General features: G+C 64.0%; 59 protein-coding genes and 1 pseudogene (1 of these 60 cut by a window edge). 34 read left to right on the forward strand and 26 right to left on the reverse strand.

Features of this window, described 5'->3' with window-relative positions:
- Positions 1–387 precede the first annotated feature (387 nt).
- The gene (locus IVB31_RS20690; RefSeq protein ID WP_247326141.1) at positions 388–645 is read left to right on the forward strand and encodes a DUF2798 domain-containing protein; all 258 of its coding nucleotides are present in this window, start codon (positions 388–390) and stop codon (positions 643–645) included.
- 50 nt (positions 646–695) lie between these two features.
- On the opposite strand, the gene IVB31_RS20695 is transcribed toward IVB31_RS20690, so the two are convergent.
- From IVB31_RS20695 to IVB31_RS20705, 3 genes are all read right to left on the reverse strand, one after another.
- Positions 696–2,483 (reverse strand): chloride channel protein, encoded by a 1,788-nt coding sequence (locus IVB31_RS20695; RefSeq protein ID WP_247326161.1) that lies wholly within the window; start codon positions 2,481–2,483, stop codon positions 696–698.
- Positions 2,484–2,495: 12 nt separating this feature from the next.
- The gene (locus tag IVB31_RS20700; RefSeq protein ID WP_247326166.1) at positions 2,496–3,149 is read right to left on the reverse strand and encodes a class II aldolase/adducin family protein; all 654 of its coding nucleotides are present in this window, start codon (positions 3,147–3,149) and stop codon (positions 2,496–2,498) included.
- Positions 3,150–3,292: 143 nt separating this feature from the next.
- Positions 3,293–3,478, reverse strand: coding sequence for a hypothetical protein (locus IVB31_RS20705; protein WP_247326169.1), 186 nt, complete (start codon positions 3,476–3,478; stop codon positions 3,293–3,295).
- 13 nt (positions 3,479–3,491) lie between these two features.
- Between IVB31_RS20705 and IVB31_RS20710 the strand changes: the two genes are divergently transcribed.
- From IVB31_RS20710 to IVB31_RS20730, 5 genes are all read left to right on the forward strand, one after another.
- Positions 3,492–3,698 carry a hypothetical protein gene (locus IVB31_RS20710; protein WP_247326172.1) on the forward strand — a complete coding sequence of 69 codons (207 nt, stop codon included), beginning with the start codon at positions 3,492–3,494 and terminating at the stop codon, positions 3,696–3,698.
- Between the two features lie 113 nt (positions 3,699–3,811).
- The gene (locus IVB31_RS20715) at positions 3,812–4,378 is read left to right on the forward strand and encodes a ferritin-like domain-containing protein (RefSeq protein ID WP_247326174.1); all 567 of its coding nucleotides are present in this window, start codon (positions 3,812–3,814) and stop codon (positions 4,376–4,378) included.
- Between the two features lie 154 nt (positions 4,379–4,532).
- The gene (locus IVB31_RS20720; RefSeq protein WP_247326185.1) at positions 4,533–4,916 is read left to right on the forward strand and encodes an Hsp20/alpha crystallin family protein; all 384 of its coding nucleotides are present in this window, start codon (positions 4,533–4,535) and stop codon (positions 4,914–4,916) included.
- An 8-nt stretch (positions 4,917–4,924) separates the two neighbouring features.
- Complete coding sequence (lon, locus tag IVB31_RS20725; protein WP_247326233.1) at positions 4,925–7,318, forward strand: endopeptidase La; 2,394 nt, start codon at positions 4,925–4,927, stop codon at positions 7,316–7,318.
- A 5-nt stretch (positions 7,319–7,323) separates the two neighbouring features.
- Complete coding sequence (locus tag IVB31_RS20730; protein ID WP_247326237.1) at positions 7,324–7,476, forward strand: hypothetical protein; 153 nt, start codon at positions 7,324–7,326, stop codon at positions 7,474–7,476.
- 70 nt (positions 7,477–7,546) lie between these two features.
- Here the strand turns inward: IVB31_RS20730 and IVB31_RS20735 are convergent, their stop codons facing one another.
- From IVB31_RS20735 to IVB31_RS20780, 10 genes and pseudogenes are all read right to left on the reverse strand, one after another.
- A complete protein-coding gene (locus tag IVB31_RS20735) occupies positions 7,547–7,849 on the reverse strand; it encodes an HU family DNA-binding protein (protein ID WP_007601427.1) in 303 nt (100 codons plus the stop codon).
- A gap of 345 nt (positions 7,850–8,194) precedes the next feature.
- Positions 8,195–9,427, reverse strand: coding sequence for an acetyl-CoA C-acetyltransferase (locus IVB31_RS20740; RefSeq protein ID WP_247326240.1), 1,233 nt, complete (start codon positions 9,425–9,427; stop codon positions 8,195–8,197).
- Positions 9,428–9,536: 109 nt separating this feature from the next.
- The gene (locus IVB31_RS20745) at positions 9,537–11,000 is read right to left on the reverse strand and encodes a GH1 family beta-glucosidase (protein ID WP_247326254.1); all 1,464 of its coding nucleotides are present in this window, start codon (positions 10,998–11,000) and stop codon (positions 9,537–9,539) included.
- Between the two features lie 147 nt (positions 11,001–11,147).
- Positions 11,148–11,511, reverse strand: a pseudogene (locus IVB31_RS20750) (transglutaminase family protein); the annotation flags it as partial.
- Positions 11,512–12,172: 661 nt separating this feature from the next.
- Positions 12,173–12,580 (reverse strand): hypothetical protein, encoded by a 408-nt coding sequence (locus IVB31_RS20755; protein ID WP_247326256.1) that lies wholly within the window; start codon positions 12,578–12,580, stop codon positions 12,173–12,175.
- Between the two features lie 61 nt (positions 12,581–12,641).
- A complete protein-coding gene (locus tag IVB31_RS20760) occupies positions 12,642–12,809 on the reverse strand; it encodes a hypothetical protein (RefSeq protein WP_247326258.1) in 168 nt (55 codons plus the stop codon).
- A gap of 199 nt (positions 12,810–13,008) precedes the next feature.
- Complete coding sequence (locus IVB31_RS20765) at positions 13,009–13,242, reverse strand: hypothetical protein (RefSeq protein WP_247326260.1); 234 nt, start codon at positions 13,240–13,242, stop codon at positions 13,009–13,011.
- Complete coding sequence (locus IVB31_RS20770; protein WP_247326261.1) at positions 13,239–13,538, reverse strand: hypothetical protein; 300 nt, start codon at positions 13,536–13,538, stop codon at positions 13,239–13,241. Before IVB31_RS20770 ends, IVB31_RS20765 begins: the two co-directional genes overlap by 4 nt.
- Positions 13,539–13,697: 159 nt before the next feature.
- A complete protein-coding gene (locus tag IVB31_RS20775; protein ID WP_247326263.1) occupies positions 13,698–16,139 on the reverse strand; it encodes a TonB-dependent receptor in 2,442 nt (813 codons plus the stop codon).
- Between the two features lie 230 nt (positions 16,140–16,369).
- Positions 16,370–17,728, reverse strand: a complete 1,359-nt coding sequence (locus IVB31_RS20780) for a histidine kinase (RefSeq protein ID WP_247326271.1) — start codon at positions 17,726–17,728, stop codon at positions 16,370–16,372.
- 159 nt (positions 17,729–17,887) lie between these two features.
- Here IVB31_RS20780 and IVB31_RS20785 point away from each other — a divergent pair, with 159 nt between their 5' ends.
- The gene (locus IVB31_RS20785) at positions 17,888–18,508 is read left to right on the forward strand and encodes a response regulator transcription factor (protein ID WP_247326273.1); all 621 of its coding nucleotides are present in this window, start codon (positions 17,888–17,890) and stop codon (positions 18,506–18,508) included.
- A 69-nt stretch (positions 18,509–18,577) separates the two neighbouring features.
- Positions 18,578–19,423, forward strand: coding sequence for an S-formylglutathione hydrolase (gene fghA / locus IVB31_RS20790; RefSeq protein ID WP_247326277.1), 846 nt, complete (start codon positions 18,578–18,580; stop codon positions 19,421–19,423).
- Positions 19,424–19,432: 9 nt separating this feature from the next.
- Here fghA and IVB31_RS20795 read toward each other — a convergent pair whose 3' ends face one another.
- On the reverse strand, positions 19,433–19,933 hold the full coding sequence (locus IVB31_RS20795) for a DUF3280 domain-containing protein (RefSeq protein ID WP_247326280.1): 501 nt from the start codon (positions 19,931–19,933) through the stop codon (positions 19,433–19,435).
- Between the two features lie 127 nt (positions 19,934–20,060).
- On the opposite strand from IVB31_RS20795, the gene IVB31_RS20800 reads away from it, so the two are divergent.
- The 6 genes from IVB31_RS20800 (at position 20,061) to IVB31_RS20825 (ending at position 24,938) form a co-directional block, all read left to right on the forward strand.
- Entirely contained in the window at positions 20,061–21,242 is a 1,182-nt protein-coding gene (locus IVB31_RS20800) for an ABC transporter substrate-binding protein (protein ID WP_247326281.1), read from the forward strand.
- Positions 21,243–21,250: 8 nt separating this feature from the next.
- On the forward strand, positions 21,251–22,219 hold the full coding sequence (locus IVB31_RS20805; protein ID WP_247326487.1) for a YVTN family beta-propeller repeat protein: 969 nt from the start codon (positions 21,251–21,253) through the stop codon (positions 22,217–22,219).
- Positions 22,216–23,046, forward strand: a complete 831-nt coding sequence (locus IVB31_RS20810; protein WP_247326286.1) for an ABC transporter ATP-binding protein — start codon at positions 22,216–22,218, stop codon at positions 23,044–23,046. Before IVB31_RS20805 ends, IVB31_RS20810 begins: the two co-directional genes overlap by 4 nt.
- Entirely contained in the window at positions 23,043–23,891 is an 849-nt protein-coding gene (locus IVB31_RS20815; protein ID WP_247326288.1) for an ABC transporter permease, read from the forward strand. Before IVB31_RS20810 ends, IVB31_RS20815 begins: the two co-directional genes overlap by 4 nt.
- On the forward strand, positions 23,888–24,502 hold the full coding sequence (locus IVB31_RS20820; protein ID WP_247326291.1) for a hypothetical protein: 615 nt from the start codon (positions 23,888–23,890) through the stop codon (positions 24,500–24,502). Before IVB31_RS20815 ends, IVB31_RS20820 begins: the two co-directional genes overlap by 4 nt.
- Positions 24,503–24,638: 136 nt before the next feature.
- A complete protein-coding gene (locus IVB31_RS20825) occupies positions 24,639–24,938 on the forward strand; it encodes a copper-binding protein (RefSeq protein WP_247326293.1) in 300 nt (99 codons plus the stop codon).
- A gap of 3 nt (positions 24,939–24,941) precedes the next feature.
- On the opposite strand, the gene IVB31_RS20830 is transcribed toward IVB31_RS20825, so the two are convergent.
- Positions 24,942–25,499, reverse strand: a complete 558-nt coding sequence (locus IVB31_RS20830; RefSeq protein WP_247326296.1) for a PQQ-dependent catabolism-associated CXXCW motif protein — start codon at positions 25,497–25,499, stop codon at positions 24,942–24,944.
- Complete coding sequence (locus IVB31_RS20835; protein ID WP_247326307.1) at positions 25,496–26,377, reverse strand: substrate-binding domain-containing protein; 882 nt, start codon at positions 26,375–26,377, stop codon at positions 25,496–25,498. Before IVB31_RS20835 ends, IVB31_RS20830 begins: the two co-directional genes overlap by 4 nt.
- Positions 26,378–26,507: 130 nt before the next feature.
- Between IVB31_RS20835 and IVB31_RS20840 the strand changes: the two genes are divergently transcribed.
- Both IVB31_RS20840 and IVB31_RS20845 read left to right on the forward strand, forming a co-directional pair.
- A complete protein-coding gene (locus IVB31_RS20840) occupies positions 26,508–27,434 on the forward strand; it encodes a quinoprotein relay system zinc metallohydrolase 2 (protein ID WP_247326312.1) in 927 nt (308 codons plus the stop codon).
- A 47-nt stretch (positions 27,435–27,481) separates the two neighbouring features.
- A complete protein-coding gene (locus IVB31_RS20845; RefSeq protein WP_247326315.1) occupies positions 27,482–28,300 on the forward strand; it encodes a quinoprotein dehydrogenase-associated SoxYZ-like carrier in 819 nt (272 codons plus the stop codon).
- Between the two features lie 98 nt (positions 28,301–28,398).
- Here IVB31_RS20845 and IVB31_RS20850 read toward each other — a convergent pair whose 3' ends face one another.
- A complete protein-coding gene (locus IVB31_RS20850) occupies positions 28,399–28,758 on the reverse strand; it encodes a hypothetical protein (protein ID WP_247326317.1) in 360 nt (119 codons plus the stop codon).
- Between the two features lie 107 nt (positions 28,759–28,865).
- Between IVB31_RS20850 and IVB31_RS20855 the strand changes: the two genes are divergently transcribed.
- The 4 genes from IVB31_RS20855 to IVB31_RS20870 are packed head-to-tail and all read left to right on the forward strand — an operon-like array spanning position 28,866 to position 31,664.
- On the forward strand, positions 28,866–29,825 hold the full coding sequence (locus IVB31_RS20855; protein ID WP_247326321.1) for an ABC transporter substrate-binding protein: 960 nt from the start codon (positions 28,866–28,868) through the stop codon (positions 29,823–29,825).
- A gap of 1 nt (position 29,826) precedes the next feature.
- Positions 29,827–30,564 (forward strand): ABC transporter permease subunit, encoded by a 738-nt coding sequence (locus tag IVB31_RS20860; protein ID WP_247326322.1) that lies wholly within the window; start codon positions 29,827–29,829, stop codon positions 30,562–30,564.
- A complete protein-coding gene (locus tag IVB31_RS20865) occupies positions 30,554–31,264 on the forward strand; it encodes an ATP-binding cassette domain-containing protein (protein ID WP_247326328.1) in 711 nt (236 codons plus the stop codon). Before IVB31_RS20860 ends, IVB31_RS20865 begins: the two co-directional genes overlap by 11 nt.
- A gap of 46 nt (positions 31,265–31,310) precedes the next feature.
- Complete coding sequence (locus IVB31_RS20870) at positions 31,311–31,664, forward strand: hypothetical protein (protein WP_247326331.1); 354 nt, start codon at positions 31,311–31,313, stop codon at positions 31,662–31,664.
- Positions 31,665–31,788: 124 nt separating this feature from the next.
- Here IVB31_RS20870 and IVB31_RS20875 read toward each other — a convergent pair whose 3' ends face one another.
- From IVB31_RS20875 to IVB31_RS20890, 4 genes are all read right to left on the reverse strand, one after another.
- Positions 31,789–31,998: a hypothetical protein gene (locus tag IVB31_RS20875; protein ID WP_247326334.1), complete on the reverse strand. Its 210-nt coding sequence runs from the start codon at positions 31,996–31,998 to the stop codon at positions 31,789–31,791.
- A gap of 106 nt (positions 31,999–32,104) precedes the next feature.
- Positions 32,105–33,010 carry a hypothetical protein gene (locus IVB31_RS20880; protein WP_247326337.1) on the reverse strand — a complete coding sequence of 302 codons (906 nt, stop codon included), beginning with the start codon at positions 33,008–33,010 and terminating at the stop codon, positions 32,105–32,107.
- A gap of 24 nt (positions 33,011–33,034) precedes the next feature.
- Entirely contained in the window at positions 33,035–33,115 is an 81-nt protein-coding gene (gene pqqA / locus IVB31_RS20885) for a pyrroloquinoline quinone precursor peptide PqqA (protein ID WP_008562446.1), read from the reverse strand.
- Between the two features lie 171 nt (positions 33,116–33,286).
- Entirely contained in the window at positions 33,287–33,679 is a 393-nt protein-coding gene (locus IVB31_RS20890) for a calcium-binding protein (RefSeq protein WP_247326340.1), read from the reverse strand.
- Between the two features lie 342 nt (positions 33,680–34,021).
- On the opposite strand from IVB31_RS20890, the gene IVB31_RS20895 reads away from it, so the two are divergent.
- The 6 genes from IVB31_RS20895 (at position 34,022) to IVB31_RS20920 (ending at position 39,790) form a co-directional block, all read left to right on the forward strand.
- Entirely contained in the window at positions 34,022–35,686 is a 1,665-nt protein-coding gene (locus IVB31_RS20895; RefSeq protein WP_247326343.1) for a methanol/ethanol family PQQ-dependent dehydrogenase, read from the forward strand.
- Between the two features lie 10 nt (positions 35,687–35,696).
- Positions 35,697–36,053, forward strand: a complete 357-nt coding sequence (locus tag IVB31_RS20900; protein WP_247326345.1) for a cytochrome c — start codon at positions 35,697–35,699, stop codon at positions 36,051–36,053.
- Positions 36,050–36,976: a transporter substrate-binding domain-containing protein gene (locus IVB31_RS20905; protein WP_247326348.1), complete on the forward strand. Its 927-nt coding sequence runs from the start codon at positions 36,050–36,052 to the stop codon at positions 36,974–36,976. The genes IVB31_RS20900 and IVB31_RS20905 overlap by 4 nt, the downstream gene beginning before the upstream one ends.
- A gap of 140 nt (positions 36,977–37,116) precedes the next feature.
- Positions 37,117–38,139 (forward strand): FUSC family protein, encoded by a 1,023-nt coding sequence (locus IVB31_RS20910; protein WP_247326352.1) that lies wholly within the window; start codon positions 37,117–37,119, stop codon positions 38,137–38,139.
- Positions 38,140–38,244: 105 nt separating this feature from the next.
- Positions 38,245–39,234 (forward strand): tripartite tricarboxylate transporter substrate binding protein, encoded by a 990-nt coding sequence (locus tag IVB31_RS20915; protein WP_247326354.1) that lies wholly within the window; start codon positions 38,245–38,247, stop codon positions 39,232–39,234.
- Between the two features lie 130 nt (positions 39,235–39,364).
- Positions 39,365–39,790 (forward strand): hypothetical protein, encoded by a 426-nt coding sequence (locus IVB31_RS20920; RefSeq protein ID WP_247326356.1) that lies wholly within the window; start codon positions 39,365–39,367, stop codon positions 39,788–39,790.
- Between the two features lie 68 nt (positions 39,791–39,858).
- Here the strand turns inward: IVB31_RS20920 and IVB31_RS20925 are convergent, their stop codons facing one another.
- Entirely contained in the window at positions 39,859–40,827 is a 969-nt protein-coding gene (locus IVB31_RS20925) for a helix-turn-helix domain-containing protein (protein WP_247326358.1), read from the reverse strand.
- Positions 40,828–41,341: 514 nt separating this feature from the next.
- On the opposite strand from IVB31_RS20925, the gene xoxF5 reads away from it, so the two are divergent.
- From xoxF5 to IVB31_RS20960, 7 genes are all read left to right on the forward strand, one after another.
- The gene (gene xoxF5 / locus IVB31_RS20930; protein WP_247326360.1) at positions 41,342–43,144 is read left to right on the forward strand and encodes a lanthanide-dependent methanol dehydrogenase XoxF5; all 1,803 of its coding nucleotides are present in this window, start codon (positions 41,342–41,344) and stop codon (positions 43,142–43,144) included.
- Positions 43,145–43,253: 109 nt separating this feature from the next.
- Positions 43,254–43,745, forward strand: a complete 492-nt coding sequence (locus tag IVB31_RS20935) for a c-type cytochrome, methanol metabolism-related (protein WP_247326489.1) — start codon at positions 43,254–43,256, stop codon at positions 43,743–43,745.
- A gap of 61 nt (positions 43,746–43,806) precedes the next feature.
- Complete coding sequence (locus tag IVB31_RS20940; RefSeq protein ID WP_247326371.1) at positions 43,807–44,916, forward strand: S-(hydroxymethyl)glutathione dehydrogenase/class III alcohol dehydrogenase; 1,110 nt, start codon at positions 43,807–43,809, stop codon at positions 44,914–44,916.
- A 34-nt stretch (positions 44,917–44,950) separates the two neighbouring features.
- Complete coding sequence (gfa, locus tag IVB31_RS20945) at positions 44,951–45,514, forward strand: S-(hydroxymethyl)glutathione synthase (protein ID WP_247326373.1); 564 nt, start codon at positions 44,951–44,953, stop codon at positions 45,512–45,514.
- 618 nt (positions 45,515–46,132) lie between these two features.
- Entirely contained in the window at positions 46,133–46,585 is a 453-nt protein-coding gene (locus IVB31_RS20950) for a (2Fe-2S)-binding protein (RefSeq protein ID WP_211387055.1), read from the forward strand.
- Between the two features lies 1 nt (position 46,586).
- A complete protein-coding gene (locus IVB31_RS20955) occupies positions 46,587–48,899 on the forward strand; it encodes a molybdopterin cofactor-binding domain-containing protein (RefSeq protein WP_247326403.1) in 2,313 nt (770 codons plus the stop codon).
- Between the two features lie 57 nt (positions 48,900–48,956).
- A complete protein-coding gene (locus tag IVB31_RS20960; RefSeq protein WP_247326405.1) occupies positions 48,957–49,217 on the forward strand; it encodes a hypothetical protein in 261 nt (86 codons plus the stop codon).
- Between the two features lie 220 nt (positions 49,218–49,437).
- On the opposite strand, the gene IVB31_RS20965 is transcribed toward IVB31_RS20960, so the two are convergent.
- From IVB31_RS20965 to IVB31_RS20980, 4 genes are all read right to left on the reverse strand, one after another.
- Positions 49,438–51,162 carry a methanol/ethanol family PQQ-dependent dehydrogenase gene (locus IVB31_RS20965; RefSeq protein ID WP_247326408.1) on the reverse strand — a complete coding sequence of 575 codons (1,725 nt, stop codon included), beginning with the start codon at positions 51,160–51,162 and terminating at the stop codon, positions 49,438–49,440.
- Positions 51,163–51,285: 123 nt separating this feature from the next.
- A complete protein-coding gene (locus IVB31_RS20970) occupies positions 51,286–51,939 on the reverse strand; it encodes a Rieske 2Fe-2S domain-containing protein (RefSeq protein WP_247326410.1) in 654 nt (217 codons plus the stop codon).
- A 244-nt stretch (positions 51,940–52,183) separates the two neighbouring features.
- Positions 52,184–52,648, reverse strand: a complete 465-nt coding sequence (locus tag IVB31_RS20975; protein WP_247326412.1) for a group III truncated hemoglobin — start codon at positions 52,646–52,648, stop codon at positions 52,184–52,186.
- 68 nt (positions 52,649–52,716) lie between these two features.
- On the reverse strand, positions 52,717–53,628 hold the full coding sequence (locus tag IVB31_RS20980) for a 3-hydroxybutyryl-CoA dehydrogenase (RefSeq protein ID WP_346730884.1): 912 nt from the start codon (positions 53,626–53,628) through the stop codon (positions 52,717–52,719).
- 339 nt (positions 53,629–53,967) lie between these two features.
- Between IVB31_RS20980 and pstS the strand changes: the two genes are divergently transcribed.
- On the forward strand, positions 53,968–54,322 hold the 5' portion of the coding sequence (gene pstS, locus IVB31_RS20985; RefSeq protein WP_247326418.1) for a phosphate ABC transporter substrate-binding protein PstS. Its footprint extends 701 nt past the window's final position; only the first 355 of its 1,056 coding nucleotides appear in the window; its start codon is at positions 53,968–53,970; its stop codon lies off the right edge, out of view.

Here is a 54,322-nt window from a genome sequence, read left to right on the forward strand (position 1 = left end):
AGCCGAGGGCGATGTAGAAGCTGCGATCAGGGCGAGGCTTGCGAACGCAGCCACCAGCGCGTTGCGGCTGGCCGCAGAAATCATGGGTCTAAAACTCATTTGACCTTCCTCTGTTCTCGCCCAAAGCGACATAAGCAAACCATCCATAATGGCAAATCACTGGAATGGTTTCGTGATCGCGGCAATCCGCCGCGCTTTGAACGATTGTAAACCGAACGACGAGATCCAGCTTGAACCATCCAACATGAGCGGATAATGAACAGGCGCGCCGTTTTTCCGGTCGCCGTAAGCGTTTTACGTGAACCAACGCATCAACCGACGCCGTCGGGATCGATGCCATTTTCAGGTTCAACGTGACTGACGCGTCCTATTCCAAAGAGAAATCAGATGATTGCGGTTCGCAAACTGCCGGCGCGCTATGCGCCGATCGTGATGCCATTCGTGCTGTCCATCCTCATGACGGCCGTGGTGTCGGTCATTTCGACGCTTCGAAGCCTCGGCGCGACGCCGGCGTTCGTCGCGACCTGGCCGGGCGCCTGGGCGCTGTCATGGCTCGTCGCCTTTCCGACGCTGCTGATGGTGCTGCCACTGGTCCGCCGGATCGTGGCTTGCCTCGTCGCTTCTCCCTCTCAACCAGGCCGATAGCCGGTGTGGACGGCGGCGCATGAAGCCCGCCGTCCCGCTTCCGCGTGACCTTACGACAGCGCGCCGAGCACGCCGCGCGTCGCCTTGTCGATCTCCTCGACATAGCGGCGACGGGCGAAGGTCTCGGTGAGGAAGCCGACCACCTTGCGGCTGTCGGTGGAATCGACCACCGCCAGCATCTCGGCTTCCGCTTCGTCGAACACCGCCATCGCCGACTTCACGTTCATTTCCGGGATCAGCACGATCTCGGTCAGGCGGGCGAGCTCGATCACCTGGATCTCGTCGGCGATGGAGTCGAGGTCGCTAGAGAACAAATCGGGCAACAGGACGAGCCCGACATATTCGTCCGCATTGTTGACGATGACGATACCGGGGCGCGATCCCAGCACGAATTCGCGGCGAACCGCCGCGATGGTCGTGGTCGACGGCACCTTGCCGACGTCGGAGCGCATCAGCCGCTCGACGGTGAGGTTGCGCAGCCAGCCGACGTCGTTGGCGCTGCGGATGGTCTCACCACGCAGATGCAGGCGCCAGGTCGAGAAGGAGTGCCCGAACATGAAGCGGACGCAGATCGAGGTGACGATGCAGCCGGCGAGCACCACGGCGGTGACGTCGACATTGCGGGTCATCTCGAGCACGAGGAACGACATGGTCAAGGGACCGCCGACGATGGCGACGCCGAGCGTCGCCATGCCCGTCAGCATCGCGACCAGCGGGTCGATCACGAAGTTCGGGCTGATCAGCAGCAGCACCGCGGAAAAGAACTTTCCGATCAGGCTGCCGACAAACAGCGAGGCAAAGAACAGCCCGCCGCGGAAGCCCGAGGCGAGCGAGATCAGGCACGCCGTCACCTTCAGGGCGATGATCAGCGCGATCAGGCCGATCGTCATGTCGTGAAAGAGATCGAGCACCATGGCGCCGTGGCCGGCCGCCAGCACCTGCGGCGTGACGATCGCAAAGCCGCCGACGATGAGGCCACCGATCACCGGGCGTAGCCAGATCGGCAGCCATTTGAACAGGCGCTCGAACATCGATGACGAGCGCATCACGGCGATGCCGACCCCGCTGGTGATGAGTGCGAGCCCGATCAACGCGATATATTGCTCGACGCCGACAGCGCTGACCTTCGGTATTTCGAGCGAGTACGGCGCGCCGCCGAGCCATTGGGCGGTCAGGGCGCCGGCGAGCGAGGCCGCCAGGATCGGGGCCGCGCTGCCGACCGAATAGACGCCGACAATCAACTCGCAGGCGTAGAAGGCACCGGTGATCGGCGCACCGAACGCCGCCGCGATCGCAGCGGCAGCGCCGCAGCCGACGATCAGGCGCAGATCGTTGCGGCGCAGATTGAAGAACTTGCCGAACAGCGAGGCGATCCCCGAGCCGATCTGGGTGTAGCCGGCCTCGAGACCGACGGAGGCGCCGCAGCCGTTCGAGATCAGCGTCTGGCTCGACACCACCAAGCTGTCGCGCATCGACAGATTGCCGCCGCGCAGCGCGTTCGCCTCGATCGGATCGACCGCGCTGGAGATCTTCCACCGCCGCCGCCACCACTCCATGATGCCGAGCGCCAGCCCGCCCAGCGCAGGCGCGATCAGCGCGGCCCAGGGGCTGACGCGCGTATTGGCGGAAAGGCGGACGTCGATGGGAATGCCGTAGATCACCATATGGGCAATCTGCGCAATCTCGGCCATCAGCGTCACGATGGCGCCGGCAAGCGTGCCGATCACGAGGGCGAGCGGGATCAGATAGAATTCGTTGCTGCGCAGCAGCGCCCGCAGCCGAATCATGATGCGGCTCGTCCCCTTGCGATCTGTGAGATGTCTGATCCGCAGGAACACTCTCTGTCCGCCCTACTCTTCCGACATGCCGTAGCCGGCCATGCGCTGGCGGACCCGTTCGATCTCGGCGCTCGACAGCAGCGGCGGTTCGCCGAGCTGGAGACAGCCGTGATATTGCCTCGCCAGCGTCTCGACCTCGACGGCGAGCCACATCGCCTTGTCCAGCGACTTGCCGATCGCGATCATGCCGTGATGGTCGAGCAGGCACGCAAGCCGTCCCACCAGCGCGCCCAATGCGTGCTCGGAGAGTTCCACCGTGCCGAAAGTGGCATAGGGCGCGCAGCGGATGCTGTCGCCGCCGGCCGCCGCGATCATGTAATGCACCGGCGGGATCTCCATGCCCATGATCGCCAGGATGGTGCAATAGGTCGGATGGGCGTGAACGACGGCGTCGACGTCCTGCCGGGCCTTCAGGATGTCGAGGTGGAAGCGCCACTCGCTGGACGGCTTCTGACCGGGCGCATGCGAGCCGTCCATGGCCATGAAGACGATCTGGTCCGGCGTCATGGCGTCATAGGGCACGCTGGTCGGGGTGATCAGAAGCCCGTCCACATGTCGGACGCTGATATTGCCCGAGGTGCCCTGGTTGATGCCGAGCGCATTCATGCGGCGGCAGGCACTGATGATGGCCTGCCTCTTGTCGATCTCGTCCGCTGTCATCGACATCTCGACTTCATCTCGTCTTCTTGGCGATGGACGTTTGTCAGAGCGGGAGTACGTCAAAGCAATATGGCAGCGCAAGAGAAAGCGGTCCGGATCGCGCGCGATCGCTCCGACGCTCGCCGAGCATCATGAAACAATCATGAAAATCAACACATTACCAGATTGTCGCAACCCTGCGGCAGGCGCGCCCGGACGGCCGCGATCCGGTTGATCACGACCTGCACCGAATAGGCCGCGAGCGGCATGCCGAGCAGCAGCGTCACGCAGGCCTGGACGCAGGAACGATGGCTGCCGGGCTGACTTAAGCCCGGCAGAACCGCTTTGAAAATCACCGGAAGATGCACAATGACCGACAGTGGAATTGGAATGCTGCTGGGCCACCTCTCGGCCAATTTGCTCTGGCTCTGGTTCATCGGAGCCTTCCTGCTCGGTGCGGTCCTCGTCTATGGCGTGGCCAAGACGGGACGCCTGCGGCGCAGCGAGCGCGCACAGCTCGATCGCAACACCGAGGCGCGGCAGCGGCAGGAAGATCCCCAGAAGCGTCCGACCTGAGCGGTCGCCGCGAGCGCAGGTTGCAGTTTGGAACTTTCGTTCTCCGGGCGGCTTTGATCGCCTGAGGATTGCGGAAGCAGATGCCTTCCCGTGTCACCTCAAGAGGAGGATGTATGGCCAAACGAGCAACGAAACGCCCAACCAAAAAGACCGCGGCGCGGCGCCCGCGTCAGGCGCCGAAGATGTTGAGCGACCTGTTCCTGGAGACGCTGAAGGACATCTATTTCGCCGAGAACAAGATCATCAAGACCTTGCCCAAGATGGCCAAGGCCGCAAACTCGAAGGAGCTCGCGGCCGCCTTCAACAAGCATCTGCGCGAGACCCAGGGCCAGGTCAAACGCCTGGACCAGATCTTCAAGATGCTGGGCAAGCCCGCGCGCGGCAAGCCTTGCGAAGCGATCAACGGCATCACCGACGAAGGCGCCGAGATCATGAAGGAGTTCAAGAACGCGCCCGCGCTCGACGCCGGCCTGCTCGCAGCGGCGCAGGCGGTCGAGCATTACGAAATCTCCCGCTACGGCACGTTGCGCACCTGGGCCGAGGAGCTCGGCATGCAGGACGCAGCAAGGCTGCTCCAGGCGACCTTGGACGAGGAGGAAGCGACCGATCACGCCCTGAGCGAGCTCGCCACCTCCGTGATCAACCTCGAAGCGGAAGAGGAATACCGCGAGGCGGCCTGAGCCGCACGTCGCCTTGATGATGGAAACGCCGCGGCGCGGGCCGCGGCGTTTGCCTTTTCGGATTGCACGATCCGCATGGCACGTCCGCGCCGCCGGGCTGGAATTCCCGGGAACCAGCCCCATATGCAGCGTTCCCCACCGCCGAGCCCGCCTCATGCAACCCAAAAATCCCCTCGACTGGATGCTGTCCGAAGCCCTGGACCAGCTGACTCGCGCCGAACGGATGCGTCAGCAATTCGGCCGCCAGGAAGCCTGCTGGGAGCCGCCGATCGACGTGCTCGAAACCGAGCATGAGCTCTTGATCCTGGTCGCGCTTCCCGGCGTCAATCCCGACAATGTCGAGACGGTGATCCATGACGGCGTGCTCGTCATCTCCGGGCAGCGCACCCTTCCGCCGGAGCTTCACAACGCCCGCATCCACCGACTCGAGCTGCCGCAGGGGCGTTTTGAGCGCCGCATTGCATTGCCCGTCGGCCGCTACGCGATCAGCCGCTTCGTGATGGACGGCTGCGTCGCGCTACGCCTCGCCAAATCCTGAGGTCGATCATGGCCACCGAACCAATGAATACCGCACAGACCAATTCCCAAAATACGTCCGGCGTGAAGATTCCCGACGACGCGCTGATCATCATCGCCGTCCGCGACATGGTGCTGTTTCCCGGCGCGATCGGGCCGATCGCGATCGCGCGGCCGAAGTCGATCGCCGCGGCGCAACAGGCGTTGCGTGAGCAGCGGCCGATCGGCATCGTGCTGCAGCGCAATCCCGAGGTCGACGATCCCACCGCAGACGACCTCTACCGGGTCGCGACCATCGCCAACATCGTGCGCTACATCACCGCGCCCGACGGCACCCATCACATCGTCTGCCAGGGCGTGCAGCGCGCGCGCATCCTCGACTTCCTGCCGGGGACGCCGTTCCCGGCCGCGCGTGTCCAGCAGATTCCGGAGCCGACCACGAGCTCGCCCGAGATCGAGGCGCGCGCGCTGAACCTGCAGCGCCTGGCCATCGAGGCGATCGAGCTGCTGCCGCAGGCGCCGCCCGAGCTGGTCGCGATGTTCCAGAGCACCACCGCGCCCGGCGCGCTGGCCGACCTGGCGACCTCGTTCATGGATATCAAGCCGCAGGACAAGCAGGAGGTTTTGGAGACCATCGACCTCATCTTGCGGGTTGAGAAGGTGTCGAAGCATCTGGCCGAACGGCTGGAGGTGCTGCGCATCAGCAACGAGATCGGCCAGAAGACCCGCGCCAGCTTCGACGAGCGGCAGCGCGAGGCGATCCTGCGCGAGCAGATGGCGACTATCCAGCGCCAGCTCGGCGAAGGCGACGGCAAGGCGGCCGAGGTCGCGGAGCTGACCGCGGCCATCGCCAAGGCCAACATGCCGCCCGAGGCGGATGCGCACGCGAAGAAGGAGCTGCGCCGCTACGAGCGCATGCCGGAAGCCGCCGGCGAAGCCGGCATGGTCCGCACCTATCTCGACTGGCTGATCGAGCTGCCCTGGGCGCTGCCCGCGGAGAAGCCGATCGACATCAAGGAAGCGCGCCGCATCCTGGATGCCGACCATTTCGGCCTGGAGAAGATCAAGAGCCGGATCATCGAATATCTGGCGGTTCGCAAGCTGGCGCCGCAGGGCAAGGCGCCGATCCTGTGCTTCGTCGGTCCGCCCGGCGTCGGCAAGACCTCGCTCGGACAGTCCATCGCACGCGCGATGGATCGCCCCTTTGTGCGCGTCAGCCTCGGCGGCGTGCATGACGAGGCCGAGATCCGCGGCCATCGGCGCACCTATATCGGCGCGCTGCCGGGCAACATCATCCAGGGCATCAAGAAGGCAGGCAGCCGGAACTGCGTCATGATGCTGGACGAGATCGACAAGATGGGCCGCGGCGTGCAGGGCGACCCTTCCGCCGCGATGCTGGAGGTGCTCGACCCCGAGCAGAACGGGACGTTCCGGGACAATTATTTGGGCGTGCCCTTCGACCTGTCGCGCGTCGTTTTCATCGCGACCGCCAACATGCTGGACCAAATTCCGGGCCCGCTGCTGGACCGCATGGAGCTGATCAGCCTGGCCGGCTACACCCAGGAGGAGAAGCTCGAGATCGCGCGGCGCTATCTGGTGCGTCGGCAGCTCACCGCCAACGGCCTGACGGCCGAGCAGGCCGAGATCGAGCCGGAGGCGCTGAAGCTGGTGGTCAAGGGCTACACCCGCGAGGCCGGCGTGCGTAACCTCGAGCGCGAGATCGGCAAGCTGTTCCGGCATGCCGCGGTGCAGGTCGCCGAGGGCACCGCCGTGAAGGTCGTCGTGACGCCGAAGGACATCGCCACCGTGCTCGGCCAGCCGCGCTTCGAGGGCGAGATCGCGCAGCGCACCAGCATTGCAGGTGTGGCTACCGGCCTAGCCTGGACGCCGGTCGGCGGCGACATCCTGTTCATCGAGGCCTCGCGCGTATCGGGAAGGGGCGCGATGATCCTGACGGGCCAGCTCGGCGAGGTCATGCGCGAGAGCGTGCAGGCAGCACTGACGCTGGTGAAGAGCAAGGCCACGCAGCTCGGCATCGACCAATCGCTGTTCGAGAAGAGCGACATCCATGTTCACGTGCCCGCGGGCGCAACCCCGAAGGACGGACCGAGCGCGGGCGTGGCGATGTTCACGGCGCTGACGTCCCTGCTCACCAATCGCACGGTGCGCAGCGACACCGCCATGACCGGCGAGATCTCGCTGCGCGGCCTGGTGCTGCCGGTCGGCGGCATCAAGGAGAAGGTGGTGGCGGCGGCGGCCGCGGGCCTGAAGCGGGTGATGCTGCCGGCGCGCAACAAGCGCGACTACGACGACATCCCGCAGAGCGCGCGGGACAACCTCGAATTCATCTGGCTGGAGCGCGTCGACGAGGCCATCGCCGCTGCGCTCGAACCTGTCGGTGCCAAGGTCGAAGCGGCGGAGTGAAGGCGATGAAGAAACTGCTGGAAAGAGCGAAGCGATCGCGGAAGACGCAGCGGCTGCGCCAATTGCTCGACCGCGCCCTCGACGGGGTTCGCGATGCCCTGGCGTCAGGACCGCGGCTTCAGCCGGTCCCGGTCCGGGTGAAGCGCCGCAAGGGTTGAGCCCTCCGTCTCAAGCCCTCGCGGCAGCCCCGAACAAAAGGCCCCCTCGCTCGAGGGGGCCTTTGCGTTGTTAGCCCACAGCGTCCTTGGCGGCCTTGACCGGGCGGGCGCGGACGATCTTCCGGGCCGGCTTGGCCTTGAACATCATCTCTTCACCCGTGAACGGGTTGGTGCCCTTGCGCGCCTTGGTGGCGGGCTTCTTGATGACCACGAACTTCGCGAAGCCCGGCACCAGGAACAGGCCGTTCTTTTTGAGCTCCTTGTGGCCGACATCCGTCAGCGTCTCCATGACGCTCTTGACGTCGCGCTTGGAAAGCTCGGTGGTGGTCGCAATCTTTTCGATCAGCTGCGATTTCGACATTTGGGTGGCCATCGTGTCTCCTCTGATTCGTTGACGGCTGCATATTAGACCAACCGGCGAAGGCCTATAGCCTTCTGCACAGTTTTGTCGCGGTTTTACGGGCTTTTTTGGCCCTCTGTGGCAAAAAACCCTGCATTTTAGCCACTTCCAGTGCGGAAGGAGCCTCGGGCAGCGGATTTTACCTTGTTTCAAAGGCCCGCACGCAGCCTTGCTAAAGCTGATTCGATGCTTTCGACAAGCGACGACCGGCCTCTTTGTGAAAGGAGGCGCGCGATTCACCCTGAAAAATAAGGCGGATCGCACCGCGGCCGCTCTCCCTCTCCCCATTTTTACGGGGAGAGGTGAAGAGAAGGTTCGCTAGACGCGCTCGATGATGACGGCGGGTGCCATGCCGCCGGCCGCGCACATGGTGACGAGGCCGCGCTTGAGGTCGCGCCGTTCGAGCTCGTCGAGCACAGTGCCGATCAGGATCGAGCCGGTGGCGCCGATGGGATGGCCGAGCGCGATCGAGCCGCCATTGACGTTGACCCTGGCGTGGTCGAGCTTGAGGTCGCGGATGTATTTTTCCGCGACCACCGCAAAAGCCTCGTTGATCTCGAACAGATCGATGTCGTCGATGGTCAGCCCCGCCTTCGCCAGCACCTTACGCGTCGCCGGCACCGGCGCGTTGAGCATCAGGGTCGGCGAGTCCCCCATGTTCGCCATCGCGACGATTCGGGCGCGGGCTTTAAGGCCGTGCGCCTTGGCGTAAGCGGGCGAGGCGAGAAGGATCGCCGCGGCGCCGTCGACGACGCCGGACGAGTTGCCGGCGTGGTGCATGAAGTCGATCTCGAGGTCCGGATACTTCTGCAGGATGAGGCCGCGATAGGTCGTGCCCTTGTCGTCGAGCGCATAATCGGCGACGGCAGGGAATGCGGGCTTCAATGCGCTCAAGCCTTCCATCGTGGTCTGCGGCCGCGGATATTCTTCATGGTCGAGCGCGAGGCTGCCGTCCTCGCGATGCACCGGCACGAGGCTCTTCTCGAAGTGGCCGTGCGCGATCGCAAAGCTTGCGCGCTTCTGGCTTTCGAGCCCGAGCGCATCGACGTCCCTTCGCGTGATGCCTTCCAGCGTGGCGATCGCGTCGGCGCAGACGCCTTGATGCGACTGCGGATGCCGCGCGCGCAGGCGCAGATTGCCTGAGTCCATCATCATCGGTCCGCCGCCGCGACGTCCTTCCATCGACATCATCTCGCAGCCGCCGGCGATGACGAGGTCTTCGCTGCCGGACATGATCGAAGCTGCCGCCATGTTGACGCTGGTGATGCCGGAGCCGCAGAAGCGGTCGAGCGTCACGGCGCTCGCGCGCACGTCGTAGCCGGCGTCCAGCGCCGACATGCGGCCGAGATCGCCGCCTTGGGTCGCGACCTGCGCGCTGCAGCCCCAGACGATGTCGTCGACATCGGCGGTGTCGATGCCGGTGCGCTCGGCGAGCGCGCGCAGCACGGTCGCACCGAGCTGCTGCGGATGAATGCCCGAAAGCGCCCCCTTGCCGGCCTTGCCGACGCCCCGCGGGGTCCGGCAGGCATCGATGATGAGTGCGTCGGTCATTGGCGTTTTCCTCTTTTTGAATGGTTAGAGGCGTTTTGAATCAGGAGGCGAAGGGAGTCAATGCGGCGAAGCTCGTCGCGCCCCGCAAGCATGGGGTGAGGGAGAGCAATCACACCCCCGCCGCGTTCTTCGCGATGACGTTGCGATAGAAACTGGCGCTGAGTTTAGGCGTACGCACCTGCGTGTCGAAATTGACGTGGTAGAGCCCAAAACGCTTGTTGAGCCCGAACACCCATTCGAAATTGTCCATCAGGCTCCAGAGAAAGTAGCCGCGCACCGGCACGCCCTCGGCGGTGGCGCGCTGGAGCTGGGCGAGGTAGTTGCGCAGATACATGATGCGGTCGGTGTCGTAAATCTTGCCGTCGGGCGTCACGACGTCCTCGCCGGAGGTGCCGTTCTCGCTGATATAGATCGCATCCGTCTTCCAGATCTTGGCCGCCAGCTTCGGCACCCAGTAGATCGTCTCGGGGCCGACGCGCAGCCAGTCCGAATTCATGTGCGGGAACGATTTCGGGATCGGCAGCGGCATGAAGCCCGCGCCCTGGTCGGAGGCGACGACATAGTTCTGCGGCGCGTAGATGTTGAGACCGAGGAAATCGACCGGCGAAGAGATGATCTTCAGCTCCGCGTCGGTGTATTTCGGCGCGTCACGTCCGGCGAATTTCAGGAAGGCGTCGGTGTACTGGCCGGTCATGATGACGTTGAGGTAGCCGGCATTCATCTCGCGCAGCGCGATCGCGGCGGCGCGGACGTTCTCGGGCGTGTCGATCGCGGGCGCGCAGGCATCGATGTTTTCGGCAGGCCCCACCCGCGTGCCGCGGCGGCCATGCGCGCGCACCGCCTGCACCGCGAGCCCGTGCGCGAGCGCGCTGTTGTGCCTGATCTGGTTGACCTCGGCTTGCGGCAACGTCACGCCCGGCGCGTCGATGCCGATGCCGTAGCCGAAATAGACGAAGCGGCCGCTCTCGTTCAGCGTGAACACGTTCTTGACGCGATCGGTGAGATGCTCGGCGACATAGGCCGCATAGTCGCCGAAGATCTTGCAGGTCTCCGTCGAGCGCCAGCCGCCAAAGCGGTCCTGGAGCGATTGCGGCAGGTCCCAATGATAGAGCGTCAGCCACGGCTCGATGCCGTTCTTCAGGAGCTCGTCGATCAGGCGATTGTAGAAGTCGAGCCCCTTCGGATTCGGCTTGCCGTCGCCGTCCGGAAACACCCGCGGCCAGGCCACCGAGAAACGATAGGCCTTGCAGCCGAGCTCCTTGATGAGCGCGATGTCCTCCTTGTAGCGGTGATAATGCTCGTTGGCGCGGTCGCCGGTGCTACCGTCCTCGATCTTGCCGGGGATGCGGACGAACTTGTCCCAGATCGAGGCCCCTCGCCCGTCCTCATTGACCGCGCCCTCGACTTGATAGGACGAGGTCGCTGTGCCCCAGACGAAGCCCGGAGGAAATCCATTCATGCCTCGCGGCGCAGGTGCGGGCTTGACCTCGGCGGCCTCCAGCGGATTGGCCAGCCCGGCGGCGGACAATCCCGCCAGCTTGGCAAACTGGCGACGCGAGACCTTGTCCGACATTGATGCTGCTCCGGGGCGATGCTCTTGCGGCGGCACCATGGCGCGTCGCAGGTCGTTTGAGAAGCGAGCGAGCCGAGGGCTGAGAATGCAGAATTGCCGGATGCGACAAAGCTGTCTGCAACAGGCCACGGGGATCGCCCGGCCGACCTACCCCAAAGCCGAAACACTGACGTCCACCGTCATTCCGGTCGCCGAGCTCGTTCCCGCATAACTTCCAGATACCGGCGTCACTTGGCGGATATCCCGCGCCACAGCGACAGGGATCAAATTGTGGCCCCCCACACTCTGGCTGGTTGGGTCAAACGTAATCCATCCGGCGCCCGGAACATAGATCCGCCCAGGCGGGGGTCGAACCGGAGCCGGCTGAGCCAACGCGGCTCATGCCCGGGTCGTACAAATAACCGGAAGCGATCCTGCTCCCAAATCCGAGGAGGCGCGCAGCTTCCACAAGCAGGGTCGCCATATCTCTGCACGTTCCGATGCCAAGCCCCAGCGTCTCATCTGGAGCTCGAAGTTCCCAGCCCAATCCGGAAGGGAAGTCGTCAGTTCCCTGCGAGATTCGGGCCGCATGCTTGGAGAATGCAATAAACCCCCTCCGAATTTACGACCAAAGTTCCCAAATGTGATGTATGGTGCAGCCATCGCCGCTCCAGCCAGGGAAGGCTGCTGTGGACCAGCTAGTGGGTGAGCCAGTTCGTAGCTTGAGCCGCAGCGTCGGAGCAAACCAATCCAGAGAGCCTGATCAACTGCCTGCACCAGTCAAGCAGGAGACGACCGGATCATGGCGCGGTTTTTAACGGTTGAGACTGTGGTGACCCCTTTCGCTTGACTTAGCGCCTGTCCTGACAGGCCAACGACTGACCCCGCGCCAGAGCAACTGTGAATTTCGAGGTAGATATATGTCGTTTGCCTACAAGCTAAACGAAGACGTTCGCCACCAGCCCCAAGGTCCACAAGGACGTGCCGCAACCGATCAACCGATGATTTACACCATCGTCCAGCATATGCCGATCGAGTCCGACGGACGTCTCCGATACCGCATCAAGTGCAAGTCGGAGAAAATTGAGCGGGTCGTTACGGAAGATCAGCTTTCGTATTCGCAGTGATCTGCTTGATGGCTGAAGGAATCCATCAGCCAAGACGATCGGGGGCTGGCGCGCTTGCTCCTGCGATCAGCGCGAGCGCTTCGGGAGCTTTGGCAGCTTGTCGGGATGGAACGCGGGCACCTGCCCGGTTCGTTCAGGTGCCGGTGGCTGCTGTTCCGTGAGAATGAGCGTTCCCTGCAGGATCATTCCCGGCGTCTGTTGTGCCGTCGCGGCGTAAGTCGCAATCTTGCCGGGGCAGTTTCCCTCGATGTCCAGCGTCAGTTCGTCGTCGCTGCCGAAGACCGTTGCACGTCCGGCGGTATGCCGCTTCGTCGACACGGTCGCGGTGAAGCGATCTCCATCGACCTTGCACGAACCGTGGTAGGTCATCAGGCTGTCACGGCCCCAGATCTGGCCGTCCGCGACATGGACGATCCCGGTACCCTGGTCGAGCGGCGTCTTGTACCACGCCGCATATGTGCCGTCCTTCAGCATGGGAGCAGTCTCCCCTGGCATTCCCCTCGCAACAATCCGCACGATCAGCACTAAGAAACGGTTAATCGCGCGGCCCGTGCCAATCCGGGCTGTCCCTGCGCAGCTCGGCTTCCAAATCTTCGATGATGCTGTGAAGCAGGCAAGCCGCAAGCGGATCGGTCACTTCGCGCTCCAGACGCCTGTAACGCGCGATCTGGAATTCCTGGTCTCTCAACTGGCGCTCTGTCATCGGACGGGCCCTCCGACAAACCGACGCAGAGACCGCCAAGTCGTTTCGTTAAAATTTTCGGATCATTCGCCATGGTTTCCGATCGGTAAAAATCAACTTGCCGCCAAGCTGCGCCCGCGCGCCGATGGCCGGGCTGAAATGCATCGCTGCCGCGGAGGACTTCCGGGACCCCGGCGCCGCCATTGGATGGTGCTCGACGTCAGGGTATGTCGCCGCGGCTGCGGCTTCCGCCGATGCTGTGTGGCTTGTTGAGGAAGAACTCCCGATTGCCGAGGGCTGCTTCCGCGTACTGATCGATCGCGACCTGGATGGCCTCGATATGCATGCGGCACCAGCCTTCATAGCAGGACAGCCGCCGCGCATGATCGAGCGCCTTCAGGAATTCCGGCGGCTCCTGCATGTCGGAGAAATAGGTCGGCTTCTCTCCTTTCATGCCCGGGCCACCTCTCGCGGCGGGACAAGGCGACGCCTCCCAACATGGAGGCGCGGCGGCGTCGGTCGCCGGCGGGGGATGAAGAGGCTGGCGACGACGATCGGGTCGGTGTCGCCGAGAGCGGTCCGCTCCTGGACGAGCCCGCTCATCACCGTACGCATCTTCATGACTTCCCCGGCGACGAAGGTGCAGTCTTCGTCCCGGTTGATTTGCTCATGCATGATGGCCTCGGCCTCACGCATGCTGACGCGTAATGCTCTGATGACTCTGCGGATTTCATTGATGCGGTTGTCCACGGCGCGCTCCCTTGGCTGGACGACCAGCATAAGAACAAAACATGAACAATGAGTCAATCGGCTTGAGGTAGAACGCACCCCTGGCGACACGCCACGACGGGCGGCGCTGGCCCCAACTCTCTTCGTGACCCCACGCCAGCCTGGGCTGACCGGGCAAAATCAGAACGTCACCCGCATCCCCGCATAGAACGCACGCGGCCGTGCCGGGCTGAGCGAGCGCGGGTCGGTGAACCCGGCGCCGCCATTGGTGAAGTTGGGCACGGCTCCCGTGTCGAAGAACTGTCCATAGGTCGCGTAGCGCCTGTCGAAGATGTTGTCGATCTTGCCGTAGAGCTGGATGGCCTTGGTCACCTGGTAGGACGTGTGGAGATTGAACACGGTGTAGGACGGCAGCTTCGCATATTGGTTGGATTCGTCGCCGACCAGATATTGGCTGGAGACGAACAGCGCGTTGCCGCCGACCTTCCAGACATCGGTAACGGCATAGTCGACGCCGATCTTGACGCGGTGGCGCGGGATGGCCGGGAGCTGGTTGCCGGGCGAGACCTGGATGTTGCCGTCGCCATCGGCGAACGGGCTGTTGGAGCCGATGCTCAATGCGTCGAGGAAGCGCGCGTCGACGAAGGCGTAGCTCGCCTGGAATTGCAGCGTCGGCGATTTGATGTTGATTTCGGCCTCGAGGCCCTGCCGCCTTGTGCGGCCGACGTTGGAAAAATAGCCGAAGCCGGTGCGGCCGGGAACGGGGATGGCGACGATGTCGTCGTAATTGGTGGCGCGGAAGCCGCCGACCTTCCAGCCGAGCGTGCCGATGCTCAGCTCCCTGCTGCCGCGCAGGCCCGCTTCCACGGTCTTGGACACGACCTGCTTCAGCGGCGGATCGGAGACGAGAAACGCGGCGATGAGACAGGGACGGGCTGGATCTGAGCAGCCGAGCTCGAGCGGCGTCGGCACGCGGTTGGCCTCGGAATAGCCGGCATAGGCCGTCAACTCCGGCGTGATCTTGTAGGTGCCGCCGATCACCGGATTGAAACGGGTGAAGGTGTGATCACCGTTGAGATCGGTCCCGAGCTGATCCTCTAGCGTGATGCGCGCCACGTTGAAACGGCCGCCGGCGGTGACGGCGAAGGCGTCCGTAATATTGAACGTGTCCATTGCGTAGAGGCCGTTATACTGGTTGACGGTCCGCAGCGAGACAGGGCCGGCAACGGTATCAGGTACGCCGGTCGGCCCCAGAAAGAGGCCGCCGCCGCTGACGACGTAGTTCTCTCCGATCGTGCCGATCTCGGCGGCGGCGTTGTAGCGCGTGACGCTGGCGTCATAGGTCGCGCCCATCACGAAGCGGTTGTCGTGCCCGAACAGCTGGTCGGTGTTGGTGGCCTGCCCTGACACGCCGAACGTCGTCGAACGTATCGAGCTGCGGTCGATCTCGCCGAGGATCGTGCCCGACGCGAAAGGATTGGCAAGCGGCAGGCCGTTCGTGCCGTTGGCCGGTGTCGCGCCGTCGCCGAAGCAAAGAAGGCCAGCGAGTCCCGGATCGGTGCATTCCTGCGTGTCGGTCGGATTGCCGTCGACGAGCTTCTGCTCGTACCTGCGCACATGGGCGGTGCCTTCGAGTGTCCAGGTCGGCGTGGCATCGACCTTGCCGGTCAAATTGAGATAGCCGACGCGGTTGGAGGTTGTCTGCGGCGTCGTGTAGGTCGCGCCCCAATATTTGTCGAGCAGCTCGGCCGGGACGGTGGCGCTGGCGCCGAAATCGTTCTTGGCCACGCCCATGTTGGCGTGGAATTCGCTGTCGCCGGCCTTGTAGCCGACATCGGCGTAGAAGCGCCGCATATCCGACTGGGAGAAATTGCGGAAGCCATTGTCATGCAGGCCTTCGAGCGCGGCGTAGACGCCGTAGTTCTTGTCGACCGTCTTGCCCCATTGCGCCGAGCCCTGGATGCGGCCAAACGAGCCGCCCATGAGATCAAGCTCCGCCCCCTGATAGGTAAAACCGTGCTTCATCTGCAGATTGATCGCGCCGCCCAGCGCGTTGAGGCCGAAGGCGGGATTGTTGGTCACCAGCGTCACCGACCTGATCGCGGCGGTCGGGATCAGGTCCCAGTTGACGGCGTCGGAGAAGGCTTCGTTGATGCGAACGCCGTTCTGGTACACCGCAAGGCCCTGCGGCGTGCCCGTCACGGGCGAGGCGACGAAGCCGCGGAATTCGACATCCGGCTGAAACGGATTGCCGGTAGCCTCGCTGATGTTGACGCCGGCGATGTTGTCACGCAGCGCGTCGGTAATGTTCAGCGAACCGGTGCGCTTGATCTGGCCGGGATCGACGGCGTTGATGGCTGAGGGAACCTTGTCGACATCGAGACCCCTGCCGGTACCCGGCGCGGTCGGGTAGACGTAGATGCGCGTCTTGGGGCTGGCGGATGACGGCGCCCCGACATGCGCCACCGCTCGCGTTGGCGCACTGCGCCGCGCCGTTGACGGCGGCGGTGCCGTCACCTCGACCGGCGGCAGGTTCTGGACGTTGGTCTCCTCGTCCTGCGCGGCCCCCGCGGGAAGCGCGAAGACCAACCCGGACACCAGCCCGGTCGACACCGAAGCCATCAACAAACGACGCTTGAACCAAAGAGCCTTGAACCGAAGAGCCTTGAACCGAAGAGCCTTGACCCAATGAGCTTTGCCCATCCCTGCCTTCCCATCCGTGACCGCCGGCTGTTTTGATCTGCGCCAGTTGGGTCGAGACGAGTGTAATCGGCAGCAATGCGTGCGCCAGCCACAAAAGGTCGGGCGAAATCCGCACCCGTTTTCCCGACGAAATCGGGAATTTTTCCCGATCAGGCCGCCGCCGTCGGAACCATCGCCTCGACGGTCAAACCGCCATCGCCGGAGACGACGTTGAGCGTGCCGCCCAGCGCCAGGATCCGCTCGCGCATGCCGACCAGGCCGAAGCCGAGCTTCTGGCCCGGCTCCATGCCGCGGCCATTGTCGCTGACGCGTACCCGGGCGCAGCCGCGGCCGTCGCCCGCCGCCGGCTCCACCGGCTCGATGACGACATTGACCGCGGTGGCGCCGGCGTGGCGGAACACGTTGGTGAGCGCCTCCTGCACGATCCGGTAGATGGTGAGGTCGGCGGTCTCGCCGGTCACCCCAAGCGCCGGCGAGATCACGGTCTCGATGGCGACATCGGGATGCGATTCCCGCCACAGCCGCGACAGCGATTCCAGCGCCTGGCGCAGGCCGAGTTCGGCGAGGCCGACGGGCCGGAGGCGCTCCAGCACGCGGCGATTGAACTGCTGCAGGGCGTTGATCTGCTCCAGCATGGCGCTGCCGTGTTTGCGCACGGCGTCCGCACTCGGGGCGCGTCCGTCCGCCTGCTTCGCCAGCGCGCTGGCATGCGCGCGCAGCGAGAACAGATATGGCCCGAATTCGTCATGGAGCTCGCGCGCGATCTCCTTGCGCTCGACGTCCTGGAGCGACACCGTGCGTTCGGCGAGGCGCCGCTTGTCCTCGACCGCCTCGCTGAGCGTTGCGGCAAGATGGTTGAGCTTGGTGCAGATCGCAGCGAGCTCCGGCGCGCCTCCCGGCGTAACGCGCGCCTGATAGCGCCCGCCTTCGAGCTCGGCCATCACATCCGCCAGAGACTGGAGCGGCGCCAGCGCCCGGCCGACCACATTCATCATCACCAGGAACAGCGCCAGCGCGATCACCGAGCCGACCTCGAGCTGGGTCACGATGGCGTCCCATATCTCGGCGATCTCGTCATCGGGATGCGAGGTGATCAGGAGCGAGCCCGGCTTGCCATGGATTGAGACCGGCACGCTGACCGCGGTCTGCTCGGGATGGACCAGGCTGACGAACCAGGCCGGCGGCCCCCGCGCCTCGTCATCGGCGTCAGTTCGGGGCTGCGTCAGCGGGCTGCCGCCTTCGTCCTGAAGCGCGATGCTGACATGGCGCAGGCGGCTGAGATCGCGCGCAATCTGATTCAATCTCGCATCCGGATCGGGCGCCTCGTTGAGATCGGCCACGATCATCTCGATGAATTCGCGCGCGAGCCGGATCACGCTCTGGTCCTCGGCCTGCACGCGGGGTCCAGCTTCGGCGACCTGCCGCCCGATATTGACCGCGAGCCCCAGCGCCAGCAGCAGCGCCAGCAGCAGGTTAATACGCCCGCGCAAAGAGAGATCTTGCCACATTGGTGTCGCCCGTACCCCCGCGAAGGATGACCAGCGCCTGTCCGATGACGTTGACAGAGACGAAGCGCCCGATATCTAATCGAAAGCGTACAGCAATCCCGGCCGGGCGCGAAACAGGCCAATCCTATCACGGGGAGCACGCTGTCACGAGGAACGCCTATGCGCATTTTGATCGTCGACGATCATCCCATCGTGGCTTCCGGCTGCCGTGCCGTGCTGGCCGACGAGGGCGAGATCGAGATTCTGGAGGCCGCCGACGCCGAAGACGGCGAGTGCGTCTTCATCGTCGAGCGCCCCGACCTCTCGATCATCGACATCAACCTTCCGACCGTCTCCGGCTTCGAGCTCGCGCGCCGCATCCTCGAGCGCGCGCCCGAGGCCCGCATCATCATGTTCAGCATGAACGACGACCCTGCTTTCGCCGCGCGCGCGATCGAGTGCGGCGCCAAGGGCTACGTCTCCAAGACCGGCGATCCCGACGACCTCGTCGAGGCGATCCGCACCGTCGGCAACGGCGGCACCTATCTGCCGAGCGCGATCGCGCGCAGCATCGCCTTCGCAGGGCCCACGCTGGCGCAAAATCCGCTGTCGAAGCTGAACGCGCGCGAGATGGAAATCCTGCGGCTGCTCAGCGCCGGCAAGAGCCTGTCAGAGATCGCCTGGCTGGTGCAGTCGTCCTACAAGACGGTCGCCAACACCTCCTCGATCATGCGCCAGAAGCTCGGGGTCAAGACCTCGGTCGAACTGGTGCGGCTGGCGATCGACAGCGGCGTCGCCTGACATCGTCGCGAATTCGGTCACACAAGCGTTGCAATCCTGATGTGGTTAGATGCCACGGAGCATAAATGCATGACGATTCAGACTGTCTCGACCAATACATCCTATGGCGGCGTGCAGGGCGTATACCGCCATGCGAGCCAGGCGACCGGAACCGACATGGTGTTCTCGGTCTATGTTCCCCCGCATGCGGACGGCGCGAAGCTGCCCGTGGTCTGGTATCTCTCCGGGCTCACCTGCACCCATGCCAACGTCACCGAGAAGGGCGAATTCCGCAAAGCCTGCGCCGAGCTCGGCCTGATCTTTGTCGCGCCCGACACCAGCCCGCGGGGCCCCGACGTGCCGGGCGATGCCAACAATGCCTATGATTTCGGTCTTGGCGCCGGCTTCTATGTCGACGCGACGGAAGCCCCGTTTTCGCGCAATTACCGCATGTGGAGCTACGTCACCGACGAGCTGCCGAAGCTGGTCGCCGAGAATTTTCCGGTCGATGCCAAGCGGCAATCGGTGATGGGGCACTCCATGGGCGGCCACGGCGCGCTGACGGTGGCGCTGCGCAACCCGCACCGTTTTCGCGCAGCCAGCGCCTTCGCCCCGATCGTGGCGCCGTCGCTGGTGCCCTGGGGCATCAAGGCGCTGACCGGCTATCTCGGTCCCAACACGGATACCTGGCGCAGCCACGACACGGTGGCGCTGATCGAGGACGGCGCGAAGTTTTCAGGCTTCCTGGTCGACGTCGGCGAGGCTGATAATTTCCTGAAGGAGCAGCTTCGTCCTGAATTGCTGCAGGCCGCCTGCACGAAAGCCAACATTCCGCTGACGCTGCGGCGGCAGGCAGGCTACGACCACAGCTATTATTTCATCTCGACCTTCATGGGCGATCACCTGCACTGGCACGCGGAGAGATTGAAGGGGTGAGAGCTCCCCTCACGGTTTGCCGTAATTCGGCGCCAGCAACCGGTTGCGAATCAAATAGCTCATCGTGCGCGTCCAGGATTCATCCGTGTTGCCGCGCATGTCGGCGCTGGCGGCCGTGATCATGGTGCCGGTCTTCACGTCGCGCAAATAGATGTTGAGATTGATGATCAGGTTCGAGACCTTCTGCACCATGCCGGTGATCTCCAGGTCGGCGCCCAACTCCCCGGCAAGCTTGAGGTCGCAGCCGCCGCAGGCCTGCAGATTGGCGTGACGGGCGGCGTCCCGGATCGGCGCGATATCGAGCAGCTGGAACCTGCCTGACTCAACCAGTGCCTTGCGCAACTGCTCGCTGATGAGGTCTAGCCGCGCCTCCTCCGGCTTCGAGCCATAGAACTCGCCGGGCAGGCTGGTATCGATCAATTCAAAGTCGAACACCGCGAGTTTCGGCGGATCGGCGAGCGCGGCCGAGCCCGTCAACAACAAAGCTGCGAAACATATCAGCGCTCGCATGATCGTGATTCCCGGAGTGGCAGCGCGGGGGCGAAATGCGGGGTTGCATGCCCTGACAAATCGGTCATGCTTTAGCAGAGACAATTCTCCACCGGCGGTCAAGCCGGGGAGAAGATCTGGAGGAAACATGATCCGATGGTTGGTCGGCCTGATCGGCCTGGGTCTTGCTGCGACGAGCGCGCTCGCGGCCGATCCCGTCATGATCGGCGTCGGCTATCTCGGCGTCGCCGGCGCCAGATCGACGCTGTCGCTGGTCGAGCAGCCCGCGGAGAATGACGGCGTCGCCGGCGCGCGCCTCGCCATCGAGGACAACAACACCACCGGAAAATTCCTCAACCAGCGTTTTGCGCTGGAGGAGCGGCGTATCAAGGAGGGCGAGGATGTCGTGCAGGCCGCGACCGACCTCGCCGCACGCAACGGCTTTGTCATCGCCGACCTGCCGGCTGATGCGCTGCTGAAGGTCGCAGATGCCCTGCGCGAGCGCGGCACGCTGCTGTTCAACGCCGGGGCGATCGACGAGCGGCTGCGCGAGGCCGATTGCCGCGCCAATGTCATCCACACCGCGCCGACGCGCGCGATGCTCGCCGATGCGCTCGGCCAATATCTGGTGTGGAAGCAGTGGAAGCGCTGGCTGCTGGTGGTCGGCTCGCATGACGAGGACAAGCTGTTCGCCGACGCGCTCCGGCGCACGGCGACCCGGTTCGGGGCCAAGATCGTGCAGGAGCGCAGCTTCGAGGACAAGGGCGGCGCGCGCCGCACGGACTCCGGCGTGACGCAGATCCAGCGGCAGATGCCGGTGTTCACGCAACAGGCACCGGCCTATGACGTGCTCGTCGCCGCCGACGAGAGCGAGGTATTCGCTGCCTATTTGCCCTATCGCACCTGGGACCCGCGCCCCGTCGCGGGCTCGGCCGGCCTCGTGGCGCGAAGCTGGGACGCGGCACAGGACCAGTGGGGCGCGATCCAGATGCAGAACCGCTTCATCAAGCTGAATTCGCGGCGCATGAGCGCGCTCGACATGCAGGCCTGGACCGCGGTGCGCATGCTTGGGGAAGCCACCTCGCGCACCAATTCGGGCGACGTCAAGAAGGTCACCGATTTCATCAAGGGTCCGGATTTCTCGGTCGCGGCCTTCAAGGGCACAAAGCTGACGCTGCGCGACTGGAACCTGCAATTGCGCCAGCCGATCCTGCTGGTCGACGGCCGCATGGTGGTGTCGGTCTCGCCGCAGGAAGGTTTTCTGCACCAGGTCTCCGAACTCGATACGCTCGGCTATGACCGTCCGGAGAGCAAATGCAAATTGAAGTGAGGATGATGATGTCGCGCATGTGGCGTGTTGGGCTCTTGTCCGGGCTGACACTCGCCGCAGCGCCGGCGCATGCGTTCATCGCCTATGTCTCGAACGAGAAGAGCAACACGGTGTCCGTGATCGACACCGAGAGCTGGACCGTGACCAAGACCATCAAGGTCGGCCAGCGCCCGCGCGGCATCGATTTCACGCGCGACGGCAAGTTCGTGATGGTCGCGGTCGGCGACGACGACACCATCCAGATGATCGACGCCAAGACGCAAAGCGTGGTGGACAGCCTGCCCTCCGGGCCCGACCCGGAATTGTTCGCCCAGGATGCCGCCGGCAAGATACTCTATGTCGCCAACGAGAACGACAACACGGTGACCGTGATCGACCTCGAAAAGCGCGCCCGCCTCGGCGACATCCAGGTCGGGGTAGAGCCCGAGGGCATGACCATCAGCCCCGACGGCAAGACGCTGATCAACACGTCCGAGACGACCAACATGGCCCATTTCATCGACACATCGTCGCGCCAGATCGTCGCCAACGTGCTGGTCGACGCGCGGCCGCGCTTTGCCGAATTCAAGCACGACGCGTCCGAATTGTGGGTGTCCTCGGAGATCGGCGGCACGGTCTCGGTGATCGATCCCGGCAAGCACGAGGTGATCGGCAAGGTCAATTTCGAAATCCCGGGATTGAGGAAGGAGGCCATCCAGCCGGTCGGCATCGGCATGACCAAAGACGACAAGACCGCCTTCGTCGCGCTCGGTCCAGCCAACCGCGTCGCCGTGGTCGATACCGCCTCGCGCAAGGTGACGAAATACCTGCTGGTGGGACAGCGGGTCTGGCACATGGCGTTCACGCCGGACGAGAAATATCTGCTCACCACCAACGGCGTCTCGAACGATGTCTCGGTGATCGACGTCGCCGCGCAAAAAGTGATCAAGACCATTCAGGTGGGCGAACTGCCCTGGGGCATCACGATCGCGCCATGACCAGCCCCGCTCCCATCGCCGAACACCGCGAGACGCCACGGCCCGATCCGGCGGCGATACCGACAATCACGAGCAGCGGCGTCGCGGCACTGTCGATCGACAGCGTCAGCCACGCCTATGGCCCGCGCCGCGCGCTGATGGACGTCTCCTTCAACGTACAGCCCGCGAGCTTCACAGCGCTGCTCGGACTCAATGGCGCCGGCAAGAGCACGCTGTTCTCGCTGATCACACGCCTGTTCGGCATCCAGTCCGGCCGCGCCTCCATCTTCGGCCATGACATCAGCAAGAACCCCGGCGAGGCGCTGCGGCTGCTCGGTGTCGTGTTCCAGCCACGCACGCTCGATCTCGATCTGTCGCTGACGCAGAATTTGCTCTATCACGCAGCTCTCCACGGCATCAGCCGCCGCGAAGCGGCCACGCGCACCGCTGAACTGCTCGGCCGCATCGGGCTTGCCGAGCGCGCCGGCAGCAAGGTGCGCGATCTCTCGGGCGGGCAGATGCGGCGGCTGGAGATCGCCCGCGCACTGTTGCACCGGCCGCGCCTGCTATTGCTGGACGAGCCGACCGTAGGCCTCGACGTCAAGGCGCGCGCCGACATCATCAGCCATGTCCGCCAACTCGTGACCGAGCAAGGCATCGGCGTGCTCTGGGCCACGCATCTGTTCGACGAGATCATGCCCGGTGACGACCTCGTGGTGCTGCATCAGGGCAAGGTGCTGGCGCAGGGGCCGATGAGCCTCGTGGTCGCGGAGGCCGGCGCGCAGGACGTCAACACCGCCTTCATGCGCCTGACCGGTGCGCAGACCATGCCCGGAGGCGGCGCATGAGCAGCATCACAACACGCGGGGCGCCGCGCGGATTCTCGTTCCAGGAATACATGACCTGCCTCACCGGCATCGTCTGGCGCGAAGGCCTGCGCTTCCTGCATCAGCGCGAGCGCTTCGTCTCGGCGCTGGTGCGGCCGCTGGTGTGGCTGTTCATCTTCGCCGCCGGCTTCCGCCAGGTGCTCGGTATCTCCATCATCCCGCCTTACGAGACCTACATCCTCTACGAGGTCTTCATCGCGCCAGGGCTGATGGCGATGATCCAGCTCTTCAACGGCATGCAATCCTCGCTGTCGATGGTCTATGACCGCGAGATGGGCAACATGCGCACGCTGCTGGTGAGCCCGCTGCCGCGCGGCTTCCTGCTGTTCTGCAAGCTGCTCGCGGGCACCGCAGTGTCGCTGCTCCAGGTCTATGCGTTCCTGCTGATCGCCTGGTTCTGGGACATCACTCCGCCTCCGATCGGCTATCTCACCGTGCTGCCGGCACTGATCCTGTCCGGCCTGATGCTGGGCTCGCTCGGCATGCTGATCTCTTCCGGCATCAAGCAGCTCGAAAGCTTCGCCGGCGTGATGAACTTCGTGATCTTCCCGATGTTCTTCGCCTCCTCCGCGCTCTACCCGCTCTGGCGCGTACAGGAGGGCAGCCCCTATCTCTATTATCTCTGCGAGGCCAATCCGTTCACCCATGCGGTCGAGCTGATCCGTTTTGCGCTGTACGGACAGATCAACTGGGTCTCGCTGGCGGTGGTCGCCAGCTGCACAATCGTGTTCATGATCGGGGCGATCTATGCCTATGATCCCTCGCGCGGGCTGGCGCGACGAGGCCCCGCGGGAGGCGAAGGATGAAGGTTCGGGTTCTGGCCATGGCCGCTCTGCTGCTTGCAGTCGCGAGCACGGCGGCACGCGCGGCCGATCCGCGCTATCCCGACTGGCCCTGCACGCAGGCAAAAGTGCCGGAGATCTCGCTTGCCGCCGTCTGGGCCGGCCCGGCACTCGATGACGTGCAGAACAAGTGGAAGGACGACGCCAAGGTGAGCGCGCTGGTCACGAAACTGTCGGCGCGCAAGACCCCGCTGGACGAAGCCGAGAGATCGGTGAAGGAGTTTTTGGCGGGCTCCGCGGCCGACAAGACCGCGAATGCGAAGCTGCTGTTCGCCGGTCTGTTCGACACGCTCAACGCCCAGCGCGCCCAGGTCATGAACGGGCTCGAACGCGTCAGCCGCAAGCAGCGCGAAGCCGCCGACAAGATCCGCGAGGAGTCGATTCAGCTCCAGGCGCTCCAGGGCGCAACGCCTCCCGATGAGGCCAAAGTCGAAGCGCTCAGCAATGAGCTGATCTGGAAGACCCGCATTTTCGAGGACCGTCACAACGTTGTGCGGTTCGTCTGCGAGGTTCCAACCACGATCGACCAGCGCCTGTTCGCCCTCGGGCGGGTGATCCAGCAGGAAATGGAATAGCGTCAGCCTCGCTGACCGCTCGCACACAAGTTCCCGCAATCTCGACGCGACCGCCGGCCTTGGCCGCCCTATCTGCCGGAACCAAATCGATCTAGGATGGCTTGTCGATGTAAATCTCGAACGCCGGGAGGCCTCGATGGGAACAGCAAGATTCATCCTCGCAGGCGCTGCAGTCTTCAGCGTGCTCGCATCCAGCGCTTTTGCTGACGATCTGACCGGAATGGTCACGCGGATCGACCGCCTCAACGGCACGATATCGATCCAGCATACGCAGAAGGGCACGGTCGGCGGCAGCGCGGGCGGCGCCGGCGCGCTCCAGGAGTACAAGACCAAGGACGCAGCGATGCTGGATGCCGTCCATGCCGGCGATCGGGTGACGTACTCGGCGACCGACAATAACGGCACAGGCACGTTGACGACGCTGCAGAAGCAGTAAGGCCTACTGCTCCGGCCGCTGCTCCGGCTGCGCCTCCTCGGTCGGGAGCTTCGCGCGCTCCCAGCCGTCGGTGCCTTCGGGGTACCAGGCGACATTGGTGTAGCCGTAAGTCAATGCGCGCTTGGCGGCGTTCCAGGACATCCAGCAGTCGGCCAGGCAATAGATCACCAGCAGCGCGGCCTTGTTGCCATGCGAGGCACGCGCGAGGCCGCGCTGAAAATAGGCGTCCATGGCCGGCGGAAGCGCGCCGTAGCCGGTATCCGGCAGCCAGATGCTGCCGGGAATGTTTTTGCGCGGCGCCTCACGCCAGACGGTACCCTCAGGGAGGTTCTTCGGCTTCGGCGCGCGCGGCAGCACATCGATGAAGGCGCCGCTCTTCGCGTGCCAGATCTCCTCCGCCTCGGAAGTCGACAGCACGCGCGCGCGCGCCAGCGTCGCCGGTACCGGCGCGCGGTAATTGTCGGTGCGAAACCCCTCTGGCTCGAACGGCTCCTGCTGCTGCGCGAATGTCGGCACCGCGAACGCGGCAACGACGAGCGCGGCGGCAACATGCCGCCTCATGGCGCCTTCTTGGCCGTCTCCGCGCCGAGCGGCCGGTCGCTTTCGTCCAGCAGCGGAACGCCGAAGTCGAGCAGGATCTTGTTGATCTCGCCCTGGTTCTCCTGGATCAGCTTGTTGAGCTGCCGCTTCCAGTTCTGGTCGGCGGCACGCACGCCCATGCCGATGCGATAGACCAGTTTTGGCCCGGTGGTTTCCTTCACCAGCGGCGTGACGTGCATCGAGCCGGCCTTCTTCGCGTAGAACCCCGCCATCGGCCCCCACAGCACCCCGGCGTCGATCTTGCCGGCCGTGAGATCATCGACCATGGCCTGCGCCGAATTGTCGTAGCGAGTGTCGATCATCAACGGATAGGGTTTTGCGTCACCCATCAGCCCGGCAATCGCCATGTTGGTGGCCGGCGGCGTGCCGGCAACGATGCCAACACGCTTGCCCTTCAGCCTGGTATCCTCGAGGGTGTCGACCTCCTCGAGCCCGCCGCCAGCTTTCGCGACTAGCGCATAGCTCGTGCGGTAGTAAGGATTGGTCCCTTGTACGAGGTCATCGCCCTGGGGGAAGCCCATGATTACGTCGCAGCGATGCGAGCCGAGCGTCATCCGCACGAAGCCGGTGGCTTGCGGGAAAAAGACATAGTCGAGCTTCTTCTGGAGCTTGTCCGCAAACAGCTCGGCAAGCTTGTTCTCGAACCCCTCGCCCTTTTCATTCGAGAACGGCAGGTTGCGCGGATCGGCGCAGACGCGCAGCACCTTGGGATCGACCAGCTCGAACGAGAGGTCACCGGTTTCGCTGGTCTGCGCGGTCGCGACGTCGCCAAGCGCGCAAGACGCAATCAGGACACACAGTGAAAACAACCAGCGACGATGTCGCCCGGCCTCCGTCATCGCGCTTCCTCCTCGGTTTGTTTGAATGCTAGCCATGCAACGCATGACGCGCCATGTTTTGCCAGACTTTGTGCCGGCTTTGCTTTGTTGCAGTGCAATGCGCACAAACCCTTTGAACTGAGGCGGAAAAGTGTCTCGCATCGCTCTTGGGATCGCAGCCTTGTCCCTGCTGGTGACAGCGACGCTAGCACGCGCCGGCGTGGCTGAATTGCCTGTGAGCGAAGTCGCGCCGGGAATCTTCGTACACTCCGGGACCATCGCCCTGATGACGCGGGAGAACAAGGGCGCCATCGCCAATGTCGGCTTCATCGTCGGCGAGGACGCGGTGGCCGTGATCGATACCGGTGGTAGCCTTCGCGAGGGCGAGGCGCTGCTTGCGGCTGTGCGGGCGCGCACCAGCAAGCCGATCCGCTATGTCATCAACACCCACGGCCATCCCGATCATGTCTTCGGCAATGCAGCCTTCATTGCCGGGGACACCCGCTTCGTCGGCCATAGCCGGCTGCCGCAGGCGCTGGCGACGCGCGGGCCGTATTACCTGGATAATTTTAGACGCATCATGGGCGACGAATTGATCTCTCCCGTGAAGATCGTGCCACCCACCCTGCTCGTGAAGGACACAATGACGCTCGATCTCGGCTCGCGCCGCCTGACCTTGCGGGCATGGCCGGCCGGGCATAGCGACAGTGACCTGACCGTGTTGGACGAGACGAGCAAGACGCTGTTCGCTGGCGACCTCGTCTTCCTCCGCCATATTCCAGTGATGGACGGCAGCATTCGCGGCTGGCTCGGCATCCTTGGGGAACTTGCAAGCATTCAGGCGCAGCGAATCGTTCCCGGTCACGGACCCGTGAGCGAATGGCCTGCAGCGCTGACCGATGAACGGCGTTATCTGATGGCGCTGCTGGCGGACGTCCGCGCATCGAACAAGAAGGGCGAGCCGATCCGAACCGCCGCAGACAAGGCGGCCGCCTCGGAGCGGTCGCACTGGGACCTGTTCGAGGACTACAACGCCCGCAACGCAACCGCAGCATTTTCGGAAATTGAATGGGAGTAGCGAACGCGCTACGTTAGGCCCACTACTTCGTCCGCGGGACTATGACCATGACGGGATGCACACGCCGCCTGCCCCTGATCGCCTTGATCCTTGGCGTAGCCTTCGCTATGCCGGCGCAGGCTGAGGAGGCTTACGATCCCTGGCCGGGCCTGGTGCAGGACATCTTTAGCAATCGTCCGATCAACGACGGCAACGATGTGATCGCCATCGAGATGCCCTATCGCGCCGAGGACGCGGCCATCGTGCCGGTGACCCTGCGCAGCAAGCTATCGCCGGCCGATGCCCGCCGCATCCGTTCGATCACGCTGGTGATCGACCGCAACCCAGCGCCGATGGCGGCGAAGTTCGAACTGGGACCGGACGCCAACGTCACCGAGATCTCCACGCGCGTGCGCGTCAACAACTACACCGACGTCCATGCGGTCGCCGAGCTCAGCGACGGCCAGCTCTATGTCTCGAAAGTCTATGTGAAGGCCTCCGGCGGCTGCTCGGCGCCGGCAGCAAAGAACGCCGAGGAGGCCAACAACCGGCTCGGCCAGATTCGCTACCGGCAATTCGCGCGGGAGGAGGCGCCGGCCAGCCGCATCCGGGAAGCGCAGATCATGATCGGCCATCCCAATAATTCCGGCCTGCAGATGGACCAGGTCACGCAGCTCTATGTTCCGGCCTTCTTCGTCAACCAGCTGAAGCTGACGCAGGACGACAGTCCCGTGCTGTCGATGGAAGGCGGCATCTCGATCTCGGAAGATCCCAATCTGCGCTTCACCTATGTGTCCAACGGCGCGAAGCGCTTTCGCGCGGAGGCGAAGGATACGGATGGACACATATTCCGCAATGAGTGGGATGTGGAGAAGCCGGGGACGTGAGGCTACGGATGAGTGCGCGGTGAGAGACCCTCATCCGGCGCTTCGCGCCGCCTTCTCCCGCAAGGGATAAGGAAGATCGCGCCGTCTAAGCGGCTAAATCAGAAACACCTCACCTCGGCTTCCGCCTGCGCACGCCGCAAATCATTCACAGCCGAGTTCGCCTGCTCCGACGTGCGGAACTGGACGCCGAGATTGCCGCGCACCTGGGACATGCTGAGCGCGGTTTCCGCGGTGACATAGCGCTCATAGGACACGATCGAGGCCACAACGTCGATCGAGCAGGAGCATTGCTCGATCGACTGCCGGCTCTCGCCATTGGCCTTCATGCAGCCATAGACGTATTCGGCACGCGCCGACGTCGGATAATCATTGGCCTCCTCGGCCTGCGCCACGCATGCGGTTGCCGCCAGCGTCGCCAATGCGGCGACAATCAGTCGTAGCTGTCCCGCCAGATTCATGCCCGTCCTCCCACTGGTTGCGATCAAGGCTATGCTATGCGTAATGTCCTGAAAAGCACTCCTTCGAGGAAACGGCTCACAAGGTGATAAGAGTTTTTGGACGAACATTGGCGCTCGCGACGACGCTGGCGTTAACGCCAGCCGCAACCTGCCACGCCGCGGATACCATCCGCCTTGCGGTACAGAAGACCGGAACATTCTCCTGGGAGCTGGCCGCGATCCGCGCCGGTGGCCTCGACAAGGAGGCCGACCTGTCACTCGACGTCTCCGAGCTTGCGAGCCCCGAGGCCGGCAAGATCGCGCTCCGCGCCGGCAGTGCCGACATCATCCTGTCCGACTGGCTGTGGGTGTCGCGCGAGCGCGGGCTCGGCGCCAAGCTCACCTTCTATCCCTATTCCAGCGCGCTCGGCGCGGTCATGGTGCCCGCGTCCTCGCCGATCAAGTCGCTCGCCGATCTGAAGGGCCGCAAGCTCGCCATTGGCGGTGGTCCCATCGACAAGAGTTGGCTGCTGCTCCAGGCGCGGATGAAGCAGGACGGCATCGACCTGAAGTCGGAGGCGACCATCGTCTATGGCGCCCCGCCACTGATCGCCGCCAAGTCGCTCGACGGCGAGATGGATGCGAGCCTCAACTTCTGGAATTTCTGCGCCCAACTCGAGGCCAAGGGTTTCAGGCGCCTTGCCGGCATCGAGGATATTTTGCCGGAGTTGGGGGCCAAGGGAGCGGTCTCCGCTGTCGGCTACGTCTTCGACGAGAGCTGGGCGGCAAGCCATCGCGACGCAGTGGCGCGCTTCATCGCGATGACCCGCAAGGCCAAGCAGTTGCTGATCACATCCGATGCGGCCTGGGACAAGATCGCGCCGCTCACCGGAGCGACCGATCCGGCCATGCTCAAGACCTATCGCGAGCGCTACCGCGACGGCATTCCGCGCCGAAGCATCGACGACGAGGAAAAAGACGCGCGCGTGCTCTACCGCGTGCTCGCCGAGACCGGCGGACGCGACCTGGTCGGGCCGGCGGCCGAGCTCGATCCCGGCACGTTCTATCACGCAGTCCCCGGAGACTGAGGTGCTGCGTCTTCTCTCGTTTGCCTTGTTCCTCGCGATCTGGTGGATTGCCGCGTTGTTCGTCGGCGCCGCAAAGCTGCCCTCCCCGCCCGCCGTGCTCAATGTCATCATCGCGGAAGCCGCGAGCGGCGCGCTGTTCCTGCATCTCGGCGCCACGCTCGCGCGCGTCACCCTCGCCTTCGTGCTGGCGATGTCGCTCGGCAGCGCCATCGGCTACCTGATGGGACGGGTGAAGCTTGCGGACCGCCTCGGCGATCCCTGGCTGATCCTGCTGCTGAACCTCCCGGCGCTGGTCGTGATCGTGCTGGCCTATATCTGGGCGGGGCTCACCGAAGCCGCCGCGATCGCGGCGATCGCCATCAACAAGCTGCCAACCGCCGTCGTCACCTTGCGCGAGGGCACCCGCGCGCTCGACCGCTCGCTCGACGAGATGGCGACCGTATTCGCGATGCCGCGCTGGCGTGCCTTCCGCCACGTCGTGCTGCCGCAGCTGGCGCCCTATATCGCAGCCTCAGCCCGCTCCGGTCTGTCGCTGGTGTGGAAGATCGTGCTGGTCGCCGAACTCCTGGGACGGCCTAACGGTGTCGGCTTCGAGATCGGCGTCGCCTTCCAGCTGTTCGACACGCCGCGTCTGCTGGCTTATTCGCTGACCTTCGCCGCCGTCGTGCTCGTCATCGAAACCTTGCTGGTGCAGCCGTTCGAGGCCCGCGCAACGCGGTGGCGGCCCCGTGCGGCTTGAGGTCGATATCACAGGCAAGACCTTCAGGAGTGCCGCGGGCGAAACCCACGAGGTGCTGGCGCCGGTCAAGTTCGCGCTTCAATCCGGCGAAGTCGGCGTGCTGATCGGCCCGTCCGGCTGCGGCAAGAGCACGATGCTGCGCATCATCCTCGGGCTCGACCGCGATTTTCGCGGGACCGTCGCGCGGCCACCGGAAGCGCGGATCGGGATGGTGTTTCAGGAGCCGCGGCTGTTGCCGTGGCGCTCGGTCGAGCAGAACGTGCGGCTTGCGGCCCCCGATATCACTGATGCGAAGCTCGCCGAGCTGTTCAGGATCCTCGAACTGGATGCGCATCGCAGCCATTTTCCCGGCGAATTGTCATTAGGGTTGGCCCGGCGGGTCGCGCTCGCCCGCGCATTTGCGGTGGAGCCCGATCTGCTCGTGCTCGACGAGCCCCTCGCCTCGCTCGACGACGCACTCGCCGGCCGCCTGCGGGACGAGATCGCGACGCTGGTGGCGCGCCGTCCGGTGATGACGCTGCTCGTCACCCACAGCCTGGATGATGCGATCCGGCTCGCCGACCGCCTGTTCCTGCTGTCGCCGCGACCGGCACGCATCGTGCGGGAGGTGCCGATCGCCATCCCACGCGCGGAGCGCAGCGAGGCCGAGCTCGGCAGGATCAAGGCCGATCTCGCGGCGCCACCGCTTGAATCGAAATGAGAACTCGTGGTCAACTGAACCCAACGAGATTGTCGAGGAGGTTCACATGCGGCGTACGCTGATTGCGATCGGCATCCTGTTGGTTGCGATGCCGGGCGCGGCGCTCGCGCAAGCGAAGGGCAAAGGCATCCGGCTCTGGAATCTGACCACGGAGACGATCTCCGGCTTCCAGCTCTCGCCGGCCGGCAAGACCGAGTGGGGACCGAACCAGTGCCTGAACGACAAGGACAAGGAGGTCGACCACGACGAGCGGCTGCGCATCACCGGGATCGAGCCCGGCCGCTACGACGCCAGGGTCAGCTATGCCAATGCACGCCAGTGCATCGTCCGCGACATCGAGATCAAGGCCGATGCGGTGTTCTCGATCGCGGACAAGGATCTGAAGGACTGCAGCAAGTAGTGCTGCTGCCCTCATCCTGAGGAGCCTGCGGAGCAGGCGTCTCGAAGGATGGCCACCGGCGACAGCCGGGCCTTCATGGTTCGAGACGCGCGTTCCGCGCTCCTCACCATGAGGGTTGTGGGCGTCACGCCTTGTCGTTCCGATGCGGATATTCGCAGCGCCATCGCACCGCCTGCCACTTCGGATGGTCGCCGATCCATTGCGCGATATAGGGCGGCGCGGCCATCGCGCATTGCGTCGGCGACCCCGCATAGTTGAACACCAGATGCTGCTCCTCGCAGGTCGCAGGCGAGAGCAGCGCACACACAGTCACCACCAGGTCGATCGGGTTCATGCCGGGATCCTCGCAAAGGCGATCAAGATTAGCACCAAAGGTTACGTTCCACGGAGGGGGAAGTTTCAATCCGGCGCGAGAGAGGGGCCGCCGGGAACTCGCCTTCCTAGAAATTCACACCGAACACCAATCTCGCCTGATGCCGCTCGAAATTGACGAGGTCGAGATTGCCGCCTGCCCCGGCCGGACGCCCCCAGGCCTGCATGCTCCAGCTCATGGTCAGCCGCGCGCGCTCGGACAGCTGGAAATAAGCGGTCGGACCGACGAACAGCGCCTGGCCTGCGAACTCGCCGAGACCGATGCCTTCGTACTGCCGGAAGTAGCGCACCTCGCCGCCGAGCAGCACATCGGGCCGCACACGTACCATGCCCGCGAAGGCCGCGCCGATGGTGGAGCTTTTTTCGGACAGTCCCGCCACCTCGAAGCGCGCCCATTCGGGCTGATAGATCAAATTGAGCGCTCCTATGGCGAAGTTCGGGATCAGCTCGCGATCGAAGGCGAGCGTGAAATCGGTGCCGTACATGCGCCCTTTCGCGCCGCTGGTCTCGTCGATACGGTCGCCATGGAGCTCGGCGGCGACAGTCAGGCCAAACGGCGCACGCTCGCGGTCGAGCAGGCGATAGCGCAGGTCGAGCGAGGCGCCCTGAAAATTGAACTGGCGGCGGTCGTCGATATCGGGGACGCCGGTGATGTCGTGCAGCGTGGCGGTCCCGCCGACCTCGATGCGGAAGTTCGGCAGCGGCACGATCTCGATCTCGACCTCCTGGGACAGCGCGCGATAGGTCCCGCCGCCCTTGCCGAAGCGCCCCGTCGTTTGGGTCTGGAATTCGCGCTCGCCGGGATTGCCGACATCGGTGCCGATCATGAAGCCGAAGATATGCTCGGTATCAAAACCCTCTTCGGCGCTGACGCATGCCGGCACGAGCGCGACGGTGCAGGCGGCTATGGTCCGGACTATAGGGGCTCTCGCGCGCATCCCCGACACTACCACGGCTTCGACGGCGTTTGCCATCGAAGCCGCGGCAGGTCGTCAGTCTTACTTGCGCGAAGCGCAGGCGTACATGTTGATTTCCATGCCGACCGGCACTTCCACGATCTTCGGAGCTTTCCAGGCCATTCGGGGTCTCCCAAGGGATAGAGCGCGACATCGCGCGGGCCGAAACCTAGGGCTGCCTCACGCACAGCGCAAGCCTGGAATCGGACCACTGCTACTGCGAACTGTCGCATCGCGCTCGCAAATTTCCCTCTCGGGCAAAACGCCTTCGCTCCCAGTCAAGCGCGACTGCTCTCACCGCAACAATCGCTGCAGCGCGCGGCCGGCGCGCGAGTTCAGCTCCTTCGCATCCAGCGTTCCGTCCTTGTCGGGATTCGCTGCGTTGAAGCGCTGCTCCACCACCGAGAGATATTCGTCGAGCGTGAGAGTCCCGTCGCGATCGGGATCGGCGGCAGCGAGTTCTTTCGCCGTTAACCGTCCGCGCAACTCGCGCGCGTCGAGCGTGCCGTCGTGATCGGGATCGAGCTTGGCGAATAACGCGGCGGCGGCCTTCTTCACTTCGGCAAGATCGAGTGTGCCGTCATTGTCGGTGTCGAACATTTTTACGGAGCTGCCGGATGCCGACCAGGCCGGACCGGACAGCACTGCCATCGTGAGCGCAAGCGCAACAGAACGACGCGATATCATCAAAACCTCCCTAACCAAGAGCCCAGATTCGAGCCGGATCGAAACGACATAAGTCCACAAGCGGGCTTCGGTTCAAGCCCCGAATTGCAGCCGGCGCACCGCACAACTCGCGGAACCCGAGAGGCTGCGCGCGGCGGCCCGCAGCGGCACTGCATCATGCCGCGGAATTTCTTCAGCGCCTGAGCGCAAGTGAGAGTCGATTGTAAGGTTTCTGTCAGGTGACCGACATCTGGCGTCCAACATATCGGCAACACGCTTGCGACTTTCGTATTGACGCGTTTTGCATTCGGGCGGAGTGTTGCTACCGCAGCGTCAAAAGGCGCGCATATTGGGGAGGAACGGATGAAACGCTTTGCGATGGCCGCGAGCCTCGTCATGCTTGCATCGAATTGTGCAAATGCACAAACCAGCGAGCAGCTGGTCAAGGGCGCGACCGATACGTCGAACGTTCTCAACTACGGGATGGGCTACAATCTCCAGCGTTTCTCGACGCTGAACCAGATCAACAAGGACAGCGTCAAGAACCTTGTCCCGGTCTGGAACTACTCTTTCAACGACGATCGCAGCGAGGAATCGCAGCCGCTGGTGTACCAGGGCGTGATCTACGTGACCTCCCACAACGCCACGATGGCGGTCGACGCCAAGACCGGCAAGCAGATCTGGAAGAGCAAGATCGAGTATCCCGCCGAGACGCCGCGCATCGTTTGCTGCGGTATCATCAATCGCGGCGCCGCACTCTACGACGGCAAGGTGATCCGCACCACGCTCGACGCCAACGTGATCGCGCTCGACGCCAAGGACGGTAAGGAGCTGTGGCGGCAGAAGGCGGCCGACATCAAGGAAGGTTATTCGATGACGGTGGCGCCGCTGGTCGCCGACGGCGTCGTGATCACCGGCATTTCCGGCGCCGAGTTCGGCACCCGCGGCTTCATCGACGGCTGGGATCCGGCGACAGGCAAGCATCTCTGGCGCACCCATTCGATCCCCTCGCCGGACGAGCCCGGCGGCGACACCTGGAAGGGCGACACCTGGAAGCTCGGCGGTGGCTCGACCTGGATCACGGGCTCCTATGATCCCGAGCTGAACACCGTCTATTGGGGCATCGGCAATCCCGGGCCGTTCAACTCGGCGGTGCGTCCGGGCGACAATCTGTACACCTGCTCCGTGCTGGCGATGGATCCCAAGACCGGCAAGATCAAGTGGCACTACCAGTTCTCGCCGAACAATCCGTTCGACTATGACAGCGTGGCCGAGATGGTCCTCGCCGACATGAATGTCGAGGGCAAGCCGACCAAGGTGCTGATGGACGCCAACCGCAACGGCTTCTTCTACGTGCTCGACCGCACCAACGGAAAGCTGCTTGCGGCCAATCCTTACGTGAAGGTGAATTGGGCGACCGGCATCGACATGAAGACCGGTAAACCGATGGAGACCGACGTTTCGAAAGAGGCGCGCGAGGGCAAGAAAGTCACAGTCTATCCGTCGATCCTCGGCGGCAAGAACTGGGAGCCGATGTCGTTCAACCCGCAGACCGGCCTCGCCTACGCCAACACGCTGGCCTTCGGCGGCCGGTACAAGACCGAGCCCGTTACCTTCAAGCAGGGCGAATGGTATCTCGGCATGGACCTGACCGATCTCTGGGAGTGGGGTGACGGCCCGCGCGGCCATCTCAAGGCGATCGATCCCATGACCGGCAAGTCGAAGTGGGAAGCGCCGAGCGACATTCCGCGCTTCTCGGGCGTGCTGTCGACGGCCGGGGGCGTCGTGTTCTCGGGCGCGCTGACCGGCGAGTTCGAGGCCTTCGACGCCGACACCGGCAAGAAGCTCTGGCAGTTCCAGACCGGCTCCGGCATCGAGGGACAACCGGTGACCTGGCAGCAGGACGGCGTGCAGTATGTCGCCGTCACCAGCGGTTATGGCGGCGTCTACTCGCTGTTTTCCGGCGACGAGCGGCTTGCCAAGGTGCCGCCCGGCGGCTCGCTGTGGGTCTTTGCGGTCAAGCAGTAACCGCGGCGCGATGCCAAGGGACGTATCTCACAGGACGGTGGCGATCTTCGCCGCCGTCGCGGTGCTCGCGGTCGCGCTTGCGGCGACCGTTCGTGCCGCGGACGACGCAACCGGCAATCCGCTTCAGGCACAGATCGACCATGGCAAGTCGACCTATGCCGAGAAATGCTCGCACTGCCACGGCCCCAATCTGATGAACCCCGGCACCATCACGCCGGACCTGCGCGCCCTTCCCGACGACAGGACACGCTTCGTCACCACGGTGAAGAACGGCAAGAACAACAAGATGCCGCCCTGGGCCGACATCCTCAGCGACGACGAGATCGGGGCCCTCTGGGCCTTCATCTCGAGCCGGAGAAAGCCATGAAAACCGGGCTCGCCGGGTGGAGCGTTGCCGCGATCCTCGCGGCGGCTACGGCTGCGCGTGCGGCCGATGAGCCCCTGAAAGTCTGCCTCGATGCGGACCGGCCGCCATTGTCGGTTCATCACAAGGGCAAGCCGGATTCCGGCTTCGACGTGCTGCTGGCGCAGGCGATCGCGGAGCGGATGGGACGGCCGCTGGAAATCCAGGGGTTCGAGAGCAAGCTGGATGAGGATTCCAGCCCGCAGCTCGAGGCCAATGCGCTGCTGTCCGACGGGCGCTGCTCGTTGGTCGGCGGCTACGCGCTGACGACGGATTCCCTCGTCAAGCCCGGAATGAAGACGGCGCGCTTGCCGGATTTCGCCGGGGCCACCCGCGACGACCGGCGCCGCCGCGTCGCGCTCGGCGTGCTCGCGCCAAGCCAGCCTTACGTCTATTCGCCGATGACGGTCGTGCTCGGGCCGAAGGCGCAGGGCCGCAAAATCGGCGGCGTCGGCGACCTCGCCGGCCTTCGTCTCGCGATCGAGAGCGGCTCGCTCGGCGATGCGATCCTGATGACCTTCGACAACGGACGCCTGATCGACGACATCACCCATCTCGTCCCCGGCCGCGACGACCTCCTCGGCGCGCTCCAGCGCGGCGACTATGACGCGACGCTGATCGATCTCGGCCGCTTCGACGCCCATCGCGCCGCGCACCCTGATACTGCGATCACCGCGTCCGGCTATTATTATCCGATCGGGGCCAATCGCGGCTATGTCGGGCTCGCCAGCGATGGCGCGCTGATCGACACCGTCAACAAGGCGCTGACCGGGCTTGCTGCGGAGGGCAAGATCGTCGAATTCGGCAGGCAGGCGGGACTGACCTATCTGCCGCCGCGGGAGCCTGCGATCCTCGGCGACGTCTGGATGAAGATCATTCAGCGGTGACGGGAGACGCTCTCGTGCCCCGGACGCGCTGCAACGCCCTTTAGCGCTGGGCTGCGTCCGGGGCAGAACGGCGTCGACTCGCCTAGTCCCACCAGGCCCAGTATGATGCCTGCGTTTCAGTCGCCCTTTCGGTGCCACCGGTGATTTCCCCGACCCTCGCCACCGCCGCAAGGCTGCGCGATCTCCTCGCCCGCGAAATCAAGACCGGCGAGCTGGTGCGGGCGCTGATCGTCGTCGGCCCGACGGTGGCCGCCTATTTCATCTCGCGCGAGACGGCGCTGCTCAATCTGGGACTGGTCGCGGTGTCGCTGCTCATTCCCGCGCTCAGGCAGCACTTTCCGCCAAAGGTGATCGCGTGGCACTACCTCGCCATCCTCGTCACCTTTGCCGCGCTCTTCCTCGCCGCGCCGATCAAGCCGCTATTCGTCGTGCTGACCGCGCTTGCCGGCTTCCTTGCGGTGGCGGGGACGCGCCATGGCGAACATTTCCGCACCCTCGGCAATTGGGTGTTCATCCCCGCCGTCTATCTCGCCTGCGAAGTGCGGGAGGGCGTCAGTGCGTCCGAAGCGCTGCGTCATGCCGGCGCGATCATCGTCTCCTCTCCGATTGCACTGGCGCTGGTCTGCTCTATCCAGATCTACGACCAGCGGCGACGCGGCAACGCCGCGACCTCGTTCGGACCGCCCGCGGCCGAATGGTTTCTGCCCGCAGCGGCAACCGCCATGGCGGTGTTCGCCGCGGCGGCGCTGGTCGAGATCCTCGATCTCGCGCAGGGGCAATGGGTGATGTGGTCGGCCGCAAGCGTCGTGGTCGGCGATCTCGCCGCTTCCACCGGCAAGCTGAAGCAGCGGGCGATCGGCGCCTTCGTCGGCGTGCCGCTCGGCTTCCTTACCGGCCTTCTGCTGCCGCCAAGCCGAATCGGCTATGCGGTCGCGATTCTCGCGGCCACCCTCACGCTGATCTCGTTCTCGCGCTATATCGTCGGCTTCGGACTGCGCTGCTTCTTCATTGCGCTGGCAGCATCCTTTGCCGGCGGCGCCAGCGGCATCGCGGAGCAGCGCATCGTCAACGTGCTGATCGGCGGCACCTTTGGTCTCGTTGCGGTGGCCCTGACCGAGACCGTCTGGCGACGGGTCATGCAAAGGGCACGATCACCGGGGTGACGCGGAAATGGGCACCGCCTCATCGATGCGCCAATCTGTCTCGCCTGTCGTCCATGGCAGAGGCGAACTGATGCAGTACCTTCGGCAAAAATCCGGGAGAGAATCATGTCCGCACGACTCGATCGCCGCCACTTCATCGCCGCCGGCATCACTGTACTCGCGATGCCTTTCGTCTCGCGCAGCGCTTCGGCGCAAGCTGCGTGGCCATCGCGGCAGATCCGCATGATTTGCAGCTATCCCGCCGGCGGACAGACCGATTTGCTCGCACGCGCCTATGGCGAATTCATCTCCAAGCAGGTCGGAAAGACCGTCGTCGTCGAGAACAAGCCCGGCGCCGCGGGCGCGATCGGCACCGCAGAGGTCGCCCGCGCGGAGCCCGACGGCCACACCATCCTGTGCTCGATCTCGACCACCTACATCATGAACCGGGTGGTGATGAAGACTCCCGGCTACGACATGGACAAGGATCTGTCGCTCGTCAGCGTCATTCCGGGCGCCGGTCTTCTGCTGGTGGCGAACCCGAAAACCGGCGTCAGGACGCTGGAGGATTTCGTCGCCTTCGCCCGCAAGAGCGGCAAGGTGAATTTCGGCACCTATAGCGCGGGTTCGGCCCCGCATATGACGGTCCACGAGCTGAACAAGCAGTACGGCCTCTCGATCGAGCCGGTCCACTACCGCGGCGAAGCGCCGATGTGGACGGGCATGCTGGAGGGCACGCTCGATGCCGCGATGGGCAGCTACACAGCGGCACAATCCGTCCTGCAGAGCGACCGCGGGACCGTGTTCGCGGTGCATTCGAAGAAGGTCGACGCCATCCCGAACGTGAAGACGCTTCCCGAGCAGGGGGCGACGTCGAAATTCTTCACCGTGAGCGGCTTCTCCGGCTGGGCCGTGCCGAGGGCCACGCCGCAGCCGGTCGTCGATCGCCTGGCGGAGCTCTGCGTTGCCGCCAACGGCGATCCGAAGGTGAAGGAGGTCCTCAACACGTTCGTGCTCGAACCCGCGATCGGCTTCAAGGAAACCAACGCGCTCTATCAGCGCGAGCTGCCGATCTGGATCGAGAGCGCGCGGTCGCTCGGCCTCGAGCCGGCCTGAACCTCGAGGCAACACGCCTTCGCGGCGCCGGCATCCGACCAAAGCCTAGTTTCGGAAACGCATTTTCCCGCTACCATTAAGCGACGCTGGCGGAAGACCTCACTGGCGCGGACGAAAAAAGGCCGATCGCATGACACCCGATGGCGTCGCCGTAGCCGTCATGATCATCCTGCTCTTTCCGATGGGCTATTTCACGCTGGCTTCGCCCGCCTTCCTGCTGGTGAGGCTGGACATCCAGCCCGTCGCCCAGCTGCTGCGGGGAATGTTCAACGCCCATTTCCTGGTGATGCGCGTGGCCGGAATCATCGGGATGGTCGCCTTCCTGCTCGACGGTCGTCCGATCGCCGCGATGGGCGTTGGCCTGATCGCGGCCCTGGCGATCTGGGGACGCCGCCGGTTCATGCAGCGGATCGACGACCAGCTCAGCGCCGAGGATGCGGGCGACACTGAGGCGCCGCGTCGGCTGCGCCGGCTGCATTGGAGCGGGATGCTGTGCAACGCGGTCCTGCTTGCCGCTCTGCTGGCCAGCATTCCCTACATTGCCATATCGGCGTGAGAGACGTCGCGGGCGCGTGACGACCGGAAGCCATTGCTGTCGACGACCGGCCGCAGCGTGGCGTTCGCCTAATGCTCGCCCGCGGCAACGGCGCCCTGTTGCGCCTTGTGGATCGAGGACGGCACCACGCCAAAATATTTCCGGAACACCCGGCTGAAATGCGATGAGCTCGAGAAGCCCCAGGAGAACGCGACGTCGGTGATGGTCTTGCCGGCGTGGGCCTCAAGCTCCTGGCGGCAGTTCTGGAGGCGCGCCTGCCAGATATAATCGCTCACCGTGGTGCCGCGCTCGGAGAACAGCATGTGCAGATAGCGCTTGGAGCAGCCGAGCTCGGCGGAGATCTGGTCGATGCACAGATCCGGATCTCGCAAATGCTCGCGGATGAAGAATTGCGCGCGCACATACGTCGCTTCGGGCCCGACGCGGTCTAGCATCGTGTCGGCCTCGCGCAGCGGCAACAGCAAGAGGTCGATCAGCGAATCGGCGACGCCGACCGCGCTGTTCGCCGACAGCTTGGCCGCCTCGTCGAAGGTCGCATGGACGAAATCATGGGCGATCCGTCCCGTACCCGTCTTCGATGACAGCTTGCAAGCCGGCATCCGTTGCGACGGAAACCCGCGATCGCGCAGCAGCGCCTTCGGCACGATCACCACGTCGTGGCGCGTGAAGGCGGGACTGATGATCGAATGCGGACAGGAGACGTCATAGGCGATGATGTCGCCCGGGTTGATTTCGATGTGGCGACCTTCCTGCTCGAAATAGGACACGCCGTAGGTCTGGAAGTGGATCTTGATATAGGGGTGTTCATTGGCCTTGGCGCGTGCCAGCGTGTGTGCGATGCGATGCTGGCTCACTTCGATCTGGCACAGCTTCAATCGCGAGACGCTGGTGTAGTCGATGCGGCCCTCGAGCGAAGAAGCCTCCAGCGGATCGACGTCGAAATGCCCACACAGGCTCGTCAACCCGTCGATCCAGCTCTGGATCTGGCGCTTCGGCGTCATGCCGGTCGTCGAGAGCGTGTGAATGGTGTCGGACATTAATCCAGCCACTGGTTTGATCCGGAGATTCGACGCGAATCACGACCAGCGCTGCCGGAGCCCTCAGCCATGATTGCGTGACGTTTACCTCGATTTTGAGCGATCTTCCGGAACGAGCGCCATCGTTCCATTGCCACCCTTGAAAGTTAATCCTCGGCCTTAGTTGTAGCCCCGTCAAGGGGAACCTCAGCGTCGAAGGCGGCCCCAAAGCGATGCGGAAGCCGCTGAATTCGCTACTGCAAAATCAAATACTGCATGTCCGTGCGCTGTCGAGCAAACCAGCTTCTCTCTTGGGCAAGTTTCCCGATGACGAAGTCGTTAGGGATTGCAGCAGGAACAACAAGAACGGGCCGCTCCTGCACGTGGACCCGTAGCTCTCATCCGGAGGAGGAACAGCACAGCATCGTTTCTGGTCCCAAACGAGACCGCCCTGCACGAGCAGACGCTGGACGCAATGCCCGGCGATTAAGCAATGCTTCGGAAACAATAAAACGAAATCAACGGAGGAATGACTATGCGCAAGGTACTACTGGCGGCCTATCTAGGCTCCGCGGCGGCTCTCGCCGTCGGCAGCGCGTCGGCCAACGATGAAGTGCTCAAGATGTCGCAGAACCCGAAAGATTGGGTGATGCCGACGGGCGACTACGCCAACACCCGCTATTCCAAACTGAACCAGATCAACGCACAAAACGTGGGCAAGCTCCAGGTCGCATGGACCTTCTCGACCGGCGTGCTGCGCGGCCACGAAGGCGGCCCGCTGATCATCGGCAACATGATGTACGTCCACACACCGTTCCCGAACAAGGTCTACGCTATTGACCTTTCCAACGAGAACAAGATCGTCTGGAAGTACGAGCCGAAGCAGGATCCGAATGTCATCCCGGTGATGTGCTGCGATACGGTCAACCGCGGCCTGGCCTACGGCGACGGCAAGATCTTCCTGCATCAGGCCGACACCACGCTCGTCGCGCTCGACGCCAAGAGCGGTCAGGTGGCATGGACCGCGAAGAATGGCGACGCCAGCAAGGGCGAGACCGGCACTTCGGCCCCAATGGTCGTCAAGGACAAGGTGCTGATCGGTATCTCCGGCGGCGAGTTCGGCGTTCAAGCCCATATGTCCGCCTACGACATCAAGACCGGCAAGCTGGCATGGCGTGGATACTCGGAAGGGCCGGATAACCAGCTTCTGGTCGACGACAAGACCACCGCGCTCGGCAAGCCGATCGGCAAGGACTCCAGCCTCAAGACCTGGCAAGGCGATCAATGGAAGATCGGTGGCGGCGCGACCTGGGGCTGGATCTCCTACGATCCCGAGCTGAACCTCGTCTACTACGGCTCCGGCAATCCCTCGACCTGGAATCCGAAGCAGCGTCCCGGCGACAACAAATGGTCGATGACGATCTGGGCGCGTAACCCGGATACGGGCGTTGCCAAGTGGGTCTATCAGATGACGCCCCACGACGAGTGGGACTATGACGGCGTCAACGAGATGATCCTCTCGGATCAGGCGATCAACGGCCAGCCGCGCAAGCTGCTGACGCACTTCGATCGCAACGGCCTCGGCTACACGCTCGATCGTGTCAACGGTGAGCTTCTGGTCGCCGAAAAGTACGATCCGAAGGTGAACTGGACCTCCGGCGTCGACATGGACAAGAACTCGCCGACCTATGGCCGTCCGAAGGTGCTCGACACAGCTTCGACCGACAAGGCGGGCGAGGACCACAACGTGAAGGGCATCTGCCCGGCCGCGCTCGGCACCAAGGACGAGCAGCCGGCAGCCTACTCGCCGGACACGCAACTGTTCTACGTTCCGACCAACCACGTCTGCATGGACTACGAACCGTTCAAGGTGAGCTACACCGCGGGCCAGCCCTATGTGGGTGCGACGCTCTCGATGTATCCGCCGCAGGGTGAAACCCATATGGGTAACTTCATCGCCTGGGACGGCAAGACCGGCAAGATCGTCTGGTCGAACAAGGAGCAGTTCTCGGTCTGGTCGGGTGCACTCGCAACCGCGGGCAACGTGGTGTTCTACGGAACGCTCGAAGGCTACCTGAAGGCAGTCGACGCCAAGACCGGCAAGGAGCTCTACAAGTTCAAGACTCCCTCCGGTATCATCGGCAACGTCACCACCTATGAGAACGGCGGCAAGCAGTATATCGCAGTGCTCTCCGGCGTGGGTGGCTGGGCCGGTATCGGTCTGGCGGCGGGTCTGACCGATCCGACCGCAGGTCTCGGCGCAGTCGGCGGCTACGCGGCGCTCAGCAGCTACACGGCACTCGGCGGTACGCTGACCGTGTTCTCGCTGCCCAACTAGGCCTCTCAGCATCGCTCCGGCGCGTGGATCTACTCCACGCGCCGGTTCGTCTCACCGAATGCCTTCCGAGGAAAATCTCTTGCGTAAAATCTGCTCTGCCATTGCTGCGATGTTTTTGGTTGCGTCCGGGGGAATTGCCGTCGCGGACGGCTCAGGTGATCCTACCGCCGTCAAGCAGAACGAAACCGGCGAATGGTCCGACAAGGAAGGCAACCCAACCTACAAGGTCACCGACGGGTCTGTGGACTGGTACACCTATTCCGGATACCGCCGCTATCACTCGGACTGCCATGTGTGTCACGGCCCGGATGGAATGGGCTCGACCTACGCCCCGGCGCTGAAGGATTCGCTGAAGACGATGAGCTACGCCGATTTTCTCGGCGTCGTCGCCTCCGGCCGCAAGAACATCTCGACTGCCGCGGAGAACGTGATGCCGGCCTTCGGCGATAACCCGAACGTCGCCTGCTATATGGACGATCTCTACGTCTATCTGCGCGCCCGCTCCAACGAGGCCTGGGACCGCACTCGACCCGGCAAGCACGAGGACAAGAACGACGCCTATACCAAGAACGAAGATTCGTGCATGGGCAACAAGAAGTGAACGTGCGGAGCCCGACCAGGACCTGGTCCTTGGCGCCCTGCTAGAATTTGAGGAGTTTACGATGAAGACACGTGCCGCCGTCGCTTTCGAAGCCAAGAAGCCGCTCGAGATCGTCGAAGTCGATCTGGAAGGACCGAAGGTCGGCGAAGTCCTGGTCGAGATCAAGGCGACGGGCATCTGCCACACCGACGCCTACACGCTCGACGGCTTCGACAGCGAAGGAATCTTCCCGTCGATCCTGGGCCATGAGGGCGCGGGCATCATCCGCGAGATCGGTCCTGGCGTGACCTCGGTGAAGCCGGGCGACCACGTCATACCGCTCTACACGCCGGAATGCCGGCAGTGCAAAAGCTGCCTCAGCCAGAAGACCAATCTCTGCACCGCGATCCGCGCGACGCAGGGCAAGGGCGTGATGCCCGACGGCACCAGCCGCTTCTCCTACAAGGGCAAGCCGATCTACCACTACATGGGCTGCTCGACCTTCTCGAACTTCACCGTGCTGCCGGAGATCGCAGTCGCCAAGATCCGCGAGGACGCGCCGTTCGACAAGAGCTGCTACATCGGCTGCGGCGTCACCACCGGCGTCGGTGCCGTCGTCAACACCGCCAAGGTCGAGCCGGGCTCCAACGTCGTGGTGTTCGGGCTCGGCGGCATCGGCCTCAACGTGATCCAGGGCGCCAAGATGGCCGGCGCGGACAAGATTATCGGCGTCGACATCAACGACTCCAAGGAGGAATGGGGACGCCGGTTCGGCATGACCGATTTCGTCAATCCCAAGAAGATCACGGGCGACATCGTCCCGCATCTCGTGACCCTGACCGACGGTGGCGCCGACTACACCTTCGACTGCACCGGCAACACCAATGTGATGCGCCAGGCGCTGGAAGCCTGCCATCGTGGCTGGGGCACCTCGATCATCATTGGCGTTGCCGAATCCGGCAAGGAGATCGCTACCCGCCCGTTCCAGCTCGTCACCGGGCGAAACTGGCGCGGCACCGCTTTCGGCGGCGCGCGGGGCCGCACAGACGTGCCGAAGATTGTCGACTGGTACATGAACGGAAAGATCCAGATCGACCCGATGATTACCCACACGCTCAAGCTCGAAGACATCAACAAAGGCTTCGAGCTGATGCATGAGGGCAAATCCATCCGTTCAGTCGTCGTGTTCTAGTTCGAAAAGCGTCACCCCCAAGGAGGATCGACCCATGACTGTTGCACTCCATCCCTCGATCGATAACGGCCTCAAACAGGGCAGCGGCAGCTTTGCCGGCGGCACGCTCGCCTGCAAATGCGCGGACCACAAGGTCAAGGTCGCGGTGAAGGGCGACGTCGCCCACAACCACGCCTGCGGCTGCACCAAGTGCTGGAAGCCGCAAGGCGCGATGTTCTCGGTTGTCGCCGTGGTGCCACGCCAGAACGTCAGCGTGCTCGAGAACGGCGACAAGCTCCAGATCGTCGACCCCTCGGCGGTAATCCAGCGCCACGCCTGCAAGGCCTGCGGCACGCACATGTACGGCCGCATCGAGAACAAGGACCATCCGTTCTACGGCCTCGACTTCATCCACGCCGAACTGTTCCAGGAGCAGGGCTCGGCGGCACCGCAATTCGCCGCCTTCGTCTCCTCCGTGATCGAAGCGGGCGTGAAGCCGGAGCAGATGGCCGGCGTACGGGCCCGATTCAAGGAACTCGGGCTCGAGCCCTATGACTGCTTGTCGCCGGCGCTGATGGACGCGATCGCGACCCACGTGGCGAAGGCCAAAGCCGCCTGAGCAAGGCCGCCTGACGTTTGCCGCGCCCCGTCCGCTCGCTGGTTCCCCACCGCCAGCGAACCGGACGGGTCCGGCCCCGGGACAATCGCGGCGATGCCGCCGCTTCTCGACTCTGCGTATGCGAGGGCCGCCCGCTCCCTCAGTCCTGGTCTCTGAATGACTGCGCAGGGCCGCCGGCTTCCTGCTTGAAGTCCGGGAGCCTTGCGTTTCTCCCTCCCTCGACTGAGGCATCCTGCTTCGTCCGCACCAGTTCTTCTGGCGGACGAAGCTTTTTTCGTTGCAGCCCCAATTTGCGGACGCGCGAGGCGCGTGGCGTGATGTCGCGCCCTGCTTTTGACAAACCGCCGATGCAATCTTTTCCCGATGAGAACACTCGGCTGTGAACGCTGGGCCGGCGCGATCTCTGCTACGGTCACGTCGTCACGATGCCGCGAAGTTCAATCAAAAAAGAACAACACGGGAGGTATCGAGCACATCCAGACATCGCCATTGGCGTTCCTGCTGCCCTCCGGGATTTGCCCGCGCGGGATGACGGCAGGCATGCGGCGAGACGAGGTCAATCATCGCCGATACACATCGGCAATTTGAATTCATGCTTATGAAGAGCGAGGGACGATCATGATCAAGGTGAAGATCAACGGCCAGGAACAGAGCTGGGACGGCGACCCGGATCTCCCGCTACTCTGGTTCCTGCGCGACGAGGCCGGGCTGACCGGCACCAAATTCGGCTGTGGCCAGGCCCTGTGCGGCGCTTGCACGGTCATCGTCGACAAGGAAGCCGTGCGCTCCTGCATCACGTCGATCAACGACGTCGCCGGCCGCGAGGTGACGACGATCGAGGGACTGCATCCGAACGGCGATCACCCCGTGCAGAAGGCCTGGCGCCAGGTCAACGTGCCCCAATGCGGCTTCTGCCAGGCGGGCCAGATCATGCAGGCGGCTGCGCTCTTGATGGACAACCCGAAGCCGTCGCACGACCAGATCCGCGAAGCGATGTCCGGCAACATCTGCCGCTGCGGCTGCTACCAGCGCATTGAGAACGCGGTCCATCTCGCATCGACGGGAGTGTGACATGAATTTCATCGAGAATCCGACGAAGCTTCGTGGCTTCGAAAAGCCCATCAAGGTCGAGAAGGTCTCGCGCCGCAGCATCCTCAAGGGGCTCGGCATCACCGGCGGCTTCGTGCTCGCCGCCCCCGTGATGTCGCGCCAGGCGTTCGCCTATGAGACCGGCGCCGGCAAGATGCCGCATGGCGTCGTGGTCGATCCGCGCGTGTTCGTCGCGATCGCGCCCGACGGCACCGTCACCATCCTCGCCCACCGCGCCGAGATGGGCACCGGCGTGCGCACCAGCCTGCCGCTGATCGTGGCCGAGGAGATGGAGGCCGACTGGGCCAAGGTCAAGGTACAGCAGGCCCATGGCGACGAGGTCAAGTTCGGCAACCAGGACACCGACGGCTCGCGCAGCACACGGCATTATCTGATGCCGATGCGCCAGATCGGCGCCTCCGCGCGCACCATGCTGGAACAGGCCGCGGCCAAGCGCTGGGGCGTGCCGGCGACCGAGGTGAAAGCCGTCAATCACGAGGTCGTCCATAGCGCCACCAGCCGCAAGCTCGGCTTCGGCGAACTCGCAGCCGACGCCGCCAAGGAATCGGTGCCGAGCATCGAAGGCCTCAAGCTGAAAGACCCCAAGGACTTCCGCTATCTCGGCAAGGGCCAGGTCGGCATCGTCGATCTCCACGACATCACCACCGGCAAGGCGCGCTACGGCGCCGATGTGCGTTTGCCCGGCATGAAATATGCCGTGATCGCGCGCCCGCCGGTAACAGGCGGCAAGCTGGTCTCGTTCGATTCGGACGCGGCGCTGAAGGTCCCGGGCGTCGAGAAGGTGATGCAGGTGCGCGGTTGGCCGTGGCCGTCGAAATTCCAGCCGCTCGGCGGCGTCGCCGTGATCGCGCGCAACACCGGTGCGGCGATCAAGGGCCGCGACGCGCTGAAGCTGACCTGGGACGACGGCGCCAACGGCAAATACGACTCCGTCGCCTACCGCAAGGAGCTCGAGGAAGCCTCGCGAAAACCGGGCCTCGTCGTGCGCCAGGAAGGCGACGCCGACGCTGCCCTGAAGGGCGCCGACAAGATCATCGTTGGCGAATATTATCTGCCGCACCTCGCCCATGTCAGCATGGAGCCGCCGGTGGCGGTCGCCGACGTCAAGGGTGACAAGGCGGAGATCTGGGCGCCGGTGCAGAGCCCGGGCGGCACGCGCGAGGACGTCGCAAAGACCCTCGGCATTCCCGAGGGCAATGTCACGGTCAACGTCACCCTGCTCGGCGGCGGTTTCGGCCGCAAGTCGAAATGCGATTTCGCGCTCGAGGCCGCGCTGCTGTCGAAGGAGCTCGGCGCGCCCGTCAAGGTGCAGTGGACGCGTGAGGACGACGTCCGCCACGACTTCCTGCACACCGTTTCGGTCGAGCGGATCGAGGCGGGGCTCGACAAGAGCGGCAAGGTGGTCGCCTGGCGCCATCGCAGCGTGGCGCCCAGCATCGCCTCGACTTTCGCCGCGGGTGCAAAGCACGAGGCGCCCTTCGAGCTCGGCATGGGCCTCGTCGACATGCCGTTCGAGATCGCCAACATCTCTTGCGAGAACCCGGAAGCCGCGGCGTTTACCCGCATCGGCTGGTTCCGCTCGGTCTCGAACATCCCGCGCGCCTTCGCGGTACAGTCGATGGTCGGCGAGATCGCAGCAGCGACCGGCCGCGACCAGAAGGAGACGCTGCTCGCGCTGATCGGCAGCCCGCGCATCGTCAAGCCGGCGGTGAAGGACATGTGGAACTACGGCGAGCCCCTCGACAGCTACCCGATCGACACCGCGCGCCTGCGCAAGGTGGTCGAGCTGGTCGCCGAGAAGGGCGAATGGGGGCGTCAGGTACCCAAGGGCCATGGCCTCGGCATCGCCGTGCACCGCAGCTTCGTCAGCTACATCGCGACCATCGTCGAGGTAGCCGTCGACGACAAGGGCAAGCTGACGGTGCCGCGGGTCGACACCGCGATCGACTGCGGCACCTATGTCAACCCGGAGCGCATCGCCTCGCAGATCGAGGGCGCGGCGATCATGGGCCTGAGCCTCGCCAAATACGGCGAGATCAGCTTCAAGGACGGCAAGGTGGAGCAGAAGAACTTTGACGACTTCCAGGTCCTCAGGATGGATGAATCCCCTGTGGTCACCAATGTCTACATCGTGCCGCCTGGACCCGACACGCCGCCGAGCGGCGTCGGCGAGCCCGGCGTCCCGCCGTTCGCGCCGGCGCTGATGAACGCCATCTTCGCGGCGACCGGAAAGCGCATCCGCAGCCTTCCGCTCGGCAAGCAATTGGAGGCGTGAGCGGCGGAACATAAGACGGCTCCGCGTCGTTTCCATCGATCTGACAGGAGCAGATCGATGACCCATATCTCAAAGGCGCTCGCAGTCTCATTGCTGTCGAGCGCCTTTCTTTTGACGGCCACTGGCGCATACGCACAGAGCAACGCCACGCCGCCGACAACGGCGACGCGCCCCAGCACGCCGGACCAGAACTCCCTGCCCAACGCCAATGCCACGCCGCCCTCGACCACCCAGACCACCGGGCAGCACAATCCCGATCCCAAGGTTCGCGAGATGAATCAGAAGGAAAAGGACAAGGTCGAGCGCGAGGGGAAGTAGCAATCTGGCATTGCGCGCGAGCGCATCGTCGTGGCCGGGCTTGTCCCGGCCATCAACGACCTTTGCTGTGACACGAAGACCGCGGATGCCCGTGACAGGCCGGGCATGACGATCCTTCATGGACGCGCAGCAATCGTATCATCCAGGCAAAGTGCGGCGGACGTTGCCGCCCGCCGCATTGCCCCCTGACACTCCGCTTCTTTCGATCCGCCAGCGGAGCCTATTTCTTCAGCGCGAACACCCAGATCACGCCGCCCTGCGGCACGTTGGCTTCGATACCGATATTGTTGGTCACGAGTGCATCCTGGATGCGCTGCGCATCCACGCCCCACCCCGACTGGATCGCGATGTATTGCGTGCCGTCGATCTCATAGGATGACGGCATGCCCATGATGCCGGAGTTGGTCTTCTGCTCCCACAACAGTTCGCCGGTCTTGGCGTGGAAGGCACGGAAGTTGCGGTCGTTGGTGCCGCCGACGAAGACGAGATCGCCCGCGGTCGCGGTCACCGAGCCGAACAGCTGCGATTTCGGGAAGTCGTGCTGCCACACCTTCTTGCCGGTGGCCGGATCCCAAGCCTGAAGCTCGCCGAAATGATCCGCGCCGGGCTTGGTCTTCAGGCCGATGTCCTCCGGCTTGGTGCCGAGCCAGAGCTCGCCGGGCTTGAGCGGAAGCTTCTCGCCGGTAAACCCGCCGCAGAAGTTTTCGTTGGCGGGCACATAGACGAGGCCGGTCTTCTGGCTGTAGGCCGCCGAAGGCCAGTCCTTGCCGCCCCACAGCGACGGACAGAACTCCACGCGCTTGCCGACCACCGGCTTGTGTGCGAGATCGACGATCGGTTTGCCGTTCTCATCGATGCCCTTCCAGACGTCGGTTGCGACGAACGGCCAGCCGGCGACATAGTTGATCTTGGTCGGCGTCCGCTCGAGCACCCAGAAGATCGCGTCGCGTCCGGGATGGACCAGGCTCTTGATGCTGCGGCCGTCGCGTTGCAGATCGATCAGCATCGGCGCCTCGACCTCGTCCCAATCCCAGGAATCGTTCTGGTGGTATTGGTGATAGGTCTTGATCTTGCCGTTGTTCGGATCGAGCGCGAGCACCGACGACGTGTAGAGATTGTCGCCGGCATGCATCTCGCCCGGCCAGGGTGCTGCGTTGCCGACACCCCAATAGATCGTCTTGGTTTCCTTGTCGTAATTGCCGGTCATCCAGGCCGAGCCGCCGCCGTTCTTCCAATCGTCGCCCTGCCAGGTGTCGTGCCCGGGCTCGCCCTCGCCGGGAATGGTGTAGGTCCGCCACAGCTCCTTGCCGTCCTTGGCATCATAGGCGACGACATAGCCGCGCACGCCGAACTCGCCGCCGGAGCCGCCGACAATGACCTTGCCGTCGACGATCAGCGGCATCAGGGTCATGTACTGGCCCTTCTTGTAGTCCTGCACCTTGGTGTCCCACACCACCTTGCCGGTCTTGGCGTCGAGCGCCACGACATGATCGTCGGTGGTGGCGAGATAGAGCTTGTCCTCCCAGAGGCCGACGCCGCGGCTGGTCGGATGCAACTGGAAGAGATCATCGGGGAGCTGCCGCTTGTAGCGCCAATATTCGTCGCCGGTCTTGGCGTTCAGCGCGATCACCTGACCCATCGGGGTCGCCACGAACATGACGCCGTTGTTGACGATCGGCGGCGCCTCGTGGCCCTCGACGACGCCGGTGGCGAAGGTCCAGACCGGCGTGAGATTTTTTACGTTAGAGGTGTTGATCTGGTCGAGCGGGCTGTAGCCCTGCCCGTCATAGGTGCGCCGATAGAGCATCCAATTGCTGGGTTCCGGATTCTCCAGGCGCTGCTGGGTGACAGGCGCGTAGGTTTCGATCGGTCCGGCGATCGCGGCGGTCGAGGCAAGACAGGTGAAGGCGACAAAGCCGGACAGGTACCATTGCTTCCTGGTCATGAACGTTCCCCTTTTTCATTCGTTTGAATTCTTGTTTGAATTCTTGTCTTAATTCTTGTCGTTCGTCCCGTCGTCCGCCCCTCGGCGGATGCGGCCTTTCGTAACGCGGGCACATCCCGCACGTCATCCTGGCTGCACGCCACCTACCTTTCCGAGAAAGTTGCCCGCGACGCTGAGCGAGCCGTCAGCGAGCGCCAGCGGCAGCGCGGCGAGCCGTCGCGGCGCCGGCCCGAACACGACTTGCGCGCCCGCGCGAGGATCGTATTCGGAGTTGTGGCACATGCACTTCAACACCTCCTTGTCGCCGACATCGCTCTTCATCCAGGCGGTGACGGGACAGCCGGCGTGCGAGCAGATTGCCGAATAGGCGACGATGCCGTCGACGGCACGTGCTTTCGTCTGCTCGTCGAACTCGGCGGGATCGAGCCGGATGATCAGGATCTCATTGAGGCGCGAGGCGCTGCGCACCACCGACGTCTTCGGATCCTTCGGCCAGGCATGCACCGGCGGTCCACCCACCGACAAATCGGCTGCGGCAATGGGCTTCCCTTCCCGATCTCCCTCGGAGAAGACGAGCAGATCACCCTTCTGCGGCCGCTCATCCGCGCCAGGCGGATCCTCGCCGGCATGCACTTGCGTCGAACAACCAAGACAGGCGGTGGTCGCGAGCGCGCCAAGCAGAAGCGTTCGCCGCGTCTGCTCTGTGCCCGCGTCGATTTCAGGTTCCGCGGTGCTCTCGGAAGATGAGGTAGTGGTGTTGAACAATGCGCGCGACATGCACACAGCAGGCGCTGGAACTCTGCCGAAAAAAAGGCGAAGAATTGGCGCCGCAGTGCATCAATATGTCTTTACTCGCTTTGATTGAGCTGGAATGAACGCATTCAAACGCGTTTTTGCAATTTCAACGTCACACCGCGCGCTTCGCATGATGATTTTGCAGACCAGACCGATGATGTTGGAATTGGTGCGCCGCGCCATCGCGCGATGAGCTTGCGCATATCTCAGGCAGGCATTTTGTATGTCACGACCTGAGCACGTGACGCGGCGAAGCGATGCGGCCCGCGACGGTCGCCGACGCCATTTCAAAACTGTCGGCGATGCGGCGCGCCTTGTCGATGAAGAGAGCGGCCGCCGCGGGCGGGCAGATTTCGCGTGCGGTCTGTTCGAACAGATCGAGCCAGCGGTCGAAATGATCGCCGGCGAGGCTCAGCGGCATATGCGCCCGCATCGGCGAGCCATGGTAACGGCCACTCATCAGCACGACCGAGGACCAGAAATCCCTGAGCTTGACGAGATGTTCGTCCCAATTTTGAACGATCGCGAACACCGGCCCCAGCAGCGCGTCCTCGCGCACGCGGCCGTAGAAGTTCGTGACGAGTTCCCCGATCATCTCTTCGGTGATCCCGGTGCGCTCGATCGCGTCCCGGGTCAGCAGGTTCCGCCGCGCGGCCGCCGCCTCGCGCTCTGCCTTCAGTCGATCCGACATTCTTGCTGTCCGTTCCGTAGTGGGGGGCCGGGCGGCGGGTGCTGAACGCCCGCCGCCCGGCGCCAATATCAGGTGCCGTAAGTGTAAAAACCCTGCCCGGTCTTGCGGCCGAGATGGCCGGCATCGACCATTTCCCTGAGCAAGGGGGCCGGACGGTATTTGGGGTCGTTGAAGCCTTTGTAGAAGACCTCCATCACCGACAGCATGGTGTCGAGCCCGACGAGATCGGCCAGCGCCAGCGGCCCGATCGGATGGTTGCAGCCGAGCTTCATGCCGGCATCGATCTCTTCCGCCGTCGCAATTCCCTCCTGGAGCGCGAAGATCGCCTCGTTGATCATCGGGCACAGGATGCGGTTGACTGCGAAGCCCGGGCTGTTCTTGGCAGTAATCGCCACCTTGCCGACGCGCTGGGCGAAATCCAGCGCCTTGGCATGGGTGTCGTCGGAGGTCTGCAGGCCGCGGATGAGTTCCAGCAGCGCCATCACCGGCACCGGGTTGAAGAAGTGCATGCCGATGAAGCGGTCGGGACGATCGGTCGCCGCAGCAAGCTTCGTGATCGAGATCGACGAGGTGTTGGTCGCAAGCAGCGTGCGCGGCGACAGCGTCGCGCAGAGGTCCTTCAGGATCTTGACCTTGAGCTCCTCATTCTCGGTCGCAGCCTCGATGACGAGGTCGCAATCGGCAAGCTTGGTGCGATCGGTCGTGCCGGTGATACGTTTGAGCGTGGCGTCGCGATCCGCCGCCGACATCTTCTCCTTCTTGACCAGGCGCTCGAGGCTGCCGCCGACGGTGGCGACACCACGGCTCACCGCCGCATCGGATATGTCGACCATCACGACCGAGAGCCCGGCCGCGGCAGAGATCTGCGCGATGCCGTTCCCCATGGTCCCTGCCCCGATGATGCCAACGGTCTGGATCATTACGTCACTTCCTTCATCCTTGCGGGTGTGCCAGCCGGCCCGGCCCCATTGTTCCTGCATCAGGTTTTAGCACCGCCACCGGGCGGCTGCGACCTGATCCTGCCCTTCCTTAAAGCATCCAAGCCGGGAATAAAGCCGCCATTCAGTCGCGAAACGGGACGATTCGGCGGCTCGGCGGGCGGTTTGCCCAGAATTTGCGCCTGCTCCTTGCCCCGTTGCCTGGCGACGGAAGAGCGACGGAAACCGGCCGCTTCGCCCCTCGATCTCCGCCAAACGGACGACGCGGACTCGCCAACGGCATGATGAGATTGATTGCGCAATGGCCAGTGCGAATGCTTCGCGACGCTATTGTGACATAGACCACATGGGCTTCCCGCCCCAGCTGTTAGCGTCGTGCACATGAACAAACATATCAGGCTCCCAATCGTCCTCACCGCTCTGCTCGTCGCCACGCAAAGCCTCGCCGCCGAGACCAAAGGCGCCGGCTCAACCTTCGTTTCGCCCGTGATGGCGAAATGGATCGACGCATACAAGACAAAGACCGGAAACGTCGTCAGCTACCAAGCCGTCGGCTCCAGCATCGGCGTCGGCCTGATCAAGAAGGAAGCCGTCGACTTCGGCGCGAGCGACATGCCGCTCGATCCAAAGGAACTCGACAGGCTCGGCATGATGCAATTCCCGATCGTGATCGGGGGCGTCGTGCCGGTGGTCAATATCGACGGCATCAAGCCCGGCCAGATCCGCTTCACCGGGC

Origin of the sequence: Bradyrhizobium sp. 21, from assembly GCF_023073335.1 — a bacterium.
GTDB lineage: Bacteria > Pseudomonadota > Alphaproteobacteria > Rhizobiales > Xanthobacteraceae > Bradyrhizobium.

What these genes read in the sequence shown, in the direction of transcription:
- IVB31_RS20690 (WP_247326141.1), top strand. Translation starts at nt 388, where the DNA reads ATGATTGCGGTTCGCAAACTGCCGGCGCGCTATGCGCCGATCGTGATG.
- IVB31_RS20700 (WP_247326166.1), bottom strand. Translation starts at nt 3,149, where the DNA reads ATGTCGATGACAGCGGACGAGATCGACAAGAGGCAGGCCATCATCAGT.
- IVB31_RS20710 (WP_247326172.1), top strand. Translation starts at nt 3,492, where the DNA reads ATGACCGACAGTGGAATTGGAATGCTGCTGGGCCACCTCTCGGCCAAT.
- IVB31_RS20715 (WP_247326174.1), top strand. Translation starts at nt 3,812, where the DNA reads ATGGCCAAACGAGCAACGAAACGCCCAACCAAAAAGACCGCGGCGCGG.
- IVB31_RS20720 (WP_247326185.1), top strand. Translation starts at nt 4,533, where the DNA reads ATGCAACCCAAAAATCCCCTCGACTGGATGCTGTCCGAAGCCCTGGAC.
- lon (WP_247326233.1), top strand. Translation starts at nt 4,925, where the DNA reads ATGGCCACCGAACCAATGAATACCGCACAGACCAATTCCCAAAATACG.
- IVB31_RS20730 (WP_247326237.1), top strand. Translation starts at nt 7,324, where the DNA reads ATGAAGAAACTGCTGGAAAGAGCGAAGCGATCGCGGAAGACGCAGCGG.
- IVB31_RS20735 (WP_007601427.1), bottom strand. Translation starts at nt 7,849, where the DNA reads ATGGCCACCCAAATGTCGAAATCGCAGCTGATCGAAAAGATTGCGACC.
- IVB31_RS20740 (WP_247326240.1), bottom strand. Translation starts at nt 9,427, where the DNA reads ATGACCGACGCACTCATCATCGATGCCTGCCGGACCCCGCGGGGCGTC.
- IVB31_RS20745 (WP_247326254.1), bottom strand. Translation starts at nt 11,000, where the DNA reads ATGTCGGACAAGGTCTCGCGTCGCCAGTTTGCCAAGCTGGCGGGATTG.
- IVB31_RS20755 (WP_247326256.1), bottom strand. Translation starts at nt 12,580, where the DNA reads ATGCTGAAGGACGGCACATATGCGGCGTGGTACAAGACGCCGCTCGAC.
- IVB31_RS20760 (WP_247326258.1), bottom strand. Translation starts at nt 12,809, where the DNA reads ATGACAGAGCGCCAGTTGAGAGACCAGGAATTCCAGATCGCGCGTTAC.
- IVB31_RS20765 (WP_247326260.1), bottom strand. Translation starts at nt 13,242, where the DNA reads ATGAAAGGAGAGAAGCCGACCTATTTCTCCGACATGCAGGAGCCGCCG.
- IVB31_RS20775 (WP_247326263.1), bottom strand. Translation starts at nt 16,139, where the DNA reads ATGGCTTCGGTGTCGACCGGGCTGGTGTCCGGGTTGGTCTTCGCGCTT.
- IVB31_RS20780 (WP_247326271.1), bottom strand. Translation starts at nt 17,728, where the DNA reads ATGTGGCAAGATCTCTCTTTGCGCGGGCGTATTAACCTGCTGCTGGCG.
- IVB31_RS20785 (WP_247326273.1), top strand. Translation starts at nt 17,888, where the DNA reads ATGCGCATTTTGATCGTCGACGATCATCCCATCGTGGCTTCCGGCTGC.
- fghA (WP_247326277.1), top strand. Translation starts at nt 18,578, where the DNA reads ATGACGATTCAGACTGTCTCGACCAATACATCCTATGGCGGCGTGCAG.
- IVB31_RS20795 (WP_247326280.1), bottom strand. Translation starts at nt 19,933, where the DNA reads ATGCGAGCGCTGATATGTTTCGCAGCTTTGTTGTTGACGGGCTCGGCC.
- IVB31_RS20800 (WP_247326281.1), top strand. Translation starts at nt 20,061, where the DNA reads ATGATCCGATGGTTGGTCGGCCTGATCGGCCTGGGTCTTGCTGCGACG.
- IVB31_RS20805 (WP_247326487.1), top strand. Translation starts at nt 21,251, where the DNA reads ATGTCGCGCATGTGGCGTGTTGGGCTCTTGTCCGGGCTGACACTCGCC.
- IVB31_RS20810 (WP_247326286.1), top strand. Translation starts at nt 22,216, where the DNA reads ATGACCAGCCCCGCTCCCATCGCCGAACACCGCGAGACGCCACGGCCC.
- IVB31_RS20815 (WP_247326288.1), top strand. Translation starts at nt 23,043, where the DNA reads ATGAGCAGCATCACAACACGCGGGGCGCCGCGCGGATTCTCGTTCCAG.
- IVB31_RS20820 (WP_247326291.1), top strand. Translation starts at nt 23,888, where the DNA reads ATGAAGGTTCGGGTTCTGGCCATGGCCGCTCTGCTGCTTGCAGTCGCG.
- IVB31_RS20825 (WP_247326293.1), top strand. Translation starts at nt 24,639, where the DNA reads ATGGGAACAGCAAGATTCATCCTCGCAGGCGCTGCAGTCTTCAGCGTG.
- IVB31_RS20830 (WP_247326296.1), bottom strand. Translation starts at nt 25,499, where the DNA reads ATGAGGCGGCATGTTGCCGCCGCGCTCGTCGTTGCCGCGTTCGCGGTG.
- IVB31_RS20835 (WP_247326307.1), bottom strand. Translation starts at nt 26,377, where the DNA reads ATGACGGAGGCCGGGCGACATCGTCGCTGGTTGTTTTCACTGTGTGTC.
- IVB31_RS20845 (WP_247326315.1), top strand. Translation starts at nt 27,482, where the DNA reads ATGACGGGATGCACACGCCGCCTGCCCCTGATCGCCTTGATCCTTGGC.
- IVB31_RS20850 (WP_247326317.1), bottom strand. Translation starts at nt 28,758, where the DNA reads ATGAATCTGGCGGGACAGCTACGACTGATTGTCGCCGCATTGGCGACG.
- IVB31_RS20870 (WP_247326331.1), top strand. Translation starts at nt 31,311, where the DNA reads ATGCGGCGTACGCTGATTGCGATCGGCATCCTGTTGGTTGCGATGCCG.
- IVB31_RS20875 (WP_247326334.1), bottom strand. Translation starts at nt 31,998, where the DNA reads ATGAACCCGATCGACCTGGTGGTGACTGTGTGTGCGCTGCTCTCGCCT.
- IVB31_RS20880 (WP_247326337.1), bottom strand. Translation starts at nt 33,010, where the DNA reads ATGGCAAACGCCGTCGAAGCCGTGGTAGTGTCGGGGATGCGCGCGAGA.
- pqqA (WP_008562446.1), bottom strand. Translation starts at nt 33,115, where the DNA reads ATGGCCTGGAAAGCTCCGAAGATCGTGGAAGTGCCGGTCGGCATGGAA.
- IVB31_RS20890 (WP_247326340.1), bottom strand. Translation starts at nt 33,679, where the DNA reads ATGATATCGCGTCGTTCTGTTGCGCTTGCGCTCACGATGGCAGTGCTG.
- IVB31_RS20895 (WP_247326343.1), top strand. Translation starts at nt 34,022, where the DNA reads ATGAAACGCTTTGCGATGGCCGCGAGCCTCGTCATGCTTGCATCGAAT.
- IVB31_RS20900 (WP_247326345.1), top strand. Translation starts at nt 35,697, where the DNA reads ATGCCAAGGGACGTATCTCACAGGACGGTGGCGATCTTCGCCGCCGTC.
- IVB31_RS20905 (WP_247326348.1), top strand. Translation starts at nt 36,050, where the DNA reads ATGAAAACCGGGCTCGCCGGGTGGAGCGTTGCCGCGATCCTCGCGGCG.
- IVB31_RS20915 (WP_247326354.1), top strand. Translation starts at nt 38,245, where the DNA reads ATGTCCGCACGACTCGATCGCCGCCACTTCATCGCCGCCGGCATCACT.
- IVB31_RS20920 (WP_247326356.1), top strand. Translation starts at nt 39,365, where the DNA reads ATGACACCCGATGGCGTCGCCGTAGCCGTCATGATCATCCTGCTCTTT.
- IVB31_RS20925 (WP_247326358.1), bottom strand. Translation starts at nt 40,827, where the DNA reads ATGTCCGACACCATTCACACGCTCTCGACGACCGGCATGACGCCGAAG.
- xoxF5 (WP_247326360.1), top strand. Translation starts at nt 41,342, where the DNA reads ATGCGCAAGGTACTACTGGCGGCCTATCTAGGCTCCGCGGCGGCTCTC.
- IVB31_RS20935 (WP_247326489.1), top strand. Translation starts at nt 43,254, where the DNA reads ATGTTTTTGGTTGCGTCCGGGGGAATTGCCGTCGCGGACGGCTCAGGT.
- IVB31_RS20940 (WP_247326371.1), top strand. Translation starts at nt 43,807, where the DNA reads ATGAAGACACGTGCCGCCGTCGCTTTCGAAGCCAAGAAGCCGCTCGAG.
- gfa (WP_247326373.1), top strand. Translation starts at nt 44,951, where the DNA reads ATGACTGTTGCACTCCATCCCTCGATCGATAACGGCCTCAAACAGGGC.
- IVB31_RS20950 (WP_211387055.1), top strand. Translation starts at nt 46,133, where the DNA reads ATGATCAAGGTGAAGATCAACGGCCAGGAACAGAGCTGGGACGGCGAC.
- IVB31_RS20955 (WP_247326403.1), top strand. Translation starts at nt 46,587, where the DNA reads ATGAATTTCATCGAGAATCCGACGAAGCTTCGTGGCTTCGAAAAGCCC.
- IVB31_RS20960 (WP_247326405.1), top strand. Translation starts at nt 48,957, where the DNA reads ATGACCCATATCTCAAAGGCGCTCGCAGTCTCATTGCTGTCGAGCGCC.
- IVB31_RS20965 (WP_247326408.1), bottom strand. Translation starts at nt 51,162, where the DNA reads ATGACCAGGAAGCAATGGTACCTGTCCGGCTTTGTCGCCTTCACCTGT.
- IVB31_RS20970 (WP_247326410.1), bottom strand. Translation starts at nt 51,939, where the DNA reads ATGTCGCGCGCATTGTTCAACACCACTACCTCATCTTCCGAGAGCACC.
- IVB31_RS20975 (WP_247326412.1), bottom strand. Translation starts at nt 52,648, where the DNA reads ATGTCGGATCGACTGAAGGCAGAGCGCGAGGCGGCGGCCGCGCGGCGG.
- IVB31_RS20980 (WP_346730884.1), bottom strand. Translation starts at nt 53,628, where the DNA reads ATGCAGGAACAATGGGGCCGGGCCGGCTGGCACACCCGCAAGGATGAA.